The sequence below is a fragment of the Amycolatopsis sp. NPDC004747 genome (genome assembly GCF_053601335.1).
Window position 1 is genome coordinate 57,470 of the sequence record NZ_JBSGBQ010000033.1, and the last position, 43,753, is coordinate 101,222.

General features: G+C 72.1%; 38 protein-coding genes (1 of these 38 only partly in view). 13 read left to right on the plus strand and 25 right to left on the minus strand.

From position 1 onward, the window contains the following. From ACWEGE_RS37595 to ACWEGE_RS37610, 4 genes are all read right to left on the minus strand, one after another. Nucleotides 1-474, minus strand: partial view of an endonuclease/exonuclease/phosphatase family protein gene (locus tag ACWEGE_RS37595; protein ID WP_449665281.1) — the 5' end (the start) only. It extends 477 nt beyond the left edge of the window; only the first 474 of its 951 coding nucleotides appear in the window; its start codon is at nt 472-474; the stop codon falls past the left edge of the window. 17 nt (nt 475-491) lie between these two features. After that, nucleotides 492-1,415, minus strand: coding sequence for a D-alanyl-D-alanine carboxypeptidase family protein (locus ACWEGE_RS37600; RefSeq protein ID WP_449665244.1), 924 nt, complete (start codon nt 1,413-1,415; stop codon nt 492-494). Between the two features lie 244 nt (nt 1,416-1,659). Next, nucleotides 1,660-1,914: a hypothetical protein gene (locus ACWEGE_RS37605; protein WP_449665245.1), complete on the minus strand. Its 255-nt coding sequence runs from the start codon at nt 1,912-1,914 to the stop codon at nt 1,660-1,662. A gap of 549 nt (nt 1,915-2,463) precedes the next feature. Then, on the minus strand, nt 2,464-3,258 hold the full coding sequence (locus tag ACWEGE_RS37610) for an SDR family NAD(P)-dependent oxidoreductase (RefSeq protein ID WP_449665246.1): 795 nt from the start codon (nt 3,256-3,258) through the stop codon (nt 2,464-2,466). Between the two features lie 219 nt (nt 3,259-3,477). Here ACWEGE_RS37610 and ACWEGE_RS37615 point away from each other — a divergent pair, with 219 nt between their 5' ends. Then, nucleotides 3,478-4,095, plus strand: coding sequence for a LysE/ArgO family amino acid transporter (locus ACWEGE_RS37615; RefSeq protein WP_449665247.1), 618 nt, complete (start codon nt 3,478-3,480; stop codon nt 4,093-4,095). A gap of 111 nt (nt 4,096-4,206) precedes the next feature. Further along, on the plus strand, nt 4,207-4,905 hold the full coding sequence (locus ACWEGE_RS37620; protein WP_449665248.1) for a DUF6008 family protein: 699 nt from the start codon (nt 4,207-4,209) through the stop codon (nt 4,903-4,905). Here ACWEGE_RS37620 and ACWEGE_RS37625 read toward each other — a convergent pair. After that, entirely contained in the window at nt 4,886-8,986 is a 4,101-nt protein-coding gene (locus ACWEGE_RS37625; protein ID WP_449665249.1) for a beta-galactosidase, read from the minus strand. The genes ACWEGE_RS37620 and ACWEGE_RS37625 overlap by 20 nt on opposite strands. 510 nt (nt 8,987-9,496) lie before the next feature. Beyond that, the gene (locus ACWEGE_RS37630) at nt 9,497-10,540 is read right to left on the minus strand and encodes a LacI family DNA-binding transcriptional regulator (RefSeq protein ID WP_449665282.1); all 1,044 of its coding nucleotides are present in this window, start codon (nt 10,538-10,540) and stop codon (nt 9,497-9,499) included. 487 nt (nt 10,541-11,027) lie between these two features. Between ACWEGE_RS37630 and ACWEGE_RS37635 the strand changes: the two genes are divergently transcribed. After that, nucleotides 11,028-11,597, plus strand: a complete 570-nt coding sequence (locus ACWEGE_RS37635; RefSeq protein ID WP_449665250.1) for an RNA polymerase sigma factor — start codon at nt 11,028-11,030, stop codon at nt 11,595-11,597. After that, nucleotides 11,594-12,709 (plus strand): CU044_5270 family protein, encoded by a 1,116-nt coding sequence (locus ACWEGE_RS37640; protein WP_449665251.1) that lies wholly within the window; start codon nt 11,594-11,596, stop codon nt 12,707-12,709. Before ACWEGE_RS37635 ends, ACWEGE_RS37640 begins: the two co-directional genes overlap by 4 nt. Before the next feature lie 14 nt (nt 12,710-12,723). Here the strand turns inward: ACWEGE_RS37640 and ACWEGE_RS37645 are convergent, their stop codons facing one another. Next, nucleotides 12,724-13,374 carry a helix-turn-helix transcriptional regulator gene (locus ACWEGE_RS37645; RefSeq protein ID WP_449665252.1) on the minus strand — a complete coding sequence of 217 codons (651 nt, stop codon included), beginning with the start codon at nt 13,372-13,374 and terminating at the stop codon, nt 12,724-12,726. A gap of 88 nt (nt 13,375-13,462) precedes the next feature. On the opposite strand from ACWEGE_RS37645, the gene folE reads away from it, so the two are divergent. Next, nucleotides 13,463-14,083 carry a GTP cyclohydrolase I FolE gene (gene folE, locus ACWEGE_RS37650; protein ID WP_449665253.1) on the plus strand — a complete coding sequence of 207 codons (621 nt, stop codon included), beginning with the start codon at nt 13,463-13,465 and terminating at the stop codon, nt 14,081-14,083. Then, nucleotides 14,083-15,288, plus strand: a complete 1,206-nt coding sequence (locus ACWEGE_RS37655; protein ID WP_449665254.1) for an NAD(P)/FAD-dependent oxidoreductase — start codon at nt 14,083-14,085, stop codon at nt 15,286-15,288. The genes folE and ACWEGE_RS37655 overlap by 1 nt, the downstream gene beginning before the upstream one ends. A 2-nt stretch (nt 15,289-15,290) precedes the next feature. Here ACWEGE_RS37655 and ACWEGE_RS37660 read toward each other — a convergent pair whose 3' ends face one another. The 5 genes from ACWEGE_RS37660 to ACWEGE_RS37680 all read right to left on the minus strand — a co-directional run bounded on the left by ACWEGE_RS37660 (nt 15,291) and on the right by ACWEGE_RS37680 (nt 19,362). Continuing rightward, nucleotides 15,291-15,977, minus strand: coding sequence for a TetR/AcrR family transcriptional regulator (locus tag ACWEGE_RS37660; RefSeq protein ID WP_449665255.1), 687 nt, complete (start codon nt 15,975-15,977; stop codon nt 15,291-15,293). Nucleotides 15,978-16,084: 107 nt separating this feature from the next. Further along, complete coding sequence (locus ACWEGE_RS37665) at nt 16,085-16,591, minus strand: hypothetical protein (protein WP_449665256.1); 507 nt, start codon at nt 16,589-16,591, stop codon at nt 16,085-16,087. A gap of 53 nt (nt 16,592-16,644) precedes the next feature. Further along, entirely contained in the window at nt 16,645-17,304 is a 660-nt protein-coding gene (locus ACWEGE_RS37670) for a response regulator (protein WP_449665257.1), read from the minus strand. Continuing rightward, nucleotides 17,301-18,797 (minus strand): GAF domain-containing sensor histidine kinase, encoded by a 1,497-nt coding sequence (locus ACWEGE_RS37675; RefSeq protein WP_449665283.1) that lies wholly within the window; start codon nt 18,795-18,797, stop codon nt 17,301-17,303. The genes ACWEGE_RS37670 and ACWEGE_RS37675 overlap by 4 nt, the downstream gene beginning before the upstream one ends. A 166-nt stretch (nt 18,798-18,963) precedes the next feature. Then, nucleotides 18,964-19,362, minus strand: a complete 399-nt coding sequence (locus tag ACWEGE_RS37680; RefSeq protein WP_449665258.1) for a pyridoxamine 5'-phosphate oxidase family protein — start codon at nt 19,360-19,362, stop codon at nt 18,964-18,966. Nucleotides 19,363-19,605: 243 nt separating this feature from the next. On the opposite strand from ACWEGE_RS37680, the gene ACWEGE_RS37685 reads away from it, so the two are divergent. From ACWEGE_RS37685 to ACWEGE_RS37695, 3 genes are all read left to right on the plus strand, one after another. Continuing rightward, on the plus strand, nt 19,606-20,220 hold the full coding sequence (locus ACWEGE_RS37685) for a sigma-70 family RNA polymerase sigma factor (RefSeq protein ID WP_449665259.1): 615 nt from the start codon (nt 19,606-19,608) through the stop codon (nt 20,218-20,220). 489 nt (nt 20,221-20,709) lie between these two features. Next, a complete protein-coding gene (locus tag ACWEGE_RS37690; RefSeq protein ID WP_449665260.1) occupies nt 20,710-22,140 on the plus strand; it encodes a DUF1996 domain-containing protein in 1,431 nt (476 codons plus the stop codon). A gap of 181 nt (nt 22,141-22,321) precedes the next feature. Continuing rightward, entirely contained in the window at nt 22,322-23,371 is a 1,050-nt protein-coding gene (locus tag ACWEGE_RS37695) for a DUF2235 domain-containing protein (RefSeq protein ID WP_449665261.1), read from the plus strand. 70 nt (nt 23,372-23,441) lie between these two features. On the opposite strand, the gene ACWEGE_RS37700 is transcribed toward ACWEGE_RS37695, so the two are convergent. The 8 genes from ACWEGE_RS37700 to ACWEGE_RS37735 form a co-directional block, all read right to left on the minus strand. Then, a complete protein-coding gene (locus ACWEGE_RS37700) occupies nt 23,442-23,816 on the minus strand; it encodes a peptidase inhibitor family I36 protein (protein ID WP_449665262.1) in 375 nt (124 codons plus the stop codon). A 177-nt stretch (nt 23,817-23,993) separates the two neighbouring features. After that, nucleotides 23,994-24,752 (minus strand): hypothetical protein, encoded by a 759-nt coding sequence (locus ACWEGE_RS37705; protein WP_449665263.1) that lies wholly within the window; start codon nt 24,750-24,752, stop codon nt 23,994-23,996. A gap of 137 nt (nt 24,753-24,889) precedes the next feature. Continuing rightward, a complete protein-coding gene (locus ACWEGE_RS37710; protein WP_449665264.1) occupies nt 24,890-26,326 on the minus strand; it encodes a glycoside hydrolase family 3 protein in 1,437 nt (478 codons plus the stop codon). Between the two features lie 2 nt (nt 26,327-26,328). Continuing rightward, nucleotides 26,329-27,159: a carbohydrate ABC transporter permease gene (locus ACWEGE_RS37715; RefSeq protein WP_449665265.1), complete on the minus strand. Its 831-nt coding sequence runs from the start codon at nt 27,157-27,159 to the stop codon at nt 26,329-26,331. After that, nucleotides 27,156-28,142, minus strand: a complete 987-nt coding sequence (locus ACWEGE_RS37720; protein WP_449665266.1) for a carbohydrate ABC transporter permease — start codon at nt 28,140-28,142, stop codon at nt 27,156-27,158. The genes ACWEGE_RS37715 and ACWEGE_RS37720 overlap by 4 nt, the downstream gene beginning before the upstream one ends. After that, nucleotides 28,139-29,440 (minus strand): sugar ABC transporter substrate-binding protein, encoded by a 1,302-nt coding sequence (locus ACWEGE_RS37725; protein WP_449665267.1) that lies wholly within the window; start codon nt 29,438-29,440, stop codon nt 28,139-28,141. The genes ACWEGE_RS37720 and ACWEGE_RS37725 overlap by 4 nt, the downstream gene beginning before the upstream one ends. 314 nt (nt 29,441-29,754) lie before the next feature. Continuing rightward, nucleotides 29,755-31,554 (minus strand): TIM barrel protein, encoded by a 1,800-nt coding sequence (locus tag ACWEGE_RS37730; protein WP_449665268.1) that lies wholly within the window; start codon nt 31,552-31,554, stop codon nt 29,755-29,757. Beyond that, a complete protein-coding gene (locus ACWEGE_RS37735) occupies nt 31,544-32,392 on the minus strand; it encodes a shikimate dehydrogenase (protein WP_449665269.1) in 849 nt (282 codons plus the stop codon). The genes ACWEGE_RS37730 and ACWEGE_RS37735 overlap by 11 nt, the downstream gene beginning before the upstream one ends. Before the next feature lie 115 nt (nt 32,393-32,507). On the opposite strand from ACWEGE_RS37735, the gene ACWEGE_RS37740 reads away from it, so the two are divergent. Further along, complete coding sequence (locus ACWEGE_RS37740) at nt 32,508-33,149, plus strand: TetR/AcrR family transcriptional regulator (protein ID WP_449665270.1); 642 nt, start codon at nt 32,508-32,510, stop codon at nt 33,147-33,149. Nucleotides 33,150-33,266: 117 nt separating this feature from the next. Further along, nucleotides 33,267-34,586, plus strand: a complete 1,320-nt coding sequence (locus ACWEGE_RS37745) for an MFS transporter (protein ID WP_449665271.1) — start codon at nt 33,267-33,269, stop codon at nt 34,584-34,586. 11 nt (nt 34,587-34,597) lie between these two features. Here ACWEGE_RS37745 and ACWEGE_RS37750 read toward each other — a convergent pair whose 3' ends face one another. After that, nucleotides 34,598-36,703 (minus strand): (Fe-S)-binding protein, encoded by a 2,106-nt coding sequence (locus tag ACWEGE_RS37750; protein ID WP_449665272.1) that lies wholly within the window; start codon nt 36,701-36,703, stop codon nt 34,598-34,600. A 31-nt stretch (nt 36,704-36,734) separates the two neighbouring features. Next, on the minus strand, nt 36,735-37,151 hold the full coding sequence (locus ACWEGE_RS37755) for a hypothetical protein (protein WP_449665273.1): 417 nt from the start codon (nt 37,149-37,151) through the stop codon (nt 36,735-36,737). Between the two features lie 221 nt (nt 37,152-37,372). On the opposite strand from ACWEGE_RS37755, the gene ACWEGE_RS37760 reads away from it, so the two are divergent. Beyond that, a complete protein-coding gene (locus ACWEGE_RS37760; protein ID WP_449665274.1) occupies nt 37,373-38,035 on the plus strand; it encodes a nitroreductase family protein in 663 nt (220 codons plus the stop codon). A 2-nt stretch (nt 38,036-38,037) separates the two neighbouring features. On the opposite strand, the gene ACWEGE_RS37765 is transcribed toward ACWEGE_RS37760, so the two are convergent. From ACWEGE_RS37765 to ACWEGE_RS37775, 3 genes are all read right to left on the minus strand, one after another. Next, nucleotides 38,038-40,131 carry a diguanylate cyclase domain-containing protein gene (locus tag ACWEGE_RS37765; RefSeq protein ID WP_449665275.1) on the minus strand — a complete coding sequence of 698 codons (2,094 nt, stop codon included), beginning with the start codon at nt 40,129-40,131 and terminating at the stop codon, nt 38,038-38,040. An 81-nt stretch (nt 40,132-40,212) separates the two neighbouring features. After that, nucleotides 40,213-41,310, minus strand: coding sequence for an alpha/beta hydrolase (locus ACWEGE_RS37770; protein ID WP_449665276.1), 1,098 nt, complete (start codon nt 41,308-41,310; stop codon nt 40,213-40,215). Between the two features lie 72 nt (nt 41,311-41,382). Continuing rightward, on the minus strand, nt 41,383-42,714 hold the full coding sequence (locus tag ACWEGE_RS37775) for a cytochrome P450 (protein WP_449665277.1): 1,332 nt from the start codon (nt 42,712-42,714) through the stop codon (nt 41,383-41,385). Between the two features lie 122 nt (nt 42,715-42,836). Here ACWEGE_RS37775 and ACWEGE_RS37780 point away from each other — a divergent pair, with 122 nt between their 5' ends. Beyond that, nucleotides 42,837-43,661, plus strand: coding sequence for an SAM-dependent methyltransferase (locus ACWEGE_RS37780; protein WP_449665278.1), 825 nt, complete (start codon nt 42,837-42,839; stop codon nt 43,659-43,661). Nucleotides 43,662-43,753 lie beyond the last annotated feature (92 nt).

The window sequence follows — 43,753 nt, forward strand, 5'->3', positions numbered from 1 at the left end:
CACGGAGTGGTGGGGGTACGCCGCGGCGAGGGCGTCCTCGTACTTCGGGACCTCGGACTTCTTCAGCTCCTCGAGCGCGATCACCTGGGCACCCGAGGCGGCCAGGGCGCGTGCGGTGCCGGCCGGATCCGGGTTCTCGTCGTTGACGTTGTGCGAGACGACGGTGAGGTCCCCGCCGTGCTCGCGCTTGTCGAAGAGCCGGCCGCCGAAGAGCCCGCCCCAGGCCAGCGACGGCAGCAGGAGCGCCACGAGGGCGAGCGCGGAGCGCCGCAGGAGCGCCGCGGCCAGCAGCGGCACGACGAGCAGGCCGGTCCACGGCAGGAACGTCTCCAGCAGGCTCCCGGCGTTGCCCGGCCAGTTGGGCACCAGCGGGTGGGCGAGCAGCAGCAGCGCGGTCAGGACCGCGAACACGGCGATCACGCGCCCGCGGCGCCATGGCCCGGAGCGGCGGCCCGGACGGGCGGGGACCGCCATCGGCTCGGTGGCCGCGGTCATCGGGTCGCCGCCGGCAGCTCGCGCTGGATCGCGGCGATCAGCTTCCCGCTGTTCTCGAGCGCGGCACGCAGCCCGGCCGCCGGCGTCCCGCCCGGATTCTGGTGGAGGACGACGCCGAGGACGAGGGCGCCGTTGCCCGCTCGCGCGGCCCACATCAGGGCACCGCCGGCGGCGGTCGACGAGCCGGTCTTCAGCCCGATCACGCCGTCGTGGCCGAGCAGGGTGTTCGTGTTGACGACCGGGCCGGGCACGCCCTCGATCCGCAGGCTGGGGGTGGCGACGATCGCGCGGATCACCGGGTCCTTCATCACCTCGCGGGCCAGCCGGAGCTGGTCGGTGGCGGTGCTGGTGGTGGAGTCCTCGACGCCGCTGGCGCCGGTGTAGGTGGTGCTGGTCATGCCGAGCGCGGCGGCCTCGCGGTTCATCTTCGCGACGAAGGCCTCCTGGCTGCCGGCGTCCCACCGGGCGAGCAAGCGGGCGACGTTGTTCCCGGAGGGGACGAGCATCAGGGCGAGCAGGTCGCGTTCGCTGAACCGGCGGCCCGCGCGGACCGGCGCGCTCGACTCCTCCGCCGAGGTCGACTCGGCTTCGGCCTGCTCGTCGGCGACGATCTCCGGGCCGGCCTCGCCGGGCCCGAGCGGGTGGTCCTTGAGCACGACGTGGGCCGTCATGACCTTCGTGACGCTGGCGATCGGCACCGGCCGCTGCTCGCCGCGGCTGCCGAGCGAGCCGAGGTTCTGCACTTCGGCGCTGGCCTGCCCCTCGGCGGGCCAAGGCAGCGGCAGGTCGACGTCGGGCCGGGCGGCGAGGGCCCGCCCGGCGGTCTCGGGCGGGAAGACGACCCAGACGGCGGCGGCCAGGCCCACGGCCAGGGCAGCGGCGACCCCCGCGACGACGGGTCGGATTCGGGTACGGGCCATGGGTCTCCTCCGGGTGCCGGGTGCACTCGGTGGAGCGCACCCCGGTCACTTTGTCCGGAGAAGATCGCCGGTTCGTCGGGGATGTTCGACAGGTGTGAACCAGAAATGTCCCGATCTTGTCCCAAAGCACGGCGCTTCGGGCGGCTCGGCAGAGGCCGTGGCGCGCCGAAGGGGCTTCCCCCTCGGTTCCGGCGAGGAAAGCCCCCTCAGCCGACGCCGGCCGGTGGTCCCGGCAGCCGCCGGGTCACGCCGCGGAGCGCTGGATGCAGTCGAGGCCCAGGCCGAGCGGGGTCACGAGGTACTGGCAGATGTGCGACGAGTGCGCCTGGTCGGTCTGCGCGCAAGCGACCGGCACCCCGAGCAGGTCGACCGAGCAGTACGCGTAGAACTGGGTCGAGCTGCCCGGCACCGTGTCGGCCGAGGCCGACGCGGCCGTGGCGACCGCCGCGGAAACCGTGAGCGCGGCCGCGGTGGCCCAAGAAGCGATCCGGGTGTTCATCGTGCTCTCCTTCCGCTGAGCTTTCCCCTGCGTGCCAAGGGGTTCACCGGGGAGAATTCCCCGTCGAACGTCTCTTCAGTTCCGGGTCACCGGAAAGTGTCACGGACACCGCGTTCACATATGTGACCATTCGTCGGCCGACAGCGTGCTGAAGAACTCCACGATCACCTACACCGGCCTGGTGCAGCCCGGCTACGGCGAAGGCGTGTACCTCGGCTCGGCCGGCTCGAACTGCGGCTGCCACGGCAACTCCGGCGGCGTCGACCGCGGCGACCGGATCCAGGTGCTGGACAACCACATCGGTTCGCCCCGCCCGGGGTCTTCGCCAACGGCTACGAGAACCACAGCCCCAGCACGAGCCCGTCGTTCGACAACGGCTGCGGAAACGTCTGGCGCGGCAACAAGTCCGACCTCGGCGCGTCGGCGCCTACGCGATCCGGATCAGCTCGGTGTCGAAGTGCGCGGCGAGGCCGAACGTCGTCCACGCGTCGAACACCGTCGCGAACGCCCGCTCGGGGCTGACGAACGTCCCGGTCACGCCCTGATCCCTCAGGGCACGATCGCGTCGACGTACCCGCCGTCGACCCGCACCGCCGCGCCCGTGGTCGCCGAAGCGAACGGCGAACTCAGGTACACCACCAGGTGCGCGATCTCCTCGGGCTCGATCAGCCGCTGCAGCAGCGACTGCGGGCGGTGCCGCTTCATGAACTCGCGCTGGGCCTCGTCCCACGGCAGGTCCGTGCCGACGAGCTCGTGCACGAAGTCCTCGACCCCACCGGTGTGGGTCGGCCCGGCGATCACGGCGTTGACCGTGACGCCGGTGCCGGCCGCGTGCTTGGCGAACCCGCGGGACACGCCGAGCAGGGCCGTCTTCGACACTCCGTAGTGGATCATCTCGGCCGGGATGACGATCGCGGAATCGCTGGCGATGTACTGGATCCGGCCCCAGCCGCGGTCGGTCATGCCCGGCAGGTAGGCGCGGGTGAGCCGCACGGCGGCCAGCACGTTGACCTCGAAGTAGTGCCGCCACTCGGCGTCGGTGATGTCCAGCGGCTCCTTGGGACCGAAGATGCCGAGGTTGTTGACCAGGATGTCGGCGTCCGGCACCTCTTCGACCACCTGCGCCGCGCCGGCCTCCTCGGAGACGTCGCCCGGGGCCGGCAGGAAGTCCGCGTCCGGCACCTGTTCGCGCAGCCGCGCGATGGCCTTGTGGACGCCGGTCTCACTGCGGCCGTTGATCGCCACCCGTGCGCCCGCCGCCGCGAGACCGGTCGCGATCGCCGCGCCGATGCCCTGGGTGGATCCGGTGACCAGTGCCGTCTTCCCGCTCAGGTCGACCCGCATCGTGTACAGCCCTCTCTCGCTCGCGTGCCTCCCCGGGGCGATTCAAGCACAGCTCGCCGGGGCGCACCGGCTGGAAAACCCGGTTGCCTTCCCCCTCGGCGGCGGTCACGATCTGCGCATGACCACGTATAGCACCCCGCTCCTGCCGACCGTCGCCGCGACCACCGCGCCGGTCCGGCAGCAGCCGTGCCGTCCGCGGGGGTCGATCGTTCCCGCGCCGTGAGCGCCGCGCTGCTGGCCGGCCTGGTCGCCGGCTACGGCATCGCGATCCCGGTCGGCGCCGTCGGGACGTACCTGGTGGCTCTCACCGCCCGCACCTCGCTCCGGACCGGCCTGGCCGCGGCCCTCGGCGTCGCGACGGCCGACGGCGTGTATGCGCTGCTCGCCGTGCTGGGCGGGGCCGCGGTCGCGGACGCCATCGCCCCCTTCGCCGGGCCACTGCGGTGGGTCTCGGCCGCCGTCCTGGTCGTGCTGGCCGGGCACGGCGCCCTGCGTGCGGTCCGCTCCCACCGGGCCGCGGCCGCGCGGCCGGTCACGCCGCTCGCGCCGGGCCGCGCCTACGTCAGCCTGCTGGGCGTCACGCTCGTCAACCCGGCCACGGTCGTCTACTTCACCGCTTTGGTGGTCGGTGGCAGCGCCGGCGCGGCCGTACCGGCGCTCGACCGGGCGGTGTTCGTGCTCGCCGCGTTCGCCGCGTCGGCGAGCTGGCAAGCCGCGCTCGCCGGCGGCGGCGCGCTGCTCGGGCGGGTCCTGACCGGCCCGCGGGGCCGGCTGGTGACGGCGCTCGTGTCGAGCGCGGTGATCGCCGCGCTCGCCGTCCGGCTTGTCCTCCCCTGACCCGGAAACCGTTGCACCGTAACGGTTTGTCCGGTTCCCGGGCGCACGCCGGAAGACGTCCGGCGGCCCGGCCGCGGCTAGCGTCGGGTGACGGACACACGGGAGGCGGCCATGGCGATGCCGATGTCGGGGTGGGACACCGCGGGTGCGGTGCTGCTGGTGCTCTGGGCACTGGCCATGTGGACCGCGGTGGGGGTACTGGCCTACGCCGACCGCGGTCCGGTGCGGTCCTGGGTCCACCGCGGCGCACTGGTGGTGATCGGCTTCGGCGTGCTCGGGCAGCTCGGGCACGTCCAGGAGCACGTGGCCCAGGTCGCGTACTGGCTGGGCCACCCGAACGCACCGGCCTGGATGACGCCGTGGGGCACCGGACTGGCGAACGGCCTGCAGGTGGTCCTGCCCGGCCGGCCCACGTTCGGGATGGAACTGCTGCACCTGACCGGCAACTTCCTCTTCCTGGCCGGCCTGGCCGGCGTCATGGTGATCACCCGCCGGGCGAGCGGCACCCGCACCCGGCGCTGGGCGAAGACGGGCGTGTGGATGCAGGGCCTGCACGGGCTGGAGCACCTGGTCCTCACGCTGTCGGTCGCGTTCGGGGCGCCCCGGGCGATCGGGCTGTCCACGTTCTTCGGGCTCGTGGACCCCGGCCCGGGGCTGAGCACTTACCGCGTCTGGTGGCACTTCACCGCGAACGTCGCCGGCTCGGTGATCTTCGGGCTCGCGCTGTACCACCTGTGGCGCGAACGGCGGCAGGTCCGCGCCGGCTTCGTGCTCCGGCCGCTGCCCGCGGTCACCGGGCGGGCGGCGTGACGCAGGTCAGCGTCGGCACCGCCCAGTCCGCGTGGTCCAGCCCGTTGCCGTCGCCGCCGTCGCCCACCAGCAGGTCGAGCACCTGGGCGCCGGTGACGTCGACGTCGATCGGCACCGCCGCCTGCCCGCCGCGGACCACCGGGGTGCTCGCCTTGGTCACCCCGTCGGCCGAGACGCTGAAGGCCACGCTGCCGCCGGTGCCGGTTTCACCGTCGACACCCACCGAAGCCGTCAACCGGGTGCACGTACCCGCCAGGTAGAGCTGGACGTCACTGGCCGCGTGGACGCCGAGCCCCTTGGCGTAGGACACGCCGCCGATGGTCATCGGCTTGCCGTCGCCCGCGCTCGCTTCGCCGTTGCTCGTGTCGCGCTCGACCGGGCCCCAGCCGTTCGTGGCGGTGAGGAACGGCAGCGAGCTGACCGCGACCTGGCCCGCGGGCGGCGCCAGGGGCACCGCGCCCACGATCCGCTCCCCCGTCGCCGAACCCGCGCGGCCCGCCTGCCGGTAGGCCACCGCGACCTTCAGCGCCGCGGTGTCCACCGTGGAAGGAGGCGTCACCGTCCAGGTGAAGGTGGCCGATTTGCCGCCGTCCACCCGCGGGACCGAAGGCGGCGACGCGGCACCGACCGTCCACCCGGCCGGCGCGGTCAGCGACGGCCGGACGTCGAACGCCGCCGGTGCGCCCGCCGGCACCGACACGGTCGCCGACGCGGTGAACGGCTGCCCGGCCGAGGCCGTGTCCGGTGCGGTCAGCGACACCCCCGCCGTGGGCGCGGGTGGCAGCGCGTACCGCGCCGGGTCGTAGCCGGGCGAGGCGTTCGGCCGGACGGTCAGCGGCGAGCGGTAGCTGCCGTAGTTCGTCCATTCGAGCTTGCCGAGCCCGCCCGTGCTGCCGTCGAGGTTCCACACCGCGACGGCGATCGTGTTGTGCCCGTTGGGGTTAAGGACGCCGTTCGGGATCGGGAAGCTGTGCTGCGGCCCGAGGTAGTTGACGTACTGGCCGAGCTGCCAGCCGTTGACGAACAGCAGCGCGCGGTACTGCCGCGCCGGGTCGTCGGTGATGGTCAGGCCGAGCGAAGTGTCCTGTCCGCGCGGCAGATCCAGGTCCGCGGTCGTGCGGTACCACGAGACGCCGGGCGTGCGGTCCGTCGCCGGGAGCGAGGCCGGAGCCCAGCCGCGGTCCGGGAAGCCGGGCAGCGACCAGCCCGCACGCTCGCCGTAGAGCCCGCCGGTGTTGAGCGGGCCACGGACCTGGTCCAGGCCGGACTCGCCGCCGCGGACACCCTGCAGCCGCCAGGTCACCGAAGTCAGCGGCGTGCCGGTCATCCGGGCCGCGGTGAGCCCGCGGGCGGCCTTGTTGCCGTTGCCGGCGCCGTAGTCCTCCTCGTGGCCCATGTTCACGGTCAGCACGGAGATCTCGTTGTCGCCCTGGTGCAGCGACCCCGCCGGGAAGCCGAACGTGTGCTGCGGGCTCGTCGAGCTGCCGAGGAAGACGCCGTTGAGCCACGCCGAGAACGCCCCGGCCGGGCCGCCGCTCTGGCTCGACAGGGTGATCCCGGTCTGTTTGCCGTCGCCGGTGAAGTGGCCGCGGTACCAGGTGTTGCCGGTGTGGAAGCCGTAGTCGTCGGCGAAGAGGACGGGTTTCGTGCCGAGCGCCGTCGAGCTGTTGGTGGTCTCCTTGTCCGCCACCGGCCACGCCGAGTCGTCGAAGGCCGGCCGGCTCTCCGGCGACTCCTGCTGGTGCTTCCAGCCGGTCAGCGCGGGCAGGGTCACGGGCTTGGTGGCCGGCGCCGTCCCGCTCAGGCTGCCGCTCGGCGTCGGCTTCACCGCGACCCGGCACCCGTTCCACTGCACCGATTGCGCCGCGGTGAAGACCTCGAACGTGCCGTCGGCGCCGGTGTCACCGGTCAGGTCCAGCGTGCCGCGGCTCTCCGCCGCGGTCCGCACCAGGTGCGTGCCGCGGACCAGCACCGGCCCGGACGCGGTGTCCTGCCGCCAGAACGTCGCCGCCGTCGCCTTGTCCGCGAGCAGCAGGAGCAGCGGCCGCGCGCCCGGCGCGGTGACGAGCACGCGGGTCAGGCCGTCGTGGGTGTAGTTGAGCCGCAGGTCGCCGCGGGCGGCGTCCCACGTGCTCGTCGCGGCCCCGCCCAGTACCTGCACGGCCGGCTGCTTCGCGAACCGCAGGACGGTCTCGCCGGGGCCGCCCTTGTCGCCGTAGAGCACCGCGACGTCCCGGCCCCCGATGGCGGCGGAGGTCATGATCTCCGACGTCGAGTACTGCATCCGCGTGGCGCCGAGGTCGTAGCCGGCGACGAGGATCTTCGACTGCCGCCCGTTCAGCGTGATGCCGGTCCCGGGCTGCTGCGGCACTACCGGGTAGTAGTCGGCGCTGCCGGACAGCAGGTCGACGGCGTCCACCACGACGAAGGTCCCGTCGGCGCTCGCGTTCTTCTGCCCGGTGGCCACGATCTTCAGCGTGTGCGCCCCGGCGGGCAGGCCGCGCACCTCGTACCCGGTGACCTGGTTCTGCTTGCTTGCCGCGTAGAGGTCGACGCTGCTGACCTTGGTGTCGTCGAGGTAGACGTCGGCGATGCCGTGGTTGCCGTCCTTCGAGGACACCCACCGGATCCCGGTGCCGGTGAAGGGGATGCTGACGCTGTCCCCGGTGGTGTCGGAGAAGGATTCCGTGTGCTGGTAGTCACCGCCGGTGTAGCCGGCCTCGGGGCCGACGTGGCTCCAGGTGCCGCTGTAGGCGACCTCGGTGGCGCGGTCGTCGTAGGTGTACCCGGCGTGCGCGGCGAGGTCGAGCGCGACACTCGTGGTGTTGGTGGCGGTGGACGTCGAGTCGCTGTGGCGCAGCGTGTGGAACTGCGTGCGGGTGTCGGGGTTGATCCGGGCGGTGTCGGTGAGCGCCGGATCGGTCAGCGGCGCCCCGGCGAGCCCGTCGGTCTTCGTCAGCGGCGCGACGGACTGCGTGAAGTAGCCGATCAGCTTGTCTTCGAGGTACTTCGGGTCGAACTGGCGGCCTTCGGTGATCGCGGCGCCGTAGTCGTAGGAGGTGTAGTTCTGCGGGATCGCGCTCCAGCCCCAGGACGTACCACCGTGCAGCATGTAGAAGCTCTGCCCGGTGGCGCCGACGGCGATGTTCTGCTTGTAGAAGACGTTCGCGAACTGGTCGTTGATCAGCTGCGCGCACTTCTCGTAGCCGGGACCGCCCCACGGGTCGAAGGCCCCGCCCTGGAACTCGGCGGTGATCAGCGGCTTCCCGGGAACGTGGTCGTAGCTGATGTCCGGCACGCCGTTCCACCGGGTGGGGTTCGAGCAGTCGAAGCCCTGCGGGTAGGAGTCGGCGGCATCGACGTCGAGCGCGGCGGCGCCGGCGTTGAAGGTGCCGTTGTTGTTGCCGACGAGCGGGACGGTGATGCCGTCGGCGCGGGCTTTGTCTTCGAGGTGCTGCATGTAGGCGCGGCCGTCGGCGTTGCCGTTGTAGTACTCGTTTTCGACCTGGTAGGCGAGCACGCTGCCGGAACCGCTGGTGAGCTGGTGCCGGGCGATGATCCGGTCGATCTGCGTCTGCCATTCGTCGGAGTACCCGAGGTAGACGGGATCGGCGCTGCGGGTGTGGCCGGGTGTGGTGGACAGCCAGGTCGGAAACCCACCGCCGTCGACCTCGGCGTTGATGTAGGGCCCCGGTCGGGCGATGACGTAGAGGCCGGCCTGCTGCGCCATGTCGAGGAGCTTGTCGAGGTCCCGGACGCCGGAGAAGTCGTAGACGCCTTGTGCGGGCGAGTGGTAGCCCCAGTCGAAGTAGAGCGAGGTGGCGTTGAACCCGGCGGCCTTCATCTTCTGGAAGATGTCGAGCCACAGGTCGGGGCTGGGCAGGCGGTAGGAGTGGAACTCGCCGGACCACAGGTAGGTCCGCTTCCCGTCGACGAGGAAGGAATAGCCGTCGTAGGTGACGGTGTGTCCGGCCGGCGCCGGCACAGCCGCAAGGGCTTGAGGGACACCAACCCCGGCGAAGGCGAACAGGGCGGCGAGAAGGGCGACGAACAGCGTCCGACAACGGCGGCGGGAGCGCATGCGGAGCCTCCTGAAGCGGCGGGGACCACAATCGAACACGAACCTTTGTCGACCGCACAGAAGCGGTCAAGATACAACACCAAGATGGATCAATGCAGTGGTCTTGTTAGCGCTAACAGCATTCGGGCGAAAGGGAGCAGCCACGCGAATCCGGAGCCCAAAGCAAAGCCCGGCAGCCTCCACACCGCAGGCCAAAGCAAAGCCCGGCAGCCCCGATACCGCAAGCCGCACCAGAAGCCCGGCAGCCCCCGAACCGCAGACCGCACCAAAGCCCGGCAGCCCCCGAACCGAAGGACGAAACCCACACCCCCCGCAACCCCGATCCGAAGCCCCAACACGGCCGGCGGCGCCGGGTCAAGGCACGCTTTCCCGCCTTGACGCGGCGCCGCCGGCCGTAGTCACAATCGGGCATCGGGGTTACGGAAACACCCACGGCACCAACAGCACGGCTCACCACCGACCCCAGCCGGCCCACCCACGGCAAACCGAACCAGACCCGGCACCCCGGGATCACCGACCCCGAGTACTCTCCCGCACCACCAGCTCAGCAGCCACAAGATGCCGAGCCCCGGCATCCCCACCGGCCATCCGCTCTTCCAGCAACCCGAACGTCCGCCGCCCGACCTCGATGAAGTCCTGCCGCACCGTGGTCAGCGGCGGCGTGAAGAACTCCGCCTCCGGCACGTCGTCGAACCCGGCCACCTGCACGTCCTCCGGCACCCGGATACCCGCCTCGGTGAACGCCCGCAGCAACCCCAGCGCCATCTGGTCGTTCGCCGAAAACACCGCCTTGAGCCCCCGCTTGCCGACGAGCGCCCGCCCGGCCTCGTACCCCGACCGCGGGCTCCAGTCACCCCGTACCACCGCCGGCACGCGCAACCCGCGGCCCTCCAGGGTCTCGCGCCAGCCGCGCTCCCGGTCGCGGGCCTCCAGCCAGTCCTCCGGCCCGGCCAGGTGCCACACCGTCCGGTGCCCCAGCGACAGCAGGTGCTCGGTGGCGCGGCGGGCGCCGTCGTACTGGTCGACGGAGATCACCGGGACCGGCGCGGACTCGCCGCCGCCGACCGCCACCAGCGCGATGTCCGAGGGCGCCGCCTCGAGCGCCCGGCCGGCCGTGACGTGCGGGGCGATCACCACGATCCCCTCCACGGCCTGGCGCCGCAGGCTTTCCACCGCGTCGCCGATCGACGTCCGGCCGGGCCGCGTCACGCTGCAGATCGCCACGCCGTACCCGGCTTCGCGGGCCGCGTTCTCGATGCCGTAGAGCGTGCTCGCCGGTCCGTAGAGATTGGACTCGAGCGCCACCACGCCCAGCGTGCCGGACCGCCCGGTGACCAGCGCCCGCGCGGCCGTGTTGGGCCGGTACCCCAGCTTCTGCACGGCGGCGAGGACCCGCTCGCGGGTCTCCGGCCGCACCGGCCCGCTCTCGTTGACCACCCGCGAAACGGTCATGTGCGAGACACCGGCCATGCCGGCGACGTCGGCCAGGCTCGGCTGCCGCGGCCCCGGCGGAGAGGTCCTCGTCTGCTCCCCCGGCTTTGCCCGGTCCACCACCCTGGCCCCCTCCACGTCGTACCGTCTCACCACCGAGACGGTACCGCCGAACCGGCGCTTTCCGGACCTCCCGCGCCGGGTCTGGACCACCCGAGCGGAGCAGAGAGCGCTTTCACGGCCGTCTCGACGCGCTGGGCGGCGTTCGCCCTGCTCGCGGGGGTGGGCTCGCGGTCGTGGACGCGCGCACCGGGCCTCTAGGTCCGGGCTCGGCGTCGGTGGATACGGGGGCCGCGGTGGCGGTCGTGGCCACGCTCGTCGTCGGCGCGGGCGGCGGGAGCGTCTCCGGGGATTCCGGCGGCCGCACCGCCACGGCGACGGCCAGTGCCGCCACCACCGCGCCGAGGCTCGTCGCGGCGAGCAGCATCGCGTTCCGTCGGTGCATACCGGCTGTTGTCCGCAGGGGGCCGGGCTGTTCTCCGAATGTGGCGTGCGTCTCATCCGGCCGGGCGAGCCGGGACGCCGGCGGGTGGCCGGGACAACCAGTACCGTGACCAGAATCGTCGAACGGCTGGACCGGCCCGACCTCGCCGCACGGGATCCGAAGGAGATCTTCGCGCGGCTCTTCGACGAGTACGCCCCTCCCCTGCGCGGCTACCTCGCGGGCCGGGTGGGCGTGCACGTCGCCGACGACCTCGTGGCGGAGACGTTCGTCGTCGCGCTGCGAAGACGGTCGAGCTACGACCCGGAGAAGGCGCCGATCCGCGGCTGGCTCTACGGCATCGCCACCAACCTGCTGCGCAACCACGTGCGCCAGGAGGTCCGCGGGCTCCAGCTGACCGCGAAGGCCGGTGTCGAGGAGCGCCCGGCCGAAAACCACGACGCCGCGGTGGCCGGCCGGGTCGACGCGGCAGCGCGGCTGCGCGTGCTCGCCGCCGAGCTCGCCGCACTGTCCGAACAGGACCGCGACGTCCTGCTGCTCACGTCCTGGGCCGGTCTCGAACCGGCCGAAGTCGCCGAGGCGCTCGGGGTGCCCGCGAGCACGGTGCGCTCGCGCCTGCACCGCGTGCGCCACCGGCTCCAGGCCCTGCTCGTCCCCACCGAGGAGAACCAGTCATGAACGAGCTCGACGAGACCCTCGAGCTGCTCCACCGCGACGCCCGCACCGCGCCGGCCGACCTGGCCGCGGCCCGGGCCCGGCTGCTGGCCGAGCTGGACGCGGGAACCGTCCTCCCCCTGCGCCCGAAGCGGGTGCGCCGGTTCGCGCTGCCGGTCGCGGCCGCCGTCGCGGGCGTGGTGGCGGTGACGGTCGTCCTCGCCCAGCAGCACCCGACGACGCCGGCGCCCGGCCCGGCCGCCGCACCGCCCCCGGCGGGCTCGGTCGGCCCGGTACCGACGGCGACCGCCCCGGACGTCCGGCTGATGTCGGCGGTCCAGGTGCTGACCCGGGCCGCGGACCTGACGGTCGGCGCGGCCGACCAGCCGGTCGGGCCGGGGCAGTTCCGGTACGTCGCCGAGCACACCTGGGTGCAGCGCGGGGTCCAGACCGGCGACGGCACGGGCTACACCTACCTGTGGGAGCAGGAGGTCGACCGCTGGATCCCGGCGGACGAGCGCGACGTCTGGCAGGAGACGCGCAGGATCCTGAGCACCGGGAAGTTCCTCGGCGGGTCGGTGCCGCAGGCGCAGGCCCCGGAGCCGGAGCTGACGAACACCGACCAGGGCCGGTGGCAGGGCCGCTGCGGCGACTTCTTCCCGCAGGCCAAGCCCGCGAAGAAGTGCGGCGACGCGACCGACTGGGACAGCCCGGCGTTCTACGCGACGCTGCCGCACGACCCGGCGGCGCTGTACGCGAAGCTGCAGCAGCTGACGAAGGGCCGCGGCTCGACGCCGTCGGTCATGTTCCACTTCGGCGTCGCGATCCTCCGCGCCGGCCAGATGCCGGCGCAGCTGCGGGCGCAGTGGTACCGGGCGCTGGCGAAGATCCCGGGCATCAAGGTCCTGTCCGCGTCGACGAACCTGGACGGCCGCACCGGAGTCGCGCTGGGACTCGACGACCGCCACGAGATCCGCCAGCTGATCATCGACCCGGTGACCGGCGGCTTCATCGGGGAGCGCACGGTCGCCGGCCCCGAGCCCGAGCAGCCGTGGATCAAGCCGGGCACGGAGCTCGGCGCCAGCGCGATCACGACGGCGGTGGCCGGACGGCTCGGCGAGGTCCCGCCGAAGTAGCACCCGGCCGACCGTCAGTCCGCGGCGAGGCGGACGCAGCAGCACCCCGGCCGGGGATCCAGGCGGGCCCGCAGGCCGGTCTCCCCGGTCCCCGCCAGCATCCCTTCGACCAGCCCCAGGTTCATCTCGCACACCAGCCGCGTGTGGGCCTGGGCCAGCCGGTGGAACGGGCAGTTGGCGAGCAGCACCTCGCCACCCTCACGGCGTGGCTCGAAGCCGTTCTCCTCCAGCGCGCCCACGACGTCCTGGCCGCCGGCCGCCAGCGAAGCCCCGCACTCCCTCGCGCGGCGCAGCAGGATCTGCCGCGGGGACCCGCCCGTCTCGTCGGCCTCCTCCACCGCGGCCGCCAGCAGCCCGCCCGCCAGCTCGTACTGGCGTTCCGGCAGGGAGACGCTCACCTGCCGGCCGGACCGCCGGTACAGCTTCGCCGGGCGGCCCGCCCCCGGACCGCTGCGGCCGGTCCGGCGCTCGTGGCCCACCGCCAGCAGCTGCTCCGCCACCAGGCGATCGAGGTGGAAGGCGACCGTCGCCCGGGGAACGCCGAGCGCCGCGGCCACGTCGTCGCGGCTCACCGGCTCCGGGCGGCGGACCACGTACTCGTACAACCGGCGCCGGGTCGGCTCGTCGAGTGCGGCGACGGCGGCCAGCGCCTGGGTTTCCTGCATCACCGCATTCTAAAACAAAGACCTGTTGACGAAAACCCCGGGGGGCTTCTAACGTCAATCTGACTTGATTTTAGAAGGAGGCACCCCCGTGACCGTCGAACCCGTCAGCGCCCCGGTCCCGCTTCGGCACCTCCGTGTCGTGCCCGAGCGCGACGCCGTCGACCTGCACGCGGCCGAGCGCGCGGTCGCCGACCTGTTGCGGGCGCTCGGCAAGGACCCGTCGTCGGAGCACCTCGGCGACACGCCGCGGCGGGTGGCCCACGCCTACGCCGAACTGCTGCAGCCGCGCGACTTCCGGCTGACGACCTTCCCCAACGACGAGGGCTACGACGAGCTCGTGCTGGCGAAGAGCATCCCGGTGCAGTCGCTGTGCGAGCACCACCTGCTGCCCTTCCGCGGCGTCGCGCACGTCGGCTACCTGCCCGGCGAGCGGATCCTCGGGTTGTCCAAGCTCGCCCGGGTCGTCGAAATGTTCGCGCGCGACCTGCAGGTGCAGGAGCGGCTGACCAAGCAGGTCGCCGGCTGGCTGCAGGAGCACCTGGCGCCCAAGGGCGTCGGCGTCGTGATCGAGGCGGAGCACCTGTGCATGTCGCTGCGCGGGGTGCGGGCGACCGGCGCGCTGACCGTGACGTCGTCGCTGCACGGCCTGCTGCGGGAGGAACCCAAGACGCGGCAGGAGTTCTTCGCGCTGACCGGGGTGAGCGCCTGATGGCCGCGTTCGTCATCGCCGGCGCGGGGCTGACCGGCGCGAAGGCCGCGGAAACCCTGCGCGCCGAGGGGTTCGACGGCCGGGTGGTCCTCGTCGGCGCCGAACCGGACCTGCCCTACGAACGGCCGCCGCTGTCGAAGGGGTACCTGCTCGGCCAAGACGACCGCGCGTCGGTGTTCGTCCACGACGAGAAGTGGTACGCCGACCAGGGCATCGAGGTGCTGACCGGCCGGCGCGTCACCGCGCTCGACCGGGCGGCGCACGAGGTGGAACTGGACGGCGGCGACCGTCTCGGGTACGCGAAACTGCTGCTGGCGACCGGGGCGTCGCCGCGGCGGCTGCGGGTGCCGGGCCACGACCTCGACGGTGTCCACTACCTGCGCCGGCTCGCGCACGCCGACCGGTTGCGCGACGCGCTGGCCGCGGGCGGCCGGGTCGTCGTGGCCGGCGCGGGCTGGATCGGCCTGGAGACGGCGGCGGCCGCGCGCCACCACGGCTGCCCGGTGACGATCGTCGAGCCCGGGCCGGCGCCGCTGCACGCCACCCTCGGCCCGGAGCTGGGCGGGTACTTCGCCGACCTGCACCGCCGCCACGGCGTGGAGCTGCGGTTCGGCACCGGTGTGACGGGCTTCGCGGGTGGATCCACCGTCTCGGCGGTGCGCACGGACGACGGGGACATCCCGGCGGACGTGGTCGTCGTCGGCATCGGCGCCCGGCCCGAAACCCGGCAGGCCGCCGAAGCGGGCCTGGCCGTCGACGACGGCGTCCTCGTGGACGCGGGCCTGCGCACGGACGACCCGGACGTGTTCGCGGCGGGCGACGTCGCGAGCGTGTGGCAGGAGCGCTACGGCAGGCACGTCCGCGTGGAGCACTGGGCCGCGGCGACGAACGGCGGCCCGGCGGCGGCGCTGGCGATGCTCGGCCGCGAAGTGGTCCACGACGAGCTCCCGTACTTCTTCTCGGACCAGTACGACGCGGGCATGGAGTTCACCGGCTGGTTCCCGCCGGGCGGCTATGACCGCGTCGTCACCCGCGGCGACGCCGAGGCGTTCCACGCGTTCTGGCTGGCGGGCGGCCGGGTGGTCGCGGGGCTGCACGTGAACAGGTGGGACGAGGGGCTCGACGCGGTGCGCGAGCTGATCCTCAGTGGACGGACCGTGGACGCGGACCGCCTGGCCGACCCGGCCCGGCCGCTGACCGGCTGAGGTCAGCGCGTTCCGCCGGTCAACCCCGCCAAGCCGGTCTCGAGGAGCCGGGCCGCGCGGCGCACGTCCGCGGCGACCGCCCGGCGGACCTGGCCCGAGGTGCGTTCGCCGTCGAGGCTCCGGCGCAGCGCCGTGGACTGGACACCACAGAGCCCGAGCAGGGCGGTCGCGGCGATCCGGCACTGCGGGTCGTCGGCCGCACGGCCGGTCCGGGCGGCCAGCGCCTCGGCGGCCACCTCCTCCAGCTGCTCGGTCATGTCCCGGTGGTACGCCCGCAGCGCGGGGGTCGACCGGACCAGCGCGGTGAACGCCCGGACCCGGGCGCTCGCTTCGGCCAGGTCCGGCTGGGCGTCCAGCCAGGACAGCAGGGCGTCCAGTTCGCCGGCCAGGACGTCCAGCACCGCTTCGACGGGGGTGCGGCCCGCCCGGGCCAGCCCTTCGCGCAGCGCGGTCATCGTGGCTTCGGGCCGGTCGAGGACCAGCGCTTCCTTGCTGGGGAAGTAGTTGAAGACGGTCTTCTCCGACACCTCGCAGGCCGCGGCGATCTCGGCGACGCGGACGGCGTCGAAACCGCGCTCGAGGAACATCGCGGTCGCGGTGTCGGTCAGCCGCCGGCGCATCAGCCGCTTCTTGCGCTCCCGCAACCCCTCCGCGCCGGAAGCCTCCCAGTCCACCGTGGGCAAGGTCATGCGCCCACTGTAGTGACCGGGCGCCGCGCACCGGAGTTCGGTGATCGCACCGCCCGCCTCCGGCACTGTCCCGGTTGGACGCGCACGCGCACGTGCCGGCCCGCCGGCTAGTCCTCCCGCCGGTGCCGTCCACGCCGGACCCCGGCCAGTGCGCGGACCCGGGTCGCCAGGTCGCCCCGGCGTTCCCGGCGGGCGTACTCCAGCAACGCCTCCGCCTGGTCCCGCGGCAGCCAGCCGCGGTCCGCGCCCGCCTCCAGGCGCAGCAGGTGGGTCACCAGCTCGCGCGACTCCGCGTCGTGCTCGCCGGCCAGCTCCGCGAACCGGCGGGCCGCCTCCGCCTCGCCGTCGCACCAGGCCGTCATCGCCAGCAGCGTCGCCGTGGCCGTCATGATGTCGCCGCGGTGGACGCCTCCCTCCGCCGCCAGGTGCTCCGCGAGCTGGAAGCTGCGCGTGCCCACGCCGCCGGCTCCCTCGCGGCGCACCGCGTCCGCGAGTGCCCTGATCTGCCCTGTGACGTAGTCCTGCGCGACACAGTCCCCGCCCGACAACCCCGCCATGTCGTCCCCTCTGCCGGCGCACGCGAACTCGTGCGTCACCCGACAGGTGTACTCCATCGGTGGCTGGATACGTCGGACGCCCCACCGGTTTCGTCCGATCGGCCGGGAAATCAGCCCGATCGTCCGGGTTCGCCCCGCCGCTGGGACATGTACACCGCCGCCGAGGTGCGCCGCTCGACGCCGAGCTTGTGCAGCACCGACGAGACGTAGTTCTTCACCGTCTTCTCGGCCAGGAACAGCCGCTCGGCGATCTGCCGGTTCGTCAGGCCCTCGGCCACCAGGTCCAGCACCCGCCGCTCCTGCGGGCTCAGCTGTTCGTACCGCGGGTCCGGGGTCGCGACGTTCTCGCCGCGCAGCTTGTTCATCACCGATGCGGTCAGCGTGGCGTCCAAAAGCGAGCCGCCGGCGGCGACCGTGCGGACGGCTTCGACCAGCGACCGGCCCGACACCTGCTTGAGCATGTACCCGGCCGCGCCCGCCATGATCGCGCCGAACAGCGCTTCGTCGTCCGAAAAGGACGTCAGCATCAGGCAGGCGGGCGGCGGCTCCACGGTGGACCGGATCTCCCGGCACACCGCCACGCCCTCGCCGTCGGGCAGCCGGACGTCGAGGACGGCCACGTCCGGGCGCGCCTGCGGGATCCGCACCAGCGCCTCGGCCGCCGTCCCCGCCTCCCCGACCACCTCGATGTCGGCTTCGGGTTCGAACACGGTCTTCAACCCGGTCCGGACCAGCTCGTGGTCGTCCAGCAGGAACACTCCGATGGTCATCGCGCACTCCCCTGCTCACCGCTCATCGCCGGCAGCTCCGCCGTCCATTCCAGCCGCGACCCGCCGTCCTCGCCCGCCGCCAGCACGCAGTGGCCGCTCCACCGGGCCGCGCGCGAAGCGAGGTTGGCCAGGCCGCTGATCCGGCCCGCCTCCGCCGGCGGCCCGGCCCCGTCGTCGCGCACCACCAGCGTCAGCCGCCGGCCGAGCCGGTCCACCGTGACCTCGACCGAAGACGACCTGGCACCGGCGTGCCGGGCGATGTTCGTCAGCGCTTCCCGCAGCGAGGCGATCAGATCGGAGCGGACCGCGTCCGGCACCGCGGCGTCCAGCGGCCCGTCGAAGCCGACGCGCGGCTCGAAGCCGAGCGCGTCCCGGGCGTCCACGGCCACCCGCAGCAGCTCCGCGCGGAGGCTGCCCTGCGCCTGCGCGGGCGCCTGGAGCGAGAAGATGCTGTTGCGGATCTCCCGGATCGTGCCGTCGAGGTCCTGGGCGAACCCCGCCACGCGCGCGCCGACGCCGGCGTCGGCGATCAGCCTGCTGACGCCCTCCAGCCCCAGCCCGGTGGCGAACAGCCGCTGGATCACGAGGTCGTGCAGGTCGCGGGCGATCCGGTCGCGGTCGGAGAACACCGCCAGCTGCTGGCGCGCCTCCTGCGCCCGGGAGAACTCGACGGCGAGGGCGGCGTGCCCGGCGAAGGTCTCGGCCAGCTGGACGTCGGATTCGGTGAACGGCGAGCGGTCGCGGAACTTCGCGACCACCAGCACCCCGAGGGTCTCCTCGCCGACGATCAGCGGGACCGAGATCGCCGAGTCGAGGTCCTTGATCATCGCGGGCATCGGCGCGTCGTGGTTGCGCTGCTGCTCCTGCACGTGCTCGCCGTAGTCGCGCACCACGACCGGGTGCCGGGTGGTGAACGCCATCCCGGTGGCGGTGCCCTCGGTCGGCACGGTCAGGCCGATGAGGCGGTCGGCGTCCTCGCCCGGCGGCTCGACGACGTCGAACACGAGCCGGCCGGGACCGTCGGGCCGGGCGATCGCCCCGGCCGTCCCGCCGGCGACGACCCGGGCGCGCTCGGCGACCAGCCGCAGCGTGGCCCGCAGGTCCTGGGCCGAGAGCAGCGCGCGGGTGACGTCGTAGGACGCCTCGAGCCAGCGTTCGCGGCGGCGCATCTGGTCGACCAGCAGCGCCTTTTCCACGGCCATCCCGGTGGCCGCGGTGAGCGCGCCGAGCACCTCGCGTTCGCGGCCGCCGAACCCGGCGCCGGGCTCGACGGTCAGCGTGCCGTACGTCTGCGTTCCCGCGCGGACCGGCAGCTCGATCGCGCCCGGGCCGAACGGGCCCCGGCCGTATTCGGCGGTCTCGCCGCCGGTCAGGACGAGCCGGCCGCGCCGGGCGCCGAGCAGCTCGCAGATCGCCGCCACCGCGCGGGCCGGCAGCGACGTGAGGTCCAGCTCGCGAGCGATGCCGCCCACCGCGGCCAAGATCGCCGGCATGCTGAGTTCGTCCGCCACTTCCCGTCGACCCCGTCGGTTGCGCTGGTATCCCGGGCCTGCCCCGGGCCGTCAAGGGTCCCACAGGTCACTGCCCGTGTCGGCCCAATCCGGTTCGTCCATCCGGTGGGTCGATGACGGGCGCCGATCCGTTACGGCAATCGGGGGCTCACTCCGCGTGGCACGCGAGCCGGTGACCGCTGATGGTCTCCGCCGGGACGCGCAGGAACCGGTGGCTCGCCCGGGCGGCGGCCGGGCAGGGGCAGGAGAGGTCGACGGCCACGGACTCGGTGGCGCGCCCCAGCAGGCTGACGTACCAGCCGTCGCCCAGGTCGGCGGCGAACTCGTCGACCTCGAAGGCGACGACGGCGTCGCGCGCGCCCGCGTAGAGGGGGCTGCCGGGCGGGACGGCGAACACGACGGCGTCGTCGACGACCGTGAAGCGCACCGGACGCACCGCCGGCATGGCCCGGTGGGTGTAGATCACCCGGCCGAGGTTCGCCGTCCGCAGCAGGGCGAGGCACTGCTGCCGGTCCAGCAGCAGCCCGAAGCCCACGTCGTCAACCATCACGTCCCTGTGTTTCTCCTGTGAAAATCCCCGGCCACCAGCGTGATCGGTTCGCCCGGTCCGCCGATAGGGCCGTTCGGCCCGGCCGTTGCGGGCGGCGGCGGCATGCACAGCAGGCCGGTCCGGACCAGGGCCGGAAGACCCGGTTCGGGACGGCCGCCCGGCAGGTGCGGCGGCCACGCGCAGTCACCTAGCGTCGTGACCGTCCGTTGCGATCTTCACGAAAGAGGGAGTGAGGGCCTGATGCCGCCGCACTCCGCCGAGGGTGGTCCCACGCCCACGGCGACGTTTTCCCTCGATCCCGCGCTCATCCGGGCCGCGGTCCAGGGCAACCGCGCCGCGGTGGCGGCACTGCTGCGCGCACTGCGCCCGATCGTCTTCCGCTACTGCCTCGGCCGGCTGCGCACGTGGCAGGACGGTTCGTCGGACGCCGAGGACTGCGCCCAGGACGTGCTGCTCGCGCTCGTCCGCGCCTTGCCGGGGTACCGCCTCGAGCCCGACGGCTTCGTGCCGTTCGTCTTCGGCATCGCCGCGCACAAGGTGTCCGACTTCCACCGCCGCCGGGCCCGCGACCGCACCAGCCCGGTCGCCGAGCCACCGGCAGGCCGCTCCGGCGGCCCGGACCCGACGAGCGAAGAGGCCGAACGTTCCGCGGCGCTCGACTGGTCGTCCGGGCTGCTCGACACGCTCCCGCCGCGCCAGCGCGAAATCCTGGTGCTGCGCATCATCCTCGGCATGACGGCGGAGGAGACGGCCGCCGCGGTCGGCCTCGGCAGCGCGGGCGCGGTCCGCGTCGCCCAGCACCGCGCGCTCGCGACGCTCCGGCGCAGCCTGCTCGCGCACAAAGAGGCGTCCTGAGGGATTCCCGCGCGTCCGCCGTGAATGGAATCGAGGTCGCCATTCCCCGCATTCCACGGCAATTCACCGCGAAGACCGGGCTGCGGGCATTCGACCGGTCTCACCGGGGTATACGGATGCCGGTTCACTTCGGTTCAAACTTTTTTCCGGGCGCCCGCCGGGAGGCGCACTTCCCCAGGTCAGAGCACCCTTCCGCTACGGAAACACGAACCGCGCCTGACGGGTTGTAACTGTCGAAAAGAACTTCTTGCCCGGTGTCAAGCGACCGTGTAGCTTCCATAACGGAACGATAACCAGCCGGTTGACGGCGCGGCCACGGGCAGGTGACCGCGCACCCACTGATGTCGGGTCAGTGGACCAGCCGGGAATCGTGCCGTGCCGACGCATCGAAGAAACCCGTGACAGAACCCCGCCTGATCGGGACGAGCCTGGGCTCGTCCCGGCTCAGTGTCGCGCGTTCCCGCCAGCCCGACACCGGAGGATTTTCCCATGTCCCGCACCCAAGGACGGCATCGCCTTTCCCGCCGGACCAAGATCGCGACCGGCGGCCTCGCCCTCGCGATCGCGGTCGGCGGCATCGTCGTCGCGACGACCACCGGCCACACCGGTGAAGCCAGCGCCGACGAAGCGAACCCCGCGTTCTTCGTCGACATCCTGAAGGTCCAGCCGAACCAGTTCGACCCGCGCCCGGTCTACGGCGCGGCGACCGGCACCTTCACCGTCGACTGCGGCCGCAACGAGAACCAGCACTTCAACCCGGACAACTTCATCGCCCAGCCCGGGGTCCGCAACGGCGCCCAGCACCTGCACGACTACGTCGGCAACCTCTCGACGAACGCCGACTCGAACAACAAGAGCCTGGTCAAGGCCGGGACCACCTGCCGCAACGGCGACAAGTCCGCCTACTTCTGGCCCGTGGTCCGGATCGACACCGGCGAAGAGGAGAAGAACGAGCCCGCCAAGAAGCCCGACGGCGACCGGGCGCAGGCCGACCGCGAGGCGAAGACGGTCCAGGTCGCCTGCCCGGACGTCGCCAGCAAGCTCACCGACATCCCCGACCAGGCCATGGCCGAGGTCGACAGCAACCTCGACCAGCTCGACACCCAGGCCGACGAAGCCAACCAGCGCATCGCCTCGACGCAGGGCCAGGGCGGCCAGGACTTCGTGCGCAACGCGATCCTCGACCCGCTGAAGGACCGCCGCAGCGCCATCATCGACCGGATCGCCACCGCGATCGGCCGGTTCACGCAGAAGCCGGGCGACCTCGGCGGCCTCGCGCCCTGCACGACGAAGCCGGGCAAGGACACCGGAACGCCGGCACCGCCCCCGAGCACGACGGCCGGCGGGACGCTGCCCGGCCAGGACGAGAACAACGAGCTGCCCGGCAACGACGGCAAGATCCTGCGGCCGCAGCGCGTGCAGATCACCTTCCGCGGCAGCCCGGTCGGCAAGGTCGTGGCGATGCCGCGCTTCCTGCGCGTGCTCTACGGCGACGCGAAGGTCTCGACCAACGGGCCCGCCAACGCCAAGGCGAGCTGGACGTGCACCGGGTTCGAGAACCGCCTCACCGACAAGTACCCGATCTGCCCCGACGGCAGCAAGGTCAAGCGCGTCCACACCTTCCCGAGCTGCTGGGACGGCAAGAACACCGACAGCGCCAACCACCGCACGCACATCGTGTTCCCGGACCGGTTCGGCCGGTGCGGCAACGGGTTCAAGGCGGTGCCGCAGCTGCAGATTTCGCTGACCTACGACATCCCGCACGACATCCAGCTCAAGAAGCAGTACAAAGTGGACGCTTTCCCGCAGGAGAAGCACAACCCGCTGTCCGACCACGACGACTTCGCCAACGTGATGTCGCAGCGGATCATGAACGGCCTGGTGAACTGCGTGAACCGCGGACGCACCTGCCGGGCGTGACGGGCGGACCGGCGGCGCACCCGGGGATGGTGCGCCGCCGGTTCCCCGCGAGAACGACCGCGCCCGCCGGTCGAGCACCGATCCGTGGGGATCGGGCAGCGTCACACTCGCGGGTGGCCACCACGGCGTAACGCGACACCCCCCGGCTGCGACTCACGAGGGTCCGGACCGGGGAGGAAGCATGGCGAAACGCCTCGTGATCTGCTGCGACGGCACCTGGAACAGCCTCCGCCAGCCGGCACCGACCAACGTGGGCCAGCTCCAGAAGGTGGTCGCGGCCGCCGATCCGGCCGGTACCGAACAGCGGGTGTACTACCACGAAGGCGTGGGCACCGGAAAGCTGTGGGACCGCCTCATCGGGGGCGCGTTCGGCGTGGGCCTCTCCGCGAACGTGCAGGACGCCTACCGCTTCGTCGCCGAAAACTACGAGCCGGGCGACGAGCTGTTCTTCTTCGGCTTCAGCCGCGGGGCCTACACCGCGCGCAGCACCGTGGGTTTCATCCGCAACTGCGGCGTCCTGCGCCCCGGCGAGCTCGGCCGGCTCGAGGAGGCCTACGGGCTCTACCGCGCTCGTGACCGGGCGACGTCCGGCCCGGACAGCCCGCGCGCCCGCGAGTTCCGCGCGAAGTACGCCCGCGAAGACCGGACGCCCATCCGGTTCGTCGGCGTCTGGGACACCGTCGGCGCGCTGGGCATCCCCCTCAGCGGCGGCCGGCTGATCCACCTGCTGAACAAGCGCTGGCAGTTCCACGACATGGAGCTCACCTCGATCGTGCAGGCGGCGTACCAGGCGCTGGCGGTGGACGAGCACCGCAAGTCGTTCACCCCGGCCGTGTGGACACCCTCGAAGGCGGCGAACGGCCAGATCCGCGAGCAGGTCTGGTTCGCGGGCGCCCACTCCGACGTCGGCGGCGGCTACCGGCAGCCGGCTCTGTCGAACCTCGCCCTGCGGTGGATGGCCGACCGCGCCGAGCAGTGCGGCCTCGCGTTCGAGGAGAACGCCTTCGCGTACCTGGCCGCGCGCGACGAGCTCGGCGAGCTGCACGATTCCCTCAACGCGTTCTTCCGGTGGTTCGGCTCGGCGAACCGCGTCATCGGCGCGGCGGACCCGGAGACCGAGTTCGCCGGCTCGTGCGCGCTGAACCGCAGTGAGCAGATGCGGCCGCCGTACCGGCCCGGGAATCTGCTCGCCTACCTGGCGGACCCGGCGCACCGGGTGCTGAAGATCTGACGTCCCTTGTGGATGGACGCGAAGGGCGGTGGCACCGGGGTTTCCGGTGCCACCGCCGCTTTCCGGCGGCTCAGCAGGCCCCGCGACGCAGGGAGCTGATGGTGTTCTGCCGGTTGTACTGCGAGGTGTTGCCCCGCCAGTTGCCGACCGGCCACGGGCTGCCCGACACGCTGGCGTAGTTGATGTCGGCGAAGGTGCACCAGACCACCCCGGTCCGGTTCCACACCGACCACACGTGGTCGTTCAGGTTGAATTCGCGCAGGTCCGGCGCCCCCGACTGGAAGCGCGCCATCGCGCCGTTGCCGTCGGTCGAATACCAGGCGCAGAACCACCCGTCCGGGCAGTCCCACCAGGCGTCGGTCGACGCCTGGGCACTCCCGGCGGGCGCGACCACCGCGAGCGTCGCGAGTGCCACCCCGGCGCACAGGCTTTTGAACCACCGCATCCGTGAACCCCTTCCGTCGGTGTCCGGCGGCACCTCCGCCGCCGGTCCGCCGCGAGCACGCCCATCCCGGCCGTGCCGTTGAGCCACGGGGGTACACCTCACCCACCCGAGTGAGGCGGAAAGGACTGCGGGCCCCTGTCCGGGAGAGGTGGACAGGGGCCCGCACAGCACGGAGCGTCAGTGGTTCACCTTGAACCACGGCTGCGACCAGCCGAGGTAGGTCTGGCCCCACTTCTGCTTGATCTGCGCGATCGTGGTCTCGGTGTAGCTGCCGTAGCCGTTGATGTCGTTCGACAGGAACTTGCCGTCGCCGATCGAGATCATCGTGTGGCCCGCGCCGCTGCTCTTGAAGAACGCGAGGCCGCCGGCCGGGACCTGGTAGTCGCCCGGGTGCTTGTACGAGGACGGGATCTGGGTCCAGTGGATGTAGGCCGTCTCCGAGCCGGACGCGGAGAAACCGTAGTTCTGCGCGTTGATCCGGTCGCACCAGCCCTCGTAGGCGTCCTGGTCGTTGGTGTGGATGCGGGTCTTGGCGTAGGCGACCGCCTCCGCGCAGGTCCGGTGGTCGCCGAGGCCCGCGGTCGAGCAGGTCTGCGTCGTGCCGTCGCAGTCCGGGGCCACGCGGCCGTCCGAACCGGTGTAGACGTAGGCGTCGCTGATGTAGCCGTTGCCCACCTTGTCCCAGATGTCGCTCGTCCCGTACTTGCCGTCGACCGTGGATCCGTTGGTCTGGCAGGTGATGGTCACCGCGGTCCCGTCGGCGATGGTGCCGACGGAGGCGGCGCTGGTGCTCGCGGTGGCCCGCACGGTCAGCGCCGCGCCGGAGTCGGTGTGCACCGTCCCCGTCGCCGCCAGTGCCGGGCTCGCGCCGACGACCGCGATCGCCGCGGCGATACCGGCCACCCCGGCCACGCGCTTCACGATCCCCATGTTCATGGTTCCGTCCTCCAGTTTTTCGGTGTGCGGCAAGAATCGCGACCACCGGTACAAGCCCCGTACAAACGGCGGCGGGACTTCTGGAGATACGACAAACGGGACGAAACCCCGGCACAATCCCGAGGTTTCGTCCCTTTTCAGGCCAGATATTCCGCGGCGGCGCGCAGGCTGACCCAGGAGCCGCTGAAGGTGTCGATCCGCGGGCCGTCGCCGACGGGCCCCGGCACGCCGGTTTCCACGCGGATGAAGTCCACCGCCGACAACGCGTCGAGCAGCGCGCGCACCTCCGGGTGACGGTGGGCCTCCCGCGTCACCACGACGACGCTGCCGGGCTCGCGGGCCGCCGCCAGCACCGCGGCCGCGTCGTCCGGCGTCGCGGTCATCGTCCGGGTGCCCGGCACGAGCTCGGCCAGGTGCGTGCCGAGGCCCCACGGCATCGGCCCGGCCGCGATGGTCGGCTCGGTCTGGACGTCGACCACCAGCGGTGGCCCGTCCAGGCGCGGCTCGCCGTGCACCCGGAGGGCCTTGCGCGCCGCTTCGAGGCCGAGCCGCCGGTCGACCGGGCCGACCGAAGCCGGTGCCGGGTCGGTGCCCAGCGCCGCCGTCCGCGCCGCCGCCTCCGCCAGCCGCTCCAGGGGCAGCTCCCCCGCCGCGACCGCGGCCACGATCGCCGAGACGCAGGCGTCCAGGTGGTCAGCCTCGAACGCCGCGCCGCCGAGGCACAGCGCGTCCGCCCCCGCGGCCAGTGCCCGCACGGCCGAGCGGCCCAAGCCGTCGTGGCGCCCGTACGCCCCGGACACCGCGCCCATCTCCAGCGCGTCGGTGATCACCGCGCCGGTGAAGCCGAGCTCGCCGCGCAGGACGTCGGTGAGCGCGGTGCGGTTGAGCGTGGCCGGCTCGTCGCCCCAGGCGCGGACGACCAGGTGCCCGGACATCACCGAGCGGACCCCGGCCCGGATCGCCGCGGCGAACGGGACCAGTTCGATCTCATGCAGCTCTTCGACGGTCCGCGGCAGCACCGGCAGCGCGACGTGCGAGTCCTCGGTCGCCGCGCCGTGGCCCGGGAAGTGCTTCGCGCACGCCGCGACGCCGTACTTCTGCAGGCCCGTCACGTAGGCCGCGACATGGGGTGACGCCTTCGCCGGGTCGGACCCGAACGCCCGGACCCCGATGATCGGGTCCTCGGCGGCCAGGGTGAGGTCCGCACAGGGCGCCAGGTTCACCGTGACGCCGCAGGCCGCCAGCCGTTCGCCGAGCGCGGCCGCGACGGCCGTGGTCAGCTCCGGCTCGTCGGCTGCGCCGAGGGCCAGTGGCCCCGGCACGAACGACCCGGTGCCGACGTCCAGCCGGGTGACGTCGCCACCCTCCTCGTCGATGCCGACCACCACGCCGTCGCGCCCACCGCGCAGCTGCGCGGTCAACGCGGCGACCTGCTCGTCGTCGACGACGTTGCGGCCGAACAGGACCACCCCGCCCAGTCCGTCGTCGATCCGGCGGCGCAGCCAGTCCGGCGCGGTCGTCCCGGCGAACCCGGGCAGGAGGACGGCTTCGGCGAGTTTTTCCGGAGAGGACACCGCTATCCCTTCACCGCGCCGGCGGTCGTGCCGGACACCAGCTTGCGTTGCACGAGCAGGAAGAAGATCAGCGCCGGGATCGCGTAGATGACCGACGCGGCCATGACGCCGCCCCAGTCGGTGGCGAACGCGGTGCGGAACGACGCCAGCCAGACCGGCAGCGTTTCCTTCGGCTTGTCCCGGATGAAGACCAGCGCGAACAGGTACTCGTTCCAGGCGGTGATGAAGCTGAACACCGACGTGGTGACCAGGCCCGGGCCGAGCAGCGGCAGCGTGACGCGCCGGAAGGCGCCGGTCTGGCTGCAGCCGTCGATCATCGCGGCCTCTTCCAGCTCGTACGGGATCCCGTTGACGAAGCCGTAGAGCATCCACACGGTGAACGGCAGCGTGGTGGCGAAGTAGATCAGCAGCAGCGACGGCAGCGTGTTGAGCAGCCCGGCGTCCTTCATCAGCAGGAACAGCGGGATGAACAGGGCCGACACCGGCGCCAGCTGCGCCACCATGACCAGGACCAGGAACCCCTTGCGGCCGGTGAACCGCAGCCGCGAGAGCGGGATCGCCGCCAGCGTCCCGGCGACCAGCGCGCACAGCACCGACCCGACCGTGACGATCAGGCTGTTCATCAGGTACGTCGGGAAGTTGTCCTTGCCCAGCGCGGTGGCGAAGTTGCCGAACGAGAACGACGTCGGGATCAGGTCGTACTTCGGCGACAGGATCTCTCCCGGCGTCCGCATGGACGTGACGAACATCCAGTAGGTCGGGAAGAGGATCAGCAGCGCCACGACCACGCCCACGACCGAGAGCGCGATCCGCTGCGGCAGCGACTTCCTCACTTGAGATCACCTTCCGGGGTCCGGACCAGCAGCTGGATGTACCGGCCGGTGATGAGGGCCAGCACGATCAGCATCAGCGTCGCGATCGCGCCCGCCGCGCCGAAGTGGTTGCCCGCGATGCCCTTGAGGTACAGCACGACGGCCAGGGTGGTGCTGCCGCCGTCGGGGCCGCCCTCGCGGATCGCCCAGATCTGGGCGAAGGCGTTGAAGTCCCACAGCACCGACAGGAACGTCACCATCGTGGTGATCGGCCGGATGGCGGGCCAGGTGACCGCGCGAAACGTCTGCCACGCGCTGGCGCCGTCGATACCCGCGGCCTCGTACTGCTCGCGCGGGACGCCGATGATGCCCGCGTACAGCGAGAACGTCACGAACGGCACGGCCTGCCACACGATGAGCAGGCCGATCACGGTGAGCGTGCTCGGGCCGCTGGAGAACCACGAGAACCCGATGAAGCCGTGGAAGCCCAGCCGGTCCAGGGTCTTGTTGAGGATGCCGTACTGCTCGTCGAAGATCCACTGGAACACCGTGGTCGTGGCGATCACCGGCGTGGCCCAGGCCAGGACCAGCGTCACCTGCACCATGATCCGCACGACCGGGTCGAGGTGGCGCATGAGCACGGCCAGCAGCAGGCCGCCGAGGATGGTGGCGGCCACGATGGCGGCGGTGAACACGAGCGTCCGGACGGTGATGGTCCAGAACTCCGGGTCGGACAGGGTGGTCGCGTAGTTGTCGAACCCGATCCAGATCGTCTTGCCGGAGACGAGCTGGCCGATGTCGAGTTTGCGGAAGCTGATCGCGAGCACCTGGACCAGCGGCCAGGCCAGCAGCACCAGGATGGCCGCCAACGCGGGGAGCAGCAGCAGGTACGGGAGCACCCGGTCGCCGAACCGGCCCCGCCTGCGCTTGGTCACCCGGGTGTCGCGCGGCGATGCCGGCGGGGTGGCCCCCGCCGGCATCGTCACATTCGCGGTCGCGGTCATCCGCCGATGAGCTTGTTCAGCGCTGCGTTGGCGTCGGCGGTCGCCTGGTCGAGCGTCTTCTTGCCGGTCAGGTACGCGGTCAGCATGTCCTTGACCGGGTTCTGGCCGGACTCCACGTCACCCCACTTCGGGCTGGCCGGCACGGCCTTGCCGTTGGTGGACGCCTTGGCCATCACGCTGCCCAGCGGGTCCTTGTCCAGGCCGGTGAGGTCGGTCGACGTGCCGGGCACGACGCCGGCCGCGGCGAGCTGGCTCTGGTACTTCGGGCTGGAGAGCAGCTTGATGTACTCCTTGGCCGCGGCCACGTTCTTGCTGTTGGCCGGGATCGCCAGGTTGGAGCCGCCCAGGAAGACCGGGGCGCTCTGGCCGGCGGTCTTGCCCGGGATGGCGAACGCGGCGGTCTTGTCGGTCAGGCTCGCGTCGGTCTTGGCCGCGGTCGCGAGCTCCCACGGGAGGCCGATCATCATGGCCACCTTGCCGGCGCCGTAGACGGTCGCCTGCTGCGGCTTGGCCTCGTCGGCGTCCTTCGGGGCCTTGGTGCCGGAGGTGTCGACCAGCTTCTTGTAGAACTCCAGACCGGCCTTGGCCTCGGGGGTGTCCAGGGTGGCCTTGTAGTTCTTGCCGTCGGCCTTGGCGATGTCACCGCCGTTGTCCCAGATGAACGACAGCAGCGCGTACCAGTTCTGGCCCGGCATGTAGAGGGCCTGGAAGTCCGGGTCGGAGCCGAACTTGGTCTTCAGCTTGCCGATCGCGTCGATCCACTCGTCGTTCGACGCCGGCGGCTTGGCGATGCCGGCCTGCTCGAACATGTCCTTGCGGTAGATGACCTCGCGGTTGGCCGCGTAGAACGGAACGCCGTAGGTCTTGCCGTCGTAGCTGCCGGAGTCGGCGAGACCCTTGAGCCACTGCGAGCCGTTGAAGCTGTCCTTCTCGGCGGTCAGGTCGGTCAGGACGCCGTCCTGCGAGGCGAACGCCGCGGTCTGCGTGTTGCCGATCTCGATGACGTCCGGCGGCGCGCCGCTGGCCAGCGCGGTGGTCAGCTTCTGCTGGATGCCGTCCCACTGCTGGATTTCGTACTTGACCTTGACCCCGGGGTGCGCGGCCTCGAACTCCTTGTTGAGCGCGTCGGTCAGGGTGGCCGGCGCGGAGCCGGTCATCAGCCAGACCGTGACGGTCCCGCTCAGCGGTGCGTTGCCGCTGGACGAGGCCGCGGTGTCCGAGCCGCCGGAGCCCGCGCACCCCGCGGTCGCGAGCGTGAGTGCGGCGGCGCCCGCCGCCAGCTTGAGCCAGCGTTTCACTCGATGCCGTCCTTTCCATGCCCGGCCACCGCGGCCGGACGCCCCAAATGGTGTAGACCAATGTTGGGGTTAGAGTGGTACGTACCACAGGCCCTGTCAAGGCGGTTGCCGGAACGTTGTAAACGCATGCGAGGAGTAGCCGGGCCGTTACCGGCGCCGGGAGAGGTGGCGCCAGAAGTCGTCCGGATAGGCAGCCGTCCCGCACGTTTTTCACCGCTGGGGCACCGGAATCCGGCGCGCCCGCGGTGCCCTGCCACGACGAAAACCGCCCCGGGAAAGAACTTCCCGAGGCGGCGGTACCGAGCGGCCGGCGGTCAGGCCGGCGTTTTCACCGGTGGCGCCGCGTGTCGCCGGGCGCGGTGGGCGGCCATCCGCACCGGCGCGTTGGCCACGCCGAAGCCGCGGTACCCGCCGATCCGCTGCACCACCTCGAAGAACACCCGCGCCCCGGCCAGCGCGGTGTAGAAGTGCAGGAACTCCCCCGCCTCGTCGCGGTCGTAGAGCACCGAGTGCTCCCGCAGCGCGGCCAGCCGCTCCGGCGGCAGCTCCAGCCGGGCTTCGAGGTCGTCGTAGTAGTTGCCCGGGATGTCCAGCAGGGGTGCGCCCGCCGCGCGCATCGCCGCGGCCGCGGCCAGTGCGTCCGTGCAGGCGAACGCCACGTGCTGCGGTTCGGGGACCGCGGGGGCCCACCCGCCGCGGCGGACCACGGCCGCGTCCAGCGTCAGCCGGACCTCCCCGGCCGCCATCGAGCGGCTGCGCACCAGCCCGAACGGCGCGGCGAACTCCGCCACCGGCGACGGCGTCAGCCCGAACACCGAGCGGTAGAACAGCGCCGCCTCCTCGAAGTGGTCGAAGGGCTGGGTGAGCGCCACGTGATCGATTCCGAAGACCCCGGCCCCGCCGGCCGTCTCCCCGGTCGGCACGAAGTCGTCGCGCCAGTCGTCGCCGCAGAGGAACACCTGGGTGCCGTCCGGCGCGGCGATCGACGCCAGGTCGGCCTCTCGCGGACCACGCACCCGCGGCAGGACCGGCGCGCGCAGCGCTTCGGCCCGGCGGGCCGACCGGGCCGGGTCGGCACTGGCCAGCGCGACCGCGCCGACCGCACCGTGCGCCGCCCCGCCTTCGTTGACCACCACCCGGGCCTCGCCCTGCTCCCACAGCTCGACCGGCTTGGTGCGGTGCACGCCGGTGCGCGCGAACCCGAGCGAAGCCAGCACCCTGCCGGCCCCCGGATCGGTGACGACCTCGGCGAACGCGTGCCCGGTCAGCGCGGGCGCGGCCGGCAGGTCGAGCACGCCGAGGGACTCCTGCAACGCCAGCAGCGACCGCAGCGCGTCGACCGCCGCCGGGCGCGGGTCGGCCTGGCGGAACACGTCGTTGAAGACCTCCAGCGACAGCGGCCCGCGATAGCCCGCCGCCAGCACGTGGCCGGTGAAGGCGGTCAGGTCGAAGTCGCCCTGCCCGGGGAACAGCCGGTGGTGCCGGCTCCACGGCAGCACGTCCATCGGCAGCTTCGGCGCGTCGGCGAGCTGGAGGAAGAAGATCTTGTCGCCGGGGATCGCGCGGATCGGCGCCGGGTCGTGGCCCTTCGAGAGGATGTGAAAACTGTCCAGGCAGACGCCGAGCGCGGGGTGCGCGGCGCGGCGGACGATGCGCCAGGCGTGCTCGTACCCGCTGACGTGCCGGCCCCAGGCCAGTGCTTCGTAGGCGATCCGCAGCCCGCGCGCGTCGGCGAGGTCGGCCAGGGCGCGCAGCTGTTCGGCGGCCAGTTCGTCGTCGTCGACCGCCTCCGGCGCGACCGACGAGCAGACCAGCATCGTGCCGGCACCCAGTTCGGCCATGACGTCGAACTTGCGCGCCGCGCGGCGCAGGTTGGCCGCGTGCCGCTCCGGCGGGACGGCTTCGAAGTCGCGGAACGGCTGGTAGAGGTCGATCGACAGGCCGAGGTCGGCGCACCGGCGGCGGATCTCGGCCGGGCTCGACGGCGACACCAGCAGGTCGTTCTCGAACAGCTCGACGCCGTCGAACCCGGCCGCGGCGGCCGCGGCGAGCTTGTCCTCCAGGGTGCCGGAGAGGCAGACGGTGGCGATCGCGGTGCGCGGTTCAGGCAGCACGGGCGGCCTCCCCTTCCAGTGCGTCGAAGTGGCGCAGCATCCGCGCCGGGTCGGGCTCGGCGCCGGTGAAGAGCCGGAACGATTCGGCCGCCTGCAGCACGACCATGCCGCCGCCGTGCAGCACCCGGCAGCCACGAGCCCGGGCGGCGGCCAGCAGCGCGGTCTCCAGGGGCCGGTAGACGATGTCGGCGACCCACAGCTCTGCACGCAGCAGTTCGGCGGGCACCGGCGAGCCGGGGTGGGCGGCCATCCCGGTCGGGGTGGCGTGCACGAGGCCGTCGGCGCGGCGGATCCCGGTCACGTCGCCGGCGACCGCCCGCCCCGGGCCGAACCTCCGCTCGAGCGCGGCGGCCAGGCGGGCGCTCCGGCCGCGGTCGACGTCGTGGACCGTGAGGCGCCCGGTGCCCAGCGAGAGCAGCGCGTGGGCGACCGCCGCGCCCGCTCCCCCGGCGCCGAGCAGGACGACGTCGTCCATCCGGACGTCCGGCAGGCCGCGGGTGAGGCTGCGGGCGAACCCGGTCGCGTCGGTGTTGTGGCCGATCGCCCGGCCGTTGCGGAACACGACGGTGTTGACCGCGCCGAGCGCTTCCGCTTCCGGCGAGAGCTCGTCGAGGTGCGGGACGACGGCCTGCTTGGCCGGGTGGGTGACGTTGAGGCCGTCGAACCCGGCGAGCCGCGCGGCGGCGAGGACGTCGGCGACCGGGCGGCGCAGCACGTCGAGGTCCAGCAGGCGGTAGAGGTAGCGGAGGCCGAGCTCGTCGGCCTCGCGCTCGTGCAGGGCCGGGCTGGCGGACGGCCCGATGCCCGTGCCGACGAGGCCGATCAGGTAGCTGGTCACGCGGTGCCCTCCGGAAACTAATGTACGAACTAGTACGTTCACGGTAGCGCGGCGTCCGCCCGGACGGAAGGGCTGGACTAGAGTGGGGGCGTTCACCTGCAGCGGAGGGAGCCCGGTGGCCGCACCATCGTCGGAGGCCGAGCGCCAGCGCGACAAGGAACGGACGCGGGCCGACATCCTGGCGGTGGCCACCCGGGAGTTCGCGGACAAGGGCTACACCGGCGCCCGGGTCGACGAGATCGCCGCCCGCACCAGCACCACCAAGCGGATGATCTACTACTACTTCGGCGGCAAGGAACAGCTCTACATCGCCGTGCTGGAGCAGGCGTACTCCGAGCTCCGAGCCTCGGAACAGCAGCTCGACGTCGAGCACCTGGAGCCCGAGGACGCCTTGCGGCAACTGGCCGCGCTGACGTTCGACCACCACGAGGCGCACCCGGACTTCATCCGCCTGGTCAGCATCGAGAACATCCACCACGCCGAACACCTGTCGCGGTCGGAGATCCTCGGCGGACTGGCCGACCCGGCGCTCGGCGGGATCGCCCGGATCCTCGAGCGCGGCCGGAAGGCCGGTTTGTTCCGCGCGGACGCCGACGCCCTCGACGTGCACATGATCATCAGCTCGTTCTGCGTGTTCCGCCTGGCGAACCGGCACACGTTCCAAGCGATCTTCGGCCGCGACATGCTCGACCCGGCCCGCCGCGAGCACTACCGCTCGATGCTCGGCGACCTGGTGATCGACTACCTGACCGCCTGAAATCCGCCTCTTGACACCCGGGGTCCGGTCTCGCACTCTCTATTAACTAACTAGACCGTACATTGCTTCCCCGCCGCAGTCTGCGCAATGAAGCACGGACGTCAGGAGCACCTCCCCGTGACCGGATCGATGCCCCGCAAGGCGGCGCTGGCCGCCTGGATCGGCAGCGCGCTCGAGTACTACGACTTCTTCATCTACGGCACCGCCGCCGCGCTCGTGTTCGGCAAGGTGTTCTTCCCCGCCTCCTCCCCCGCCACCGGCACCCTGCTGGCGCTGGCCACCTTCGGCGTCGGCTACCTCGCCCGGCCGGTCGGCGCGTTCGTCCTCGGCCACGTCGGCGACCGGTTCGGCCGCAAGCGGGTGCTCGTCTTCACCCTGCTGCTCATGGGCTTCACGACGTTCTGCGTCGGCTGCCTGCCGACGTATGCGAGCGTCGGCGTCCTCGCCCCGGTCCTGCTGGTCGTGCTCCGCCTGCTGCAGGGGCTTTCCGCAGCCGGCGAGCAGGCGGGGGCGAACTCGATGTCCCTGGAACACGCCCCGGAACACCGGCGGGCGTACTTCACCAGCTTCACCTTGAGCGGAACGCAGGCCGGCCAGATCCTGGCCACCGCGATCTTCCTCCCCGTTGCCGCACTCCCGGCGGCGGACCTGCTGACCTGGGGCTGGCGGCTGCCGTTCTGGGGCAGCGCGCTCGTGGTGGTCGTCGGCTTCGTGATCCGGCGCAAGCTCGACGAGACACCGGTGTTCGCCCGCACCGAGGTCGCGAAGCTGCCGGTCGCGCTGCTGTTCCGCCACCACTGGGCGGACGTCCTGCGCGTGGTCTTCGCGGCGACCATCGCCTCGGTGAGCACCATCTTCACGGTCTACGCGCTGAGCTACGCGGTGAACACGATCGGCCTGGCCCGCACCCCGATGCTCTGGGTCGGCGTGCTGGCGAACGTCGTCGCGCTGGCGGCGATCCCGCTGCTGGCCCGGCTCGCCGACCGGGTCGGGCGCAAACCGGTGTTCATCGCCGGCTGCCTGGCCTGCGGGCTGCTGATCTTCCCGTACCTGTGGTCGATCTCGATCGGCTCGTACGCGCTGTTGTTCGTGCTCGGCATCGTGTTGTTCGGCGTGGCGTACTCCGGGGTCAACGGCGTCTGGCCGGCGCTGTACGGCGAGATGTTCAGCGCCCGCGTCCGCCTGTCCGGCATGGCGATCGGCACGCAGATCGGTTTCGCGGTGGCGGGCTTCGCCCCGAGCGTGGTGGCGGCGATCGGCTCGGGCAAGGACGACTGGCTCGGCGTCGCCGTCTTCACCGCGGGAGTGTGCGCGGTGTCGGCACTCGCCGCGGCGACGGCCCGCGAGACCTCCCGGGTGCCGACCGCGGAACTGGGCACCAGGACGCACCACTCCGACTCACCGTCCACTGTGGTCGCTTCTACAGTGGACGGCTGAGCCGGCCGCGGTCAGGGCTTCGGCGTCGGCGCGGACGCCGGGGCCTTCACCCGTTCCAGCAGGAGCTGGGCGACGTCACGTACGTCGACGTTCTCCGCCTTCTGCTCGCTCTGCCGCTGGACGAGCCCGTCGGTCAGCATCACGCGGCAGAACGGGCAGCCCGTCACGATGGTTTCCGCGTCCGTGGCGATCGCCTCGTCGACCCGCTCCAGGTTGATGCGCTTGCCGATCTGCTCCTCCATCCACATGCGCGCACCACCCGCGCCGCAGCACAGCGCGCGGTCGGCGTGGCGGGGCATCTCGGCCAAGGAGGCACCCGTCGCGCCGACCAGCTCGCGCGGCGGGGTGTAGACCTTGTTGTGCCGCCCGAGGTAGCAGGGGTCGTGGTAGGTGACCTTCGGGCCGTCCTCGACCGGCTTGACCGGGGTCAGCTGCCCGCCGCGGACCAGGCGGTTGAGCAGCTGCGTGTGGTGGACGACCTCGTAGTGACCGTCCAGCTGGGGGTATTCGCGGCCCAGCGTGTTGAGGCAGTGCGGGCAGGTCGTGACGATCTTGCGCAGCCGCGGCTCGCGGCCCTCGAACACGGCGTTGAGCGTCTCGGCCGTCTGCTGCGCCATCATCTGGAAGAGGAACTCGTTGCCCGCGCGGCGGGCCGGGTCACCGGTGCAGGACTCCTCGTTGCCCAGCACCACGTACTTCACCCCGGCGATGTGCAGCAGCTCGGCCGTGGCGCGGACGGTCTTGCGCGCCTGGTCGTCGAACGCGCCGGCGCAGCCGACCCAATAGACGTACTCGACGTCTTCGGCCAGCTCGCCGTCGAACACCGGGACGTCGAAGCCGAGGTCCTTCGTCCAGGCGAGGCGCTCGGAGTTGTTCTGGCCCCAGGGGTTGCCCTTGGTCTCCAGGTTCTTGAACAGCCCGCCCAGCTCGGTCGGGAACGCCGACTCGATCATCACCTGGTAGCGGCGCATGTCGACGATGTGGTCGACGTGCTCGATGTCCACCGGGCACTGCTCGACGCACGCGCCGCAGGTGGTGCACGACCACAGCACGTCCGGGTCGATGACGCCGCCATCGGCCTCCGGGCCGACCAGCGGGCGCGCCTCCTCGTGCTCGGTGCCCGCGAGGATGTACGGCGCTTCCTCGAACAGGTTGTCGCGCAGGTTCATGATGACGAGCTTGGGCGACAACGGCTTCCCGGTGTTCCACGCCGGGCACTGCGACTGGCAGCGGCCGCACTCGGTGCACGTGGCGAAGTCCAGCATGCCCTTCCAGGTGAAGTCGCCGATCTTGCCGCGGCCGAACGTGTCGTCCTCGCCCGGGTCCTCGAAGTCGATCGGCTTGCCCGCGGACTCCATCGGCAGCAGCGGGCCGAGCGCGTCCGGCAGCCGCTTCGCCGAGACGTTGACCGGCGCCACGAAGATGTGCAGGTGCTTGGAGTAGAGCACGATCGACAGGAACACCAGCATGACGCCGATGTGCAGCAGCAGGCCGACCGTCTCCAGCACCTCGGTCGTCGAGTGCCCGAGCGGTTCCAGCAGGTTCCCGACGCCGAGGGAGACGTACGCGCCGTTGTCGTACGGGAAGTTGCCGGACGCCGAGGACGCGCCGCGGAAGAAGAACATCGTCCAGACGACGTTGAAGATCATCAGCAGGATCAGCCATGCGCCGCCGGTGTGCGAACCGTAGAACCGGGACGCGCGGTCCTTGCGCTCGGGGGCGTTCCGGATCCGGATGACGGTGAACACGCCGAGCGAGACGGCCACGGCGACGGCGATGAAGTCCTGCAGGAACCCGAGCACCGCCCAGTGGCCGATCCACGGGATGGCGAACTTCTCGTCGAACAGCGCGCCGTAGGCCTCGAGGTACACCGAAGCGAGGATCACGAAGCCCCAGAACGTGAAGAAGTGCGCCAGGCCGGGCACCGACCACTTCAGCAGCTTCCGCTGGCCGAACACCTCGCGCACCTGCGCGAAGAGCCGGGCACCGAGCTCGCCGGACCGCTTGGTGTCGGGCTGGCCGGCCTTGATCAGCCGGTACAGGAAGGCCACCCGCTTGCCGGCGACGGCGAGGCCGACGACGGTCATGAGCAGGCCGAGGATGAGACGAACGAGCACGAGTCCTCCGCGTCGTGATGGAAGGACCGGCTCAGTGCGAGCCGGTGTAGTACCGGCACGCCTTGCACGCGTACCGCATTTTCGCGATCCGCCAGTGTTTCCGGTACAGATCGAGGTCGGGCGAGCGCCGGACGCCGAGGCGCTGGTAGCGCCCGGGCCGCCGGCCGGTTTCGTACTGCTCGGTGGCGCGGCCGAGGTGGGCGCGCCGCAGCACGCACCCCCGCGTCCGGCAGCGGCCGAGCGCGGCGCGGCAGAACCGGTGCAGCAGCACGAGATCGCCGGTCACTTCTTCGACCACGCCGTAGCCCGGGTGGTGGCCCGGCCCGGCCAGCCGTACCGGCAGCCCGCAGTACGCGCATTTGAGCGTGCAGGGAAGGCAGCCGGTCAAGTGCCGGATCCGCAGTTCGCGCCGGTCTTCGGAGCCGGGTCCTCGGACGCGCGACGCCATGAAGCCTCCCGGAACGACTGTGATCGGCACCACTGTCTGCTACTGGAGGGTAATGAGGGGATCACTTCACGCGACAGGACCGAACGGCCTAGTTTCACTGCGCCGTTCAGCGCAATTTTTTGAGGAAGGATCACCTTACTGTCCGTGGAACGGACGCTCAACACCGCGAATCGTACGTTCAGCCCTGCTGCGGCCGCGGTGTCGCGCGCCACAATCCGGGCATGACGTATCACCCGGTCCCGTACCAGCCCGCCCGGCTGCCCGACGACGAAACGCTCGCCCGGGCCGCCGCGCTGCGCCGGCGGATGGAAGCCCGGCGTTCGGTGCGGATGTTCTCCCCCGACCCGGTTCCGGAACGCGCGGTGCTCGACGCGATCGCGGTCGCCTCGACCGCCCCCAGCGGCGCGCACCAGCAGCCGTGGACGTTCGTCCTCGTCACGGACCCGGCGGTCCGGCGCCGGATCCGCGAAGCCGCCGAGGCCGAAGAACGGATCTCCTACGAAGGCCGGCTCGGCGAGGCGTGGCTCGACGCGCTCCGGCCGCTCGGCACGGACGCGGTCAAGCCCCACCTGACCGACGCGCCGTACCTCATCGTCGTGTTCCAGCAACGGTTCGCCCTCGACGACGACGGCGGCGTCCGCAAGCACTACTACGTCGACGAGTCGGTCGGCATCGCGGTCGGCATGCTGCTCACGGCGTTGCACGTGGCAGGCCTCGCGGCGTTGACGCACACGCCGTCGCCGATGCGGTTCCTCGGGGAGCTGCTGGGCCGCCCGCGCAACGAAAAGGCGTTCGCGGTGATCCCGGTCGGCTACCCGGCCGACGACTGCGTCGTCCCGGACCTGGAGCGCAAGCCGCTCGACGAAGTCCTCGTGCGGATCTGACTTCAGCAGGCGGGCAGGCCGCCCGGCAGGCCGGGGAACGCCGGGCCGGAAAGCAGGTCCGCGCCCCGCTCCTGCCACCACGCGGCCTCGTCCGGGATCCGCACGCCGGCGACCGACACCGGTGCCCCGGCCGCGTGCGCCGCGTCGATCAGGGCCGACAGCGAGCCGGTCACCAGCGGGTGTTCCCGCTTGGCGGCCAGGCCCGGCGCGATCCGGACCGCGTGGGCCGGGAACTCCGTCAGGCAGGTGACGTCGGCGAGCCCGTGGATCTCCGGCCGGACGCCGATTTCGCGCAGCACCCGGAAGTTGTCCGCCGCGTCCCCGGTCAGGCTCGCGGCGGGGAAGCCGGGCCGCAGGCGGTCCGGGGCGAGGCCGGTGTCGTCCAGGACGCGGCGGAGCTCGCCGACCAGGTCCGGGTCCGCCGCCTGCTGGGCGGTGAGCTCGACGACCAGCGGCACGCCGATCCCGGCCGCCGCCAGCCGTTCGGCCGCCGTGCGCAGCAGCCAGGTGGCCAGCGGCAGGGCCAGCCCGGTCTCCCCGGCCAGCCGCACGCACGTCTCGTGCGGCAGCGCGCCTTCGGCCGGGTGGTTCCAGCGCAGCCGCGCCTCGACGCCCTCGACCGCGCCGCTCGTCGCGGACACCAGCGTCCGGTAGCCGGCGACGATCTCGCCGGTCTCCCAGGCACCCGCCATCGACGCGGCCAGGCCGAAGTCGTGCCGGTCCCGCCGGTCCAGCTCGCGGTCGAACAGGCCCCACTGGTTGCCCGTCCGCTGCGCGCGCCGCAGGGTCAGGTCCGACGCCTGGAGCAGCTCCGCCGGCGTGCTGTCGCGCGGCGGGCGGTGGACGACGCCGATCGCGGCCGACACCGCGACCCCGCGCTGCCCGTCGACGTACTCGGGTTCGGCGAGCTCGTGGGTGATCCGGCGGACGAGGGTCACCACGTCCGGCGTGTCGTCCGTGTTCTGCACCAGCACGGCGAATTCGTCGCCGCCGATGCGGGCCACGAGCGCCTTCTCCGCGTCGAAGACCGTCTTCAGCTTGGCCGCGACCCCGCGCAGCACCCGGTCGCCGAGCTCCTGGCCGAGGCCGCCGTTGATCTGCGAGAAGCCGTCGAGGTCGAGGTGCAGCAGCGTGACGCCGCGCGCCGGGTCCGCGTCGCGCAGCAGGGTTTCCAGGCGGGTGCTGAAGAACTGCCGGTTCGGCAGCCCGGTGAGCACGTCGTGCAGGGCCTGGTGGCTCAGCCGCCGCTGCAACAGCGAGACCTCGGTGTCGTCGTCGACGATGGTGAGCAGCTGCCGGGGCGCGCCGACGGAGTCCCGGATCACCGACGCGGCGAACGTCGCCCACATCGGTTCGCCGTCCTTGCCGACCAGGCGGCGGCCCGAGCGCAGCCGGTGCAGCCGGCCGGCGGCCAGCTCGCGGTAGCTTTCCCGCAGCTGCTCGACGTCCTCGGGGTGGACCAGGTCGAACAGGGTCAGCGCGGCGATCTCCGCCGGGGTCCGCTGGAGCGTCTTGGCCAGCGCCGCGTTGGCCCGCAGCACCCGGCCGTCCAGCTCGGTGAGGGCGACCCCGCTGGCCGACCCGGCGAACACCTCCTCGAACTGCGCGCGGGTGATGACGTGCTTCTGCCGCGTCTCCTGTTCGACCTTCAGCAGCGCGCGGCTGAGTCCCTCCTGCCGCTTCTGGATGTCCTCGCGCAACGTCTCGCCGTAGCCGGCGCTGAACGCGCCGAGCACCAGCACCACCCGCTCGGCCTGCCGGTCGACGCCGCGCAGTTCCGGTTCGCGCAGCAAGGCCTTGCCCAGCACCTCCAGGCTGCGGCGCAGGCTGTCGGCACCGACGCACCGCAGCTCGACGAGCCGCCCGCCCGCGACCGCGGCCGCCTCGAGCCCCGGCGGATCGCTCGCCACCGCCTCGAACAGCTGCCCGGCCAGGGCGGTCAGCTCGCGCTCGACCTCCTCGGGCGTGTGCGGCAGGTACGCCGTGGTGCTGATCAGGTAACCCCATTTGCGCGCGAGCGCGTCGAGCCGTCTCGCCGCGCGTTCGGCGGACGGCTTGGTGCGCGGGGCGTCGCCGCGGGGATGGGGAGCGGTCACCTCAGGCCGTCCATGGGTTCAGTACACACCGTTCGGGTCAATCGAGATATCTTGGCCCGGAATTGTGCGACACGCACGGGGTCAAATTCGTCCGATCGAGTGATAACCCTGCGGAGCGACCCCCAGGCGGTCCTGCAGCCAGGACCGGGTGGCACTGCGGTATTCGCCGGCGTTTTCGTGCAGCGCCACGGAATGTCCCGCGCCGGGCAGCACGAAGACCGACAACTTCGAAGGGTCGGCGTAATAGGGCGCTTCCTGCGCCCGCAGCACCGCCGCGTCGGAACAGTCGCGCAGCGCCAGCACCCCGCAGAAAAGGACGTCTTTTTCACCGACCACCTGGAAAACCGGTACGGTGATTCCCCACGTCGCGGGCAGAACGATGCCGAACAACGCGACCGTGCCCATCCCGGGAACCGAAACCTGGTCCTTCGTCGCTTCGTCGGCCGCGATCACGGCCGGGTCGGCGTCGCCCGCGGCGTAGAACAGCCCGGCCCGCGCGCCCGGCTTCGTCGTGAAGTACAGCGGGTCGCTGCCGAGGGTCCCGAGCTGCGCGTCGAGGAACGCCGGCTGCAGGCCGAGCGCCGCGCCGAGGGCGAGCACCGGCAGCGCGGGCAGGTGCGTGATGCCGGTCAGGACCACGCCGTCGACGTCGTGGTAGGTCGACGCCTCCACGGCGACGACCCCGGACCCGACCGAGTGCCCGACGATGACCACCTTCGCGAACGGGACGCCGCCGGCCCGGCCGGCCCGCAGGTGGCCGACGACCTCGTGCATCGACTCGGCGGCCGCCCAGACCGACAGCGGCACACTCAGCGGCCGGCTGCTGCCCCCGGCGCCGAGCTGGTCGGCGGCGAAGGTCGCATAGCCGTGGGCGGCCATGTCGCGCTGGTAGGAGTAGCGCGCCGGCTCATACGGCAGGTCCCAGTACGCGCTGTTGTACGTCCCGCCGTGCACGAGCAGCTGGACGGTGTCCGGCGCGTCTCCGGCGGGCAGGCACAGGCTGCCGTGCACGGTCGCCGGCGCCCCCGGCACCAGCGGCGGCAGGCCCGGGCCGCTGACCGGCAGATCCGTGTCGCTGCAGGAGATCGCGGCCGCCTCGGCGGGCACCGCCGCGGTCAGCGACGCGAACAGGACGCCGCACGCGAACAACGCCGACGTCACCTTGACGGGCAGCTTCACGCCGCACTCCCTCTGTGCTCGGACAGGTGAACGAACTCGGGAACACTACACCCGGTAGCCGGACGCGTACCGTCAGGTCGTGCGCGGCACGACCGTCATCGGCAGTCGGTTCGGCTGCATCGTGGCCTTGATCTGCGCGTACACCTTCTTGCCGGGCACCGGGACCAGCCGCCACCGCGCGCCGATGGTCGCGGCCACGATGCCGATCTCCGTCGGCGCGAACACGTGCCCCGGGCACAGCCGCGCGCCCGCGCCGAACGGGATGTACGCCCCCTTCGGCAGCTCCGCGGCGCGGCCGGGCGCCCAGCGGTCCGGGTCGAACCGGTCCGGGTCGGGGAACCAGCGCGGATCGCGGTGCAGGGTGTGCTGGCTGACCGCGACTTCGCTGCCCGCCGGGATCGCGATCCCGCCGAGTTCGACGTCCTCCCGCGCGCGGCGCATGAGGATCAGCGGGGGCGTGCGGCGGACGATCTCGTTGACGATCTGGTTCGTGTAGCCGAGCTCCGGCAGGTCCTCGAAGCGCGCCGGACGGCCGCCGAGGACGTCGTCGACTTCGGCGTGGAACCGCCGCTCGACGTCCGGGTGCTGCCCCAGCTCGTGGAAGAACCAGGCGAGCGCGACGGCGGTGGTCTCGGCGCCGGTGGTGAGGATCGTGATGACCTCGTCGTGCACCTGGCGATCGGACATGCCCTCGCCGGTGTCCTCGTCGCGGGCCAGCAGCAGCATCGAGAGCAGGTCGCCGTGGTCGGCGCCGTCTTCGCGGGCCGCGACGACGGTCTCGCCGATCACCTCCCGCAGGCGCGCGGCCGCGGCGTCGAACCGCCGGTTCGCCGGGATCGGCAGCTTCTCGACGAACTTCGGCGAGAACGCCCGGATCAGCACGTACTTGAGCATGACCGGGATCGAGTGCCGGATCTCCGCCAGTGCCTGCTCGCCGAGCGCGGTGGAGAACAGCGTCTGCCCGGCGACGGTCAGCACCAGGTCCTGCATCCGCTTGTCGAACTCGACGACTTCGCCCGGCTGCCACGCATCGACCAGCTCGGCGGCGAGCTTCGTGATGGTGTGCTCGGCGTAGCCGGCGATCCGCGTCCGGCCGAAGGCGGGCATCACCAGGCGGCGCTGGCGGCGGTTGAACTCGCCGTTCGACGTCGCCAGCCCGTCGCCGAAGAGCGGGCGCATCTTGTCGAAGACCAGGCCCTTGTCGAACTTGTCGGCGTCGGTGGCCAGCACCTGCCAGGCCAGCTCCGGGGTGGTGACCACGTGCACCGGCAGCGGGCCGAGCCGGATCTTGACGACTTCTCCGTGCGCGGGCAGGGAAGTGAAGAACTTCAGCGGGTCGCGCAGCAGGGGCACCGTGTGTCCGAGCAGGGGCACCCGGCCGGGCACGGGACGCGGGTTCGTCATGGCCTCGTCTCCTCGTGACCGGGCCACTTTAGCCGCGTGCCGGGTATCCGGAGCGCGAGTCCACACGAACGGATGAGGGGGCTAAGCTCGGCCGCCGAGAGTCCGCGAGGGTGGGAGGTCCCGTGACCGGAGAAGCGAGCTGGGTACCGCCGGAGATCGACACCACGGTGCCGAACCCGGCCCGGGTGTACGACTTCTGGCTCGACGGGGACCACAACTTCGCCGCCGACCGGGCACTCGGCGAGCAGATCCTCCAGATCATGCCGGGGATCCGTGACGCCGCCCGCCTCAACCGCGCCTTCCTCCGCCGCGCCGCGCGGTACATGGTGCGGGCCGGGGTCCGGCAGTTCCTCGACATCGGCTCCGGCATCCCGACCGTCGGGAACCTCCACGAGATCGTCCAGCAGGCGGATCCCTCGTGCCGCGTGGTGTACGTCGACCGCGAGCCGGTCGCCGTCGCGCACAGCGAGCTGCTGCTGCAGGACAACGACAACTGCGCGGTGCTCCAGGCCGACCTGCGCGACGTCAACGACATCTTCGACGCCGAGCCGGCGCGCCGGCTGCTCGACCCGGAGCAGCCGACCGGCGTGTTCATGTTGCTGCTGCTGCACTTCGTGCCCGATTCGTGGGATCCGGCCGGCATCCTGGCCCGCTACCGCGAGCGGCTCGCGCCGGGCAGCTTCCTCGCCGTCACGCACGTCGCGGCGGACTCCGGGTCCGAAGGCCTCGACGAGGCGATCAAGGTCTACACGACCCGGCAGAACCAGCAGAACCAGCCGTTCCCGCGCACGCACGACCAGGTGCTCCGGTTCTTCGAGGGCTTCGACCTCGTCGAACCGGGCCTGGTCGGCTGCGCGATGTGGAACCCCGAGGGCGTCGGCGACATGTCCGACGACCCGTCGGTCAACTCCCTCCCGTACGCGGGTGTGGGCCGCAAGCCGTCGTGAGTGGTGAGGCGGGTTGGAACCCCGAGGCCCGCGAGCAGATCCTCGAGCAGGCCGGGCGCCTGCCGGACGTCGTCGCGGCCTGCGTCGGCGGC

Coding starts and splice junctions, on each gene's coding strand:
- ACWEGE_RS37600 (WP_449665244.1), bottom strand. CDS start 1,415: ATGGCCCGTACCCGAATCCGACCCGTCGTCGCGGGGGTCGCCGCTGCC.
- ACWEGE_RS37605 (WP_449665245.1), bottom strand. CDS start 1,914: ATGAACACCCGGATCGCTTCTTGGGCCACCGCGGCCGCGCTCACGGTT.
- ACWEGE_RS37610 (WP_449665246.1), bottom strand. CDS start 3,258: ATGCGGGTCGACCTGAGCGGGAAGACGGCACTGGTCACCGGATCCACC.
- ACWEGE_RS37620 (WP_449665248.1), top strand. CDS start 4,207: ATGGCGATGCCGATGTCGGGGTGGGACACCGCGGGTGCGGTGCTGCTG.
- ACWEGE_RS37625 (WP_449665249.1), bottom strand. CDS start 8,986: ATGCGCTCCCGCCGCCGTTGTCGGACGCTGTTCGTCGCCCTTCTCGCC.
- ACWEGE_RS37640 (WP_449665251.1), top strand. CDS start 11,594: ATGAACGAGCTCGACGAGACCCTCGAGCTGCTCCACCGCGACGCCCGC.
- ACWEGE_RS37645 (WP_449665252.1), bottom strand. CDS start 13,374: ATGCAGGAAACCCAGGCGCTGGCCGCCGTCGCCGCACTCGACGAGCCG.
- ACWEGE_RS37655 (WP_449665254.1), top strand. CDS start 14,083: ATGGCCGCGTTCGTCATCGCCGGCGCGGGGCTGACCGGCGCGAAGGCC.
- ACWEGE_RS37660 (WP_449665255.1), bottom strand. CDS start 15,977: ATGACCTTGCCCACGGTGGACTGGGAGGCTTCCGGCGCGGAGGGGTTG.
- ACWEGE_RS37665 (WP_449665256.1), bottom strand. CDS start 16,591: ATGGAGTACACCTGTCGGGTGACGCACGAGTTCGCGTGCGCCGGCAGA.
- ACWEGE_RS37670 (WP_449665257.1), bottom strand. CDS start 17,304: ATGACCATCGGAGTGTTCCTGCTGGACGACCACGAGCTGGTCCGGACC.
- ACWEGE_RS37675 (WP_449665283.1), bottom strand. CDS start 18,797: ATGCCGGCGATCTTGGCCGCGGTGGGCGGCATCGCTCGCGAGCTGGAC.
- ACWEGE_RS37680 (WP_449665258.1), bottom strand. CDS start 19,362: ATGGTTGACGACGTGGGCTTCGGGCTGCTGCTGGACCGGCAGCAGTGC.
- ACWEGE_RS37685 (WP_449665259.1), top strand. CDS start 19,606: ATGCCGCCGCACTCCGCCGAGGGTGGTCCCACGCCCACGGCGACGTTT.
- ACWEGE_RS37690 (WP_449665260.1), top strand. CDS start 20,710: ATGTCCCGCACCCAAGGACGGCATCGCCTTTCCCGCCGGACCAAGATC.
- ACWEGE_RS37695 (WP_449665261.1), top strand. CDS start 22,322: ATGGCGAAACGCCTCGTGATCTGCTGCGACGGCACCTGGAACAGCCTC.
- ACWEGE_RS37700 (WP_449665262.1), bottom strand. CDS start 23,816: ATGCGGTGGTTCAAAAGCCTGTGCGCCGGGGTGGCACTCGCGACGCTC.
- ACWEGE_RS37705 (WP_449665263.1), bottom strand. CDS start 24,752: ATGAACATGGGGATCGTGAAGCGCGTGGCCGGGGTGGCCGGTATCGCC.
- ACWEGE_RS37720 (WP_449665266.1), bottom strand. CDS start 28,142: ATGACCGCGACCGCGAATGTGACGATGCCGGCGGGGGCCACCCCGCCG.
- ACWEGE_RS37755 (WP_449665273.1), bottom strand. CDS start 37,151: ATGGCGTCGCGCGTCCGAGGACCCGGCTCCGAAGACCGGCGCGAACTG.
- ACWEGE_RS37760 (WP_449665274.1), top strand. CDS start 37,373: ATGACGTATCACCCGGTCCCGTACCAGCCCGCCCGGCTGCCCGACGAC.
- ACWEGE_RS37775 (WP_449665277.1), bottom strand. CDS start 42,714: ATGACGAACCCGCGTCCCGTGCCCGGCCGGGTGCCCCTGCTCGGACAC.